Source organism: Thermosipho affectus (genome assembly GCF_001990485.1).
Classification (GTDB): Bacteria; Thermotogota; Thermotogae; order Thermotogales; family Fervidobacteriaceae; genus Thermosipho; species Thermosipho affectus.
In genome coordinates, this window is sequence record NZ_LBFC01000022.1 from 1 (window position 1) to 56,247 (window position 56,247).

67 protein-coding genes, 1 tRNA gene and 1 other RNA gene (1 of these 69 only partly in view) are annotated in these 56,247 nt (G+C 32.3%); 42 read left to right on the plus strand and 27 right to left on the minus strand.

Annotation, left to right across the window (positions count from 1 at the left end):
• The first annotated feature begins 51 nt into the window (after positions 1-51).
• Genes XJ44_RS06790 through XJ44_RS06800 form a run of 3 tightly spaced genes read left to right on the plus strand, consistent with a single transcriptional unit; the run spans position 52 to position 1,128 of the window.
• The gene (locus XJ44_RS06790) at positions 52-561 is read left to right on the plus strand and encodes a ferritin (protein ID WP_077198499.1); all 510 of its coding nucleotides are present in this window, start codon (positions 52-54) and stop codon (positions 559-561) included.
• 4 nt (positions 562-565) lie between these two features.
• The gene (locus XJ44_RS06795; RefSeq protein ID WP_077198500.1) at positions 566-751 is read left to right on the plus strand and encodes an HTH domain-containing protein; all 186 of its coding nucleotides are present in this window, start codon (positions 566-568) and stop codon (positions 749-751) included.
• Positions 748-1,128 carry a desulfoferrodoxin gene (locus tag XJ44_RS06800; RefSeq protein ID WP_075666236.1) on the plus strand — a complete coding sequence of 127 codons (381 nt, stop codon included), beginning with the start codon at positions 748-750 and terminating at the stop codon, positions 1,126-1,128. Before XJ44_RS06795 ends, XJ44_RS06800 begins: the two co-directional genes overlap by 4 nt.
• Positions 1,129-1,151: 23 nt before the next feature.
• Here the strand turns inward: XJ44_RS06800 and XJ44_RS06805 are convergent, their stop codons facing one another.
• Complete coding sequence (locus tag XJ44_RS06805) at positions 1,152-2,807, minus strand: HD domain-containing phosphohydrolase (RefSeq protein WP_077198501.1); 1,656 nt, start codon at positions 2,805-2,807, stop codon at positions 1,152-1,154.
• Positions 2,808-2,853: 46 nt separating this feature from the next.
• On the opposite strand from XJ44_RS06805, the gene XJ44_RS06810 reads away from it, so the two are divergent.
• From XJ44_RS06810 to XJ44_RS06825, 4 genes are all read left to right on the plus strand, one after another.
• On the plus strand, positions 2,854-3,279 hold the full coding sequence (locus XJ44_RS06810; RefSeq protein ID WP_233119535.1) for a PadR family transcriptional regulator: 426 nt from the start codon (positions 2,854-2,856) through the stop codon (positions 3,277-3,279).
• A gap of 509 nt (positions 3,280-3,788) precedes the next feature.
• Complete coding sequence (locus XJ44_RS06815; RefSeq protein WP_158071831.1) at positions 3,789-3,929, plus strand: SHOCT domain-containing protein; 141 nt, start codon at positions 3,789-3,791, stop codon at positions 3,927-3,929.
• Between the two features lie 132 nt (positions 3,930-4,061).
• Positions 4,062-4,616 carry a thymidine kinase gene (locus XJ44_RS06820; RefSeq protein ID WP_077198503.1) on the plus strand — a complete coding sequence of 185 codons (555 nt, stop codon included), beginning with the start codon at positions 4,062-4,064 and terminating at the stop codon, positions 4,614-4,616.
• Between the two features lie 4 nt (positions 4,617-4,620).
• The gene (locus XJ44_RS06825; RefSeq protein ID WP_077198504.1) at positions 4,621-6,411 is read left to right on the plus strand and encodes a 5'-nucleotidase C-terminal domain-containing protein; all 1,791 of its coding nucleotides are present in this window, start codon (positions 4,621-4,623) and stop codon (positions 6,409-6,411) included.
• A 28-nt stretch (positions 6,412-6,439) separates the two neighbouring features.
• Here the strand turns inward: XJ44_RS06825 and XJ44_RS06830 are convergent, their stop codons facing one another.
• Positions 6,440-7,081, minus strand: a complete 642-nt coding sequence (locus tag XJ44_RS06830; protein WP_077198505.1) for a lactate utilization protein — start codon at positions 7,079-7,081, stop codon at positions 6,440-6,442.
• A 13-nt stretch (positions 7,082-7,094) separates the two neighbouring features.
• Positions 7,095-7,718 carry a redox-sensing transcriptional repressor Rex gene (locus tag XJ44_RS06835; RefSeq protein ID WP_077198506.1) on the minus strand — a complete coding sequence of 208 codons (624 nt, stop codon included), beginning with the start codon at positions 7,716-7,718 and terminating at the stop codon, positions 7,095-7,097.
• 300 nt (positions 7,719-8,018) lie between these two features.
• Here XJ44_RS06835 and XJ44_RS06840 point away from each other — a divergent pair, with 300 nt between their 5' ends.
• The 15 genes from XJ44_RS06840 (at position 8,019) to XJ44_RS06910 (ending at position 19,376) form a co-directional block, all read left to right on the plus strand.
• The gene (locus XJ44_RS06840; RefSeq protein ID WP_075666243.1) at positions 8,019-8,501 is read left to right on the plus strand and encodes a Na+/H+ antiporter subunit E; all 483 of its coding nucleotides are present in this window, start codon (positions 8,019-8,021) and stop codon (positions 8,499-8,501) included.
• Entirely contained in the window at positions 8,498-8,755 is a 258-nt protein-coding gene (locus tag XJ44_RS06845) for a cation:proton antiporter (protein WP_077198507.1), read from the plus strand. Before XJ44_RS06840 ends, XJ44_RS06845 begins: the two co-directional genes overlap by 4 nt.
• On the plus strand, positions 8,752-9,072 hold the full coding sequence (gene mnhG / locus XJ44_RS06850) for a monovalent cation/H(+) antiporter subunit G (RefSeq protein ID WP_075666245.1): 321 nt from the start codon (positions 8,752-8,754) through the stop codon (positions 9,070-9,072). Before XJ44_RS06845 ends, mnhG begins: the two co-directional genes overlap by 4 nt.
• Positions 9,069-9,308: a Na(+)/H(+) antiporter subunit B gene (locus XJ44_RS06855; RefSeq protein ID WP_077198508.1), complete on the plus strand. Its 240-nt coding sequence runs from the start codon at positions 9,069-9,071 to the stop codon at positions 9,306-9,308. Before mnhG ends, XJ44_RS06855 begins: the two co-directional genes overlap by 4 nt.
• Complete coding sequence (locus tag XJ44_RS06860; RefSeq protein ID WP_077198509.1) at positions 9,305-10,024, plus strand: Na(+)/H(+) antiporter subunit B; 720 nt, start codon at positions 9,305-9,307, stop codon at positions 10,022-10,024. The genes XJ44_RS06855 and XJ44_RS06860 overlap by 4 nt, the downstream gene beginning before the upstream one ends.
• Positions 10,025-10,026: 2 nt before the next feature.
• Positions 10,027-10,368, plus strand: coding sequence for a sodium:proton antiporter (locus XJ44_RS06865; RefSeq protein WP_084758781.1), 342 nt, complete (start codon positions 10,027-10,029; stop codon positions 10,366-10,368).
• Complete coding sequence (locus XJ44_RS06870; protein WP_077198511.1) at positions 10,365-11,714, plus strand: complex I subunit 5 family protein; 1,350 nt, start codon at positions 10,365-10,367, stop codon at positions 11,712-11,714. The genes XJ44_RS06865 and XJ44_RS06870 overlap by 4 nt, the downstream gene beginning before the upstream one ends.
• Positions 11,715-13,556, plus strand: a complete 1,842-nt coding sequence (locus tag XJ44_RS06875; RefSeq protein ID WP_084758782.1) for a proton-conducting transporter transmembrane domain-containing protein — start codon at positions 11,715-11,717, stop codon at positions 13,554-13,556.
• Between the two features lie 3 nt (positions 13,557-13,559).
• On the plus strand, positions 13,560-14,441 hold the full coding sequence (locus tag XJ44_RS06880) for a respiratory chain complex I subunit 1 family protein (protein WP_077198512.1): 882 nt from the start codon (positions 13,560-13,562) through the stop codon (positions 14,439-14,441).
• Positions 14,442-14,453: 12 nt separating this feature from the next.
• A complete protein-coding gene (locus XJ44_RS06885) occupies positions 14,454-14,996 on the plus strand; it encodes a NuoB/complex I 20 kDa subunit family protein (RefSeq protein WP_075666251.1) in 543 nt (180 codons plus the stop codon).
• A complete protein-coding gene (locus XJ44_RS06890; RefSeq protein ID WP_077198513.1) occupies positions 14,977-15,507 on the plus strand; it encodes an NADH-quinone oxidoreductase subunit C in 531 nt (176 codons plus the stop codon). Before XJ44_RS06885 ends, XJ44_RS06890 begins: the two co-directional genes overlap by 20 nt.
• Entirely contained in the window at positions 15,500-16,603 is a 1,104-nt protein-coding gene (locus XJ44_RS06895; protein ID WP_077198514.1) for an NADH-quinone oxidoreductase subunit D, read from the plus strand. The genes XJ44_RS06890 and XJ44_RS06895 overlap by 8 nt, the downstream gene beginning before the upstream one ends.
• A gap of 12 nt (positions 16,604-16,615) precedes the next feature.
• Positions 16,616-18,466: an FAD-dependent oxidoreductase gene (locus XJ44_RS06900; protein ID WP_077198515.1), complete on the plus strand. Its 1,851-nt coding sequence runs from the start codon at positions 16,616-16,618 to the stop codon at positions 18,464-18,466.
• The gene (locus XJ44_RS06905; protein ID WP_075666255.1) at positions 18,466-18,969 is read left to right on the plus strand and encodes a ferritin family protein; all 504 of its coding nucleotides are present in this window, start codon (positions 18,466-18,468) and stop codon (positions 18,967-18,969) included. The genes XJ44_RS06900 and XJ44_RS06905 overlap by 1 nt, the downstream gene beginning before the upstream one ends.
• A gap of 95 nt (positions 18,970-19,064) precedes the next feature.
• Positions 19,065-19,376 carry a ferritin family protein gene (locus XJ44_RS06910; protein ID WP_075666256.1) on the plus strand — a complete coding sequence of 104 codons (312 nt, stop codon included), beginning with the start codon at positions 19,065-19,067 and terminating at the stop codon, positions 19,374-19,376.
• On the opposite strand, the gene XJ44_RS06915 is transcribed toward XJ44_RS06910, so the two are convergent.
• The 9 genes from XJ44_RS06915 to XJ44_RS06955 form a co-directional block, all read right to left on the minus strand.
• The gene (locus XJ44_RS06915) at positions 19,373-19,945 is read right to left on the minus strand and encodes a nucleotidyltransferase family protein (RefSeq protein WP_075666257.1); all 573 of its coding nucleotides are present in this window, start codon (positions 19,943-19,945) and stop codon (positions 19,373-19,375) included. The two genes, XJ44_RS06910 and XJ44_RS06915, sit on opposite strands and share 4 nt — an antisense overlap.
• Before the next feature lie 62 nt (positions 19,946-20,007).
• Entirely contained in the window at positions 20,008-20,274 is a 267-nt protein-coding gene (locus XJ44_RS06920; RefSeq protein ID WP_075666258.1) for a 4Fe-4S binding protein, read from the minus strand.
• A gap of 4 nt (positions 20,275-20,278) precedes the next feature.
• Positions 20,279-20,602 (minus strand): NifB/NifX family molybdenum-iron cluster-binding protein, encoded by a 324-nt coding sequence (locus XJ44_RS06925; RefSeq protein ID WP_077287743.1) that lies wholly within the window; start codon positions 20,600-20,602, stop codon positions 20,279-20,281.
• A gap of 9 nt (positions 20,603-20,611) precedes the next feature.
• Positions 20,612-20,956 carry a NifB/NifX family molybdenum-iron cluster-binding protein gene (locus XJ44_RS06930; protein WP_077198516.1) on the minus strand — a complete coding sequence of 115 codons (345 nt, stop codon included), beginning with the start codon at positions 20,954-20,956 and terminating at the stop codon, positions 20,612-20,614.
• Positions 20,953-21,834, minus strand: a complete 882-nt coding sequence (locus tag XJ44_RS06935) for an ATP-binding protein (protein ID WP_075666261.1) — start codon at positions 21,832-21,834, stop codon at positions 20,953-20,955. Before XJ44_RS06935 ends, XJ44_RS06930 begins: the two co-directional genes overlap by 4 nt.
• The gene (locus XJ44_RS06940) at positions 21,831-22,679 is read right to left on the minus strand and encodes an ATP-binding protein (RefSeq protein WP_077198517.1); all 849 of its coding nucleotides are present in this window, start codon (positions 22,677-22,679) and stop codon (positions 21,831-21,833) included. Before XJ44_RS06940 ends, XJ44_RS06935 begins: the two co-directional genes overlap by 4 nt.
• Positions 22,680-22,807: 128 nt before the next feature.
• Entirely contained in the window at positions 22,808-24,151 is a 1,344-nt protein-coding gene (locus tag XJ44_RS06945) for an FAD-dependent oxidoreductase (protein WP_077198518.1), read from the minus strand.
• A 142-nt stretch (positions 24,152-24,293) separates the two neighbouring features.
• Entirely contained in the window at positions 24,294-24,644 is a 351-nt protein-coding gene (locus XJ44_RS06950) for a PadR family transcriptional regulator (RefSeq protein WP_077198519.1), read from the minus strand.
• 2 nt (positions 24,645-24,646) lie between these two features.
• Positions 24,647-25,099: a methylated-DNA--[protein]-cysteine S-methyltransferase gene (locus tag XJ44_RS06955; RefSeq protein ID WP_077198520.1), complete on the minus strand. Its 453-nt coding sequence runs from the start codon at positions 25,097-25,099 to the stop codon at positions 24,647-24,649.
• Positions 25,100-25,198: 99 nt separating this feature from the next.
• On the opposite strand from XJ44_RS06955, the gene XJ44_RS06960 reads away from it, so the two are divergent.
• The 14 genes from XJ44_RS06960 (at position 25,199) to XJ44_RS07025 (ending at position 38,663) form a co-directional block, all read left to right on the plus strand.
• A complete protein-coding gene (locus tag XJ44_RS06960) occupies positions 25,199-27,001 on the plus strand; it encodes a beta-N-acetylhexosaminidase (protein WP_075666266.1) in 1,803 nt (600 codons plus the stop codon).
• Between the two features lie 89 nt (positions 27,002-27,090).
• A complete protein-coding gene (gene epsC, locus XJ44_RS06965; RefSeq protein ID WP_077198521.1) occupies positions 27,091-27,657 on the plus strand; it encodes a serine O-acetyltransferase EpsC in 567 nt (188 codons plus the stop codon).
• A gap of 16 nt (positions 27,658-27,673) precedes the next feature.
• Entirely contained in the window at positions 27,674-28,528 is an 855-nt protein-coding gene (locus tag XJ44_RS06970) for a PLP-dependent cysteine synthase family protein (RefSeq protein WP_077198522.1), read from the plus strand.
• Between the two features lie 186 nt (positions 28,529-28,714).
• Positions 28,715-29,167 carry a 5-(carboxyamino)imidazole ribonucleotide mutase gene (gene purE, locus XJ44_RS06975; protein ID WP_077198523.1) on the plus strand — a complete coding sequence of 151 codons (453 nt, stop codon included), beginning with the start codon at positions 28,715-28,717 and terminating at the stop codon, positions 29,165-29,167.
• Between the two features lie 12 nt (positions 29,168-29,179).
• Positions 29,180-29,866 carry a phosphoribosylaminoimidazolesuccinocarboxamide synthase gene (locus tag XJ44_RS06980; protein WP_077198524.1) on the plus strand — a complete coding sequence of 229 codons (687 nt, stop codon included), beginning with the start codon at positions 29,180-29,182 and terminating at the stop codon, positions 29,864-29,866.
• A complete protein-coding gene (purS, locus tag XJ44_RS06985; RefSeq protein WP_075666271.1) occupies positions 29,842-30,090 on the plus strand; it encodes a phosphoribosylformylglycinamidine synthase subunit PurS in 249 nt (82 codons plus the stop codon). The genes XJ44_RS06980 and purS overlap by 25 nt, the downstream gene beginning before the upstream one ends.
• Positions 30,087-30,719 (plus strand): phosphoribosylformylglycinamidine synthase subunit PurQ, encoded by a 633-nt coding sequence (purQ, locus tag XJ44_RS06990; protein WP_075666272.1) that lies wholly within the window; start codon positions 30,087-30,089, stop codon positions 30,717-30,719. The genes purS and purQ overlap by 4 nt, the downstream gene beginning before the upstream one ends.
• Positions 30,716-32,494 (plus strand): phosphoribosylformylglycinamidine synthase subunit PurL, encoded by a 1,779-nt coding sequence (purL, locus tag XJ44_RS06995; RefSeq protein WP_075666273.1) that lies wholly within the window; start codon positions 30,716-30,718, stop codon positions 32,492-32,494. The genes purQ and purL overlap by 4 nt, the downstream gene beginning before the upstream one ends.
• Positions 32,495-32,918: 424 nt before the next feature.
• Positions 32,919-34,541 (plus strand): phosphoenolpyruvate carboxykinase (ATP), encoded by a 1,623-nt coding sequence (locus tag XJ44_RS07000; RefSeq protein ID WP_232218173.1) that lies wholly within the window; start codon positions 32,919-32,921, stop codon positions 34,539-34,541.
• 41 nt (positions 34,542-34,582) lie between these two features.
• Positions 34,583-35,335 carry a protease complex subunit PrcB family protein gene (locus tag XJ44_RS07005; protein WP_232218174.1) on the plus strand — a complete coding sequence of 251 codons (753 nt, stop codon included), beginning with the start codon at positions 34,583-34,585 and terminating at the stop codon, positions 35,333-35,335.
• Positions 35,336-35,346: 11 nt separating this feature from the next.
• Positions 35,347-36,225 (plus strand): pseudouridine-5'-phosphate glycosidase, encoded by an 879-nt coding sequence (locus XJ44_RS07010; protein ID WP_077288053.1) that lies wholly within the window; start codon positions 35,347-35,349, stop codon positions 36,223-36,225.
• A gap of 99 nt (positions 36,226-36,324) precedes the next feature.
• Positions 36,325-36,876, plus strand: a complete 552-nt coding sequence (yfcE, locus tag XJ44_RS07015; protein WP_075666276.1) for a phosphodiesterase — start codon at positions 36,325-36,327, stop codon at positions 36,874-36,876.
• Positions 36,873-37,466 (plus strand): IMPACT family protein, encoded by a 594-nt coding sequence (locus tag XJ44_RS07020; RefSeq protein WP_077198525.1) that lies wholly within the window; start codon positions 36,873-36,875, stop codon positions 37,464-37,466. The genes yfcE and XJ44_RS07020 overlap by 4 nt, the downstream gene beginning before the upstream one ends.
• Positions 37,467-37,469: 3 nt before the next feature.
• On the plus strand, positions 37,470-38,663 hold the full coding sequence (locus XJ44_RS07025) for a pyridoxal phosphate-dependent aminotransferase (RefSeq protein ID WP_075666278.1): 1,194 nt from the start codon (positions 37,470-37,472) through the stop codon (positions 38,661-38,663).
• A 12-nt stretch (positions 38,664-38,675) separates the two neighbouring features.
• Here the strand turns inward: XJ44_RS07025 and purB are convergent, their stop codons facing one another.
• Positions 38,676-39,953 (minus strand): adenylosuccinate lyase, encoded by a 1,278-nt coding sequence (purB, locus tag XJ44_RS07030; RefSeq protein WP_075666279.1) that lies wholly within the window; start codon positions 39,951-39,953, stop codon positions 38,676-38,678.
• A gap of 143 nt (positions 39,954-40,096) precedes the next feature.
• Between purB and XJ44_RS07035 the strand changes: the two genes are divergently transcribed.
• The 5 genes from XJ44_RS07035 (at position 40,097) to XJ44_RS07055 (ending at position 42,905) form a co-directional block, all read left to right on the plus strand.
• Complete coding sequence (locus XJ44_RS07035) at positions 40,097-40,387, plus strand: ArsR/SmtB family transcription factor (RefSeq protein WP_231450368.1); 291 nt, start codon at positions 40,097-40,099, stop codon at positions 40,385-40,387.
• The gene (locus XJ44_RS07040; protein ID WP_077198526.1) at positions 40,380-41,255 is read left to right on the plus strand and encodes a cation diffusion facilitator family transporter; all 876 of its coding nucleotides are present in this window, start codon (positions 40,380-40,382) and stop codon (positions 41,253-41,255) included. The genes XJ44_RS07035 and XJ44_RS07040 overlap by 8 nt, the downstream gene beginning before the upstream one ends.
• 26 nt (positions 41,256-41,281) lie before the next feature.
• Positions 41,282-41,358 (plus strand) — tRNA-Pro (locus XJ44_RS07045).
• 67 nt (positions 41,359-41,425) lie between these two features.
• On the plus strand, positions 41,426-41,794 hold the full coding sequence (gene queD / locus XJ44_RS07050; protein WP_077198527.1) for a 6-carboxytetrahydropterin synthase QueD: 369 nt from the start codon (positions 41,426-41,428) through the stop codon (positions 41,792-41,794).
• A complete protein-coding gene (locus XJ44_RS07055) occupies positions 41,787-42,905 on the plus strand; it encodes a MalY/PatB family protein (protein WP_077198528.1) in 1,119 nt (372 codons plus the stop codon). Before queD ends, XJ44_RS07055 begins: the two co-directional genes overlap by 8 nt.
• Here the strand turns inward: XJ44_RS07055 and XJ44_RS07060 are convergent.
• The 14 genes from XJ44_RS07060 to rnpB form a co-directional block, all read right to left on the minus strand.
• Positions 42,895-44,376: a TrkH family potassium uptake protein gene (locus XJ44_RS07060; RefSeq protein ID WP_077198529.1), complete on the minus strand. Its 1,482-nt coding sequence runs from the start codon at positions 44,374-44,376 to the stop codon at positions 42,895-42,897. The genes XJ44_RS07055 and XJ44_RS07060 overlap by 11 nt on opposite strands.
• Position 44,377: 1 nt before the next feature.
• Positions 44,378-45,037 (minus strand): potassium channel family protein, encoded by a 660-nt coding sequence (locus tag XJ44_RS07065; RefSeq protein WP_075666285.1) that lies wholly within the window; start codon positions 45,035-45,037, stop codon positions 44,378-44,380.
• Positions 45,034-45,459 (minus strand): potassium channel family protein, encoded by a 426-nt coding sequence (locus XJ44_RS07070; RefSeq protein WP_075666286.1) that lies wholly within the window; start codon positions 45,457-45,459, stop codon positions 45,034-45,036. Before XJ44_RS07070 ends, XJ44_RS07065 begins: the two co-directional genes overlap by 4 nt.
• A complete protein-coding gene (locus tag XJ44_RS07075) occupies positions 45,446-46,036 on the minus strand; it encodes a response regulator (protein ID WP_075666287.1) in 591 nt (196 codons plus the stop codon). Before XJ44_RS07075 ends, XJ44_RS07070 begins: the two co-directional genes overlap by 14 nt.
• A gap of 49 nt (positions 46,037-46,085) precedes the next feature.
• Positions 46,086-46,829: a triose-phosphate isomerase gene (gene tpiA / locus XJ44_RS07080; RefSeq protein ID WP_269844026.1), complete on the minus strand. Its 744-nt coding sequence runs from the start codon at positions 46,827-46,829 to the stop codon at positions 46,086-46,088.
• Positions 46,829-48,037, minus strand: coding sequence for a phosphoglycerate kinase (locus tag XJ44_RS07085; protein WP_077198531.1), 1,209 nt, complete (start codon positions 48,035-48,037; stop codon positions 46,829-46,831). The genes tpiA and XJ44_RS07085 overlap by 1 nt, the downstream gene beginning before the upstream one ends.
• Before the next feature lie 66 nt (positions 48,038-48,103).
• On the minus strand, positions 48,104-49,102 hold the full coding sequence (gene gap / locus XJ44_RS07090; RefSeq protein WP_077198532.1) for a type I glyceraldehyde-3-phosphate dehydrogenase: 999 nt from the start codon (positions 49,100-49,102) through the stop codon (positions 48,104-48,106).
• A 91-nt stretch (positions 49,103-49,193) separates the two neighbouring features.
• The gene (locus XJ44_RS07095) at positions 49,194-49,910 is read right to left on the minus strand and encodes a hypothetical protein (RefSeq protein WP_075666290.1); all 717 of its coding nucleotides are present in this window, start codon (positions 49,908-49,910) and stop codon (positions 49,194-49,196) included.
• A 12-nt stretch (positions 49,911-49,922) separates the two neighbouring features.
• Positions 49,923-51,242 carry a hypothetical protein gene (locus tag XJ44_RS07100; RefSeq protein ID WP_077198533.1) on the minus strand — a complete coding sequence of 440 codons (1,320 nt, stop codon included), beginning with the start codon at positions 51,240-51,242 and terminating at the stop codon, positions 49,923-49,925.
• Between the two features lie 13 nt (positions 51,243-51,255).
• A complete protein-coding gene (gene fliI / locus XJ44_RS07105; RefSeq protein ID WP_075666292.1) occupies positions 51,256-52,560 on the minus strand; it encodes a flagellar protein export ATPase FliI in 1,305 nt (434 codons plus the stop codon).
• The gene (locus tag XJ44_RS07110; protein WP_077198534.1) at positions 52,553-53,236 is read right to left on the minus strand and encodes a FliH/SctL family protein; all 684 of its coding nucleotides are present in this window, start codon (positions 53,234-53,236) and stop codon (positions 52,553-52,555) included. Before XJ44_RS07110 ends, fliI begins: the two co-directional genes overlap by 8 nt.
• 40 nt (positions 53,237-53,276) lie before the next feature.
• Complete coding sequence (gene ackA / locus XJ44_RS07115; protein ID WP_077198535.1) at positions 53,277-54,497, minus strand: acetate kinase; 1,221 nt, start codon at positions 54,495-54,497, stop codon at positions 53,277-53,279.
• A gap of 22 nt (positions 54,498-54,519) precedes the next feature.
• Positions 54,520-55,455: a class II fructose-1,6-bisphosphate aldolase gene (gene fba / locus XJ44_RS07120; RefSeq protein WP_077198536.1), complete on the minus strand. Its 936-nt coding sequence runs from the start codon at positions 55,453-55,455 to the stop codon at positions 54,520-54,522.
• Between the two features lie 43 nt (positions 55,456-55,498).
• Positions 55,499-55,820, minus strand: an RNA gene (gene rnpB, locus XJ44_RS07125) — RNase P RNA component class A.
• Positions 55,821-55,859: 39 nt separating this feature from the next.
• On the opposite strand from rnpB, the gene XJ44_RS07130 reads away from it, so the two are divergent.
• Positions 55,860-56,247: the 5' portion of a DUF4894 domain-containing protein gene (locus tag XJ44_RS07130; RefSeq protein WP_232218175.1), read on the plus strand. Its footprint extends 95 nt past the window's final position; 388 of the gene's 483 nt are visible here — the first part of the coding sequence; the start codon lies at positions 55,860-55,862; the stop codon falls past the right edge of the window.

The following is a 56,247-nucleotide window of genomic DNA, read 5'->3' on the forward strand; positions in this document are numbered from 1 at the left end:
GATGAATTAATCGAAAATATTTCTAAACTTAACTAAAAAAGGGGGGGTATTATGTTAAACGAAAAAATGGTTCAGGCTTTGAATAATCAAGTAAATGAGGAATTTTATTCGGCGTATTTATACCTTTCTATGGCAGCATATTTTGAAAATATTGGATTAAAGGGGTTTGCAAATTGGATGAGGATTCAAGCAATGGAAGAAAGGGATCATGCTATGAAAATATTTGAGTATCTTGCAAGACAGGGTGCAAAAATTAAATTGGTGACAATAAATGAGCCACCACAAGATTTTGGAGGTATAAAGGAAATTTTTGAAGAAGTTCTTAAACATGAACAACATATTACTTCTAAAATAAATGAATTGGTTGATTTAGCAGAAAGTTTGAAAGATAGGGCTACTTTTAATTTTTTGCAATGGTTTGTTGATGAGCAAGTAGAAGAGGAAGAAAATGCAAATGATATTCTAAGCCAATTAGAATTAATTGGTGATAATAAAAACGCACTTTTCATGCTTGACAAGGAACTTGCTCAAAGGGTTTACACACCAATTGTTGCGGAGTGATATTATGAACAAAGAGAAGATAATTGAAGTATTAAAATATGAAGGAAGACCTATGAAAACTGGAGAAATTGCCGAAAAATTAGGAGTAGATACCAAACTTGTAAGTAAATTAATTAAAGATTTGAAAAACGAAGGTAAGGTGGAAAGTCCAAAGAGGTGTTATTATTCAATTAAGGAGGGAGAATCATGACAAAAAGAGGGCAAATATACAAATGTGAAAAATGTGGAAATATTGTTGAAGTTTTACACGAGGGTGCTGGAACACTTGTTTGCTGTGGAGAACCAATGAAACTTTTAGAGGAGAAGACGGCAGATTCTACTCAAGAAAAACATGTTCCGTTTATTGAAGAAATCGAAGATGGTTATAAGGTTAGAGTTGGAGAAAATGCAATGCATCCTATGGAAGAAAAACACTATATAGAATGGATAGAACTAACAGTGGATGGAGTTGTTTACAAAAAATTTTTGAAACCTGGTGATAAACCTGAAGCAATTTTTGAGGTGAAGAAGGGAAGTAAGGTTTCAGCAAGAGAGTATTGTAATATACATGGACTTTGGAGAAAGTAACCCGGGGATAAACCCCGGGTTATTTAATTGTTCTCATTTAAATTATCCCATAATTCTTTGATTTCTCTTTCATATTTTTTGAAGAGCTCTAATATTTTTGGGTTAAAATCATCAGGTGATGTTCTCCCATCACCTTTTATTATTATTTCTAATGCTTTTTCGTGTGAAAGAGCAGCTTTATATGGTCGTTTAGAACGTAGTGCGTCATAGACATCTATTATGTTAACTATTTGTGCTTCTATTGGTATTTCATCTCCCTTTAAGCCATATGGATAACCCTTTCCGTTGTATTTTTCATGATGATATAGTGCAATTTTTTTTGCTGTCTCAAGTCTTGGATCGCCATTTAATATCTCTGCACCCCATATTGTGTGTTTCTTCATTATTTCCCATTCTTCTTTTGAAAGAGGGCCAGGTTTTGATAGTATTTTTGGGGGGACTTTTATTTTACCTATATCATGCAATGGTGAATAAAGGTAAACTTTTCTAACAAGGGTTTTTGGCAATTGCAATTTTTTTGCTAGAAATTCAGATAGTATTTGTACTCTTTTTATATGATTTCCTGTAGTTTCGTCAAATCCTTCTACTATGTTTGACATTTTTTCTATAAATAATTCATAGGTTGATTCAAGTTCACCAGAATATCTTTCAATTTCACTGTATGCATCAAGCAGTTCTTCGTTTGTTGATTTAAGTTCTTGAAAATTTGCTTCAATAATGGAAATCATATCTGCTACTTCATTGATTAGAAAATCTATTTCTTTTATATTTGATGAAATTTTTGAAGAGTTAAATGTTTGGTTTGTAAGATAATTTTTAGTTTCATTTACTAGGTTTTTAATAGGTGTTGCTATTGATTCTTTAAGTTCTCTTTCAATATTTTTATGGACGGTCTTTGCAAGTAAAAAGATGAGAAGTATACTAAATATAGAAGTAAAATAATATGGCAAAAGTTCTAAAAATAAATTTTTATAACTGACAAAATATACATCACCGCGAGCTTCTTTGGATACTATTAGATAATTTTTATAAATGTAATTACCCTTTTTTATGGCAAAATCAAATTTCTTTCCAATATTTTCTGGAGTTCCATAAAGAATTGTGTTGTCATTTTTTGAGATTAACAGTGCGTTCTTGCTTAAAGTTTTTAAAAATTTTGGATTTAAATCTATTCCAATTACACCTGAAATGTTTTTTCCTTCCACGTATTTTGAAACGGTAATTACAATTTCTTTTGTAATTTTGTCAACATAAGGTTCAGTAATTTGAACTTTATCTTTTTTATTTATTGCAGATACGAACCAAGGTCTGTTTTTTGGATTTTCATTTTCTATCGAAGAGTTATGTGGATATATAATAAGATTTTTCTGATCAGTTGAGAAGTATATATATGAAATTTCTTTTGAAAATTTTTTGTATATATTTTTTAAAGCATTTTCTAATTTCTTTTGATCATCTACAAGTTGTGGGTCAAGAGAAATAAATTGTAGAATGTTTTCAAGGTTAAAAAATAAGTTGTTCCATCTTTCTGTGGATCTTTCAAGCTGAATGAATGCTTCTATTGATATAGAACGAAATCCCAAAAAAACAAAGAATATTCCAGAGACTATTGCAATAACGATGAATGGAATGATGAGATGTTTGTTAATTTTTCTTTTAAAAAAGTCATTTAAATTCAAATTATCACCCCATTACTCTTTTACATTAGTATTTTAACATGATTTTGTGAATTTTATAAGTGAAAAGAATGGTATAATTAAAATAGTAAAAGTGTGCGGAGGTGAATTTGTGCCAAGAAGACTTGGAAGAAGAGGAAGAGGATTTGTGTTAGGTGATTTTTTAACGGCAAGTTTGCTTTTATTGTTGAAAGAGAAACCTTCTCATGGTTATGAACTTGTACAAAGACTTTTTGAATCTAAATTTTATAATTTCAGGCATGATCCAGGTGTCATATATAATATATTGAGGAAATTGGAAATAAATGGGTTTATAACATATGATTTAGAAGAAGGAGATGGTCCATTTAGAAAGGTGTATAAGATTACAAAAGAAGGAGAAAAGTATCTAATGTTGATTAAAAGTGAAATAGAGAGCCTGAGCGAACAATTGGAAAATTTTTTGGATGAATTTTACAAAATGGAAGAAAGTTAATCTATTAGAGAGTATAACTTTACTTAATGAAAACTTTAAAGGATAGATAATTAGACAAAAAATGAAAAAAACAAACGAGTTTTTAGGAAATTTTAATAATTAGGTGTTATACTATTGTTACCCAACTAGTAATAGGAAAGGTCAGAGAAAATGTACATATGAAGTATGCGGTATTAAAAGAAACTTATTTTTATCGATGTAGTTATATATGAAAAATATGTAAAAACAGTTGTTATTGTATTAGGAAATTTTTTTTATTTGAAAGTAGAAATGTTTATAATGTACAATTGGCGTTGGTATGGAATAGAACTATAATGAAATAAAAATTCTAAAGAAAACGAGTTTTTTAAAATACTGAATGAAAAATTAGCAAAGGGTGAAACAAGAAAAAGGCAATATTCAAGAAAGAGAAGACTTATTTTAATGAATTAAAGGAAAGTTGAAATATGATGTTAATATGATTGTTATTGCTAGGAGTTTTAATTTGGTGTTTTATAAAAAATTCCGATGTGTTGAAAGAATTAGATAATTTTCAAAATAATAGTGGTGGTGCAAAGAAAAAGGCTTTAGAAATATTAAATGAAAAATTTATTAGTGGAGAAATCACAGAAAAATATCTTAGAAAGAAAAAACTTATCGAAAAAAATTGAAAATAAGATTTGTTATATATATGAAAATGTATTATTAAAAAATTTCAATGTATTAAATCCCTTCTTTTTTTAAAGAAGGGATTTTGTTGTGATATAATATATCTAGAATTACATTATTTTGGAGGGAATGAAATGCCTGGTAAGATAACAGTAATTACTGGACCTATGTATTCTGGTAAAACAACGGAACTTTTGTCCTTTGTTGAGATTTATAATATTGGGAGAAAAAAGACAAAGGTTTTTAAACCAGCTATTGATAATAGATATGGAGAAGATATAGTATCAACTCATACGGGTTTTAAAGTTAAAGCATTTAAAGTTGATAAGTCCAAAGAAATATACAAATATATTGATGAGACGGTAAGTGCAATTTTCATTGATGAGGTGCAGTTTTTTGATATTGAATTAATTGATCTTGTAAAAGATTTGGTTTTTAAAGGTATAGATGTTTATTGTGCAGGATTAGACATTTCTTATCTTGAAAATCCATTTGAAGTTACAGCAAAGCTTTTAGCTATTGCAGATGAGGTTATAAAGAAAAAGGCAGTGTGCGAGAAATGTGGAGAACATAGAGCCACATATTCATACAAAATAGTTCCAGATGGTGGAGAAATAGATATTGGTGGTAAGGAAAAATACATAGCAATTTGTAGAGAATGTTTGCATAAGTTAAAAAATGGGAGGTGATGGTGTGAGGAAGATTTTTGTTTTATTTTTGTTTGTTTTTATGGTTTTAAGTTTTTCAGTTCAGTTGGTTATTTTACATACCAGTGATTTGCATGGAAACATTTTACCAATTAGTTATGCTACAAACAAGCCTTCTGATGTGGGACTTGCAAAAATTGCAACTCTAGTAAAGCAAATGAGAAAGGAATGTGGGAATGTTATTTTGATCGATTCTGGAGATTTAATACAAGGTACTCCATTGGAATACTATCATGCAAGAATTGACAACAAACCTATTGATCCTATGATTTTAGTCATGAACAAATTGGGATACTCTGCATGGACATTGGGAAATCATGAATTTAACTATGGATTGAATATTTTGAACAAGGCGGTTTCAGAGGCACAATTTCCGGCATTGAGTGCAAATATATTAGATGAAAATGGAAATCCCGTGTTTAAGCCTTATCATATAGTTAATGTAGGTGGAATAAAAGTTGGAATTTTAGGTTTGACTACAAAATTTATCCCGAATTGGGAGGATCCAAAGAATATAAAAGGATTAAAATTTGAAGATCCTGTGAAAGTTGCAAAGAAGTATGTAAAAGAATTAAGGGATAAAGTGGATGTTATTGTCGTAGCATACCACGGAGGATTAGAAAGAGATCCAGAAACAGGAAACCCAACTGAGGAATTGACAGGTGAAAATCAAGGGTATCAACTTTTACAAGAAGTAAATGGGATTGATGTGTTATTGCTTGGACACCAACACAGAACAATTGCTACAAAAATAAATGGTGTACCAGTATCAATGCCATCAAAATGGGGAAAATACCTTGGAAAGATTGTTTTAAATTTAGAAAAAGTTAATGGAAAGTGGAAGATTATTGATAGTTCTGTGGAAGAAATACCTGTAAAAGGCGTTGAAGCTGATAATGAAGTTGTTGCTATGGCAAAGCCATATGAAGAAAAAGTTCAAGCATGGCTCGATCAACCTGTAGGTTACGCTAAAGGAGATTTTTGGATTTATGATCCATTATTTGCAAGACTACAGGATAATAGTTTAATTGAATTCGTTAATAAAGTTCAAATGTACTACAGTAAGGCTAAAATTTCTTCGACAGCTTTGTTCAATAACGACATAAAAGGTTGGAAAAGTGGACCAATAACATTAAGGGATATAAATGCCGTATACATTTATCCTAATACATTAAAGGTTATAAAAGTTACAGGAAAAGATATAAAGGAAGCTTTGGAAAAAAGTGCGGATTATTTTGCTTTTAATAATTTTAAAGTTTCTGTTAATAAAACTTGGGTTGAGCCAAAACCAAGACATTACAACTATGATATGTGGGAAGGTATAAGTTATAAGATAGTGCTAAATAATCCTTCAGGAAATAGAATAATTGATTTAATGTTTGAAGGGGAACCTATCGAAATGGACAAAGAATATGAAATTGTGTTAAACAATTATAGAGCTGGTGGTGGCGGGGGATATACAATGTTTAAAGGAAAACCAGTTGTCAGAGAGGTAATGATGGAAGTATCAGAATTAATGGCAGATTACGTCCTTAATAGAAAAGAAATAAAAGCGACAACCGATAATAACTGGGAAGCAGTTGTTAAATTTGAATATATAGTAAAACCAGGTGACAATCTTTGGAATATTGCAAAGAGATTTGGAATTTCGATAAAAGATTTAATAAGATGGAATAATATTAAGAATCCTTCAATATTAAGAGTAGGAGAAAAATTACTATACTATAAAAACTATATCGAAACTTTGCCACCTATAAAGGAAGTTTCAGGTTTTTAAAATCCAAGGGGATTTCCCCTTGGATTTTTTATAAACCCAATTCTTCCAAAACAAGGATAACTTTAATCCTTCCAGGATGTCTGTGGCCAGATTCTATGATTGTGTAGTAATTACATATTCTTTGAGCCGAGGCACAATTAATGCAATATCCTGTTTGTGTGCAAGGTGTATTTAAGTCTAGACGTTTGCTATTCATTGGGGATATGTATCTTATTCTTTCCCTTGCTTCTAACAGATTTGGGACAATTTTATTTACACTAGTTACCAAAATTACATTTTTTGGTCCGTATATTACAGCTGCTACTCTATTTCCATTTCCATCTAAAAGTGCTATTTCACCGTTTTCAGTTATTGCATTTGCACTACAAATGTAATAATCTGCAAAAAAAGCTTTTCTTTCTAATTCGTATTTTTCTTCTTTTGATTTAGCACTATATCTGTCATAAAAAATGTAATTCCCATTTCTTAGTGCATCTAATAGTTTGATTTGATTTAACGTTAGAGAGCCACCTGTGGCAACAGAAGAATTTTCTGGAATAAGTTCCAATACTTTTTTGAGTGCTTCATTTGTATCTTTGACTATGTATGCATCGTGACCTTTTTTATTCAAATTATCTGCAACTTTTCTTGCAAGTGAAAAGTATTTCCAAAGATAAAGATCCCTTCTCATTACTTTCACCTTCTTATTTTAAACTTCTTTCAATTTTAAAAGATAGCGCTTTAAAAGATAAAGTGATATCCACATCTTCCACGGGAAGTTTTGTTCTTAATTTTATTGGTGCAAAATTTATTAATCCTTTTACACCTAATTCTTCGAGCTTTTCAACCACTAATTGAGCGGCATTTTCGGGAACGGCAATCACAGCAATTTCTACGATATTTTTTTTGAAAAATTCTTCGATTTCAGAAATGTGTTTGATTTGAAGTTTTCCAATCTTTTTTCCAACCTTTGATCTGTCAGCATCAAATATTCCAATTATATTGAATTTTTCTTTTTTTAAACCTTCATAACTTACAAGTGCACTTCCTATATTTCCTGCTCCTATTACAACTACATTCCAAATTTTATTAACACCTATTATTTTTTCAAGACTATTCATCAGTTCGTATGTGTTATATCCCACACCTCTTTTTCCAAACTCTCCAAAGTATGAAAGATCTTTCCTTACTTGACTTGATTTAATTCCTAGTCTTTCCGCAATGTCTTTTGATGCGACAAACTCAATGCCTTCTTCGTATAGCCTGTTTAAACATCTATAGTAAAGGCCTAGTCTTTTTACAACTGGTTTTGGTATTTTCTTTTCCATCTTTTTCCTCCTTTCAATTTTGTGAAGATAGTCACAATAAATTATACTATATTTTTCACAAATAATTCAAGGGGGGATTGATAGAAATAATACTGGAAATTTTCGTTTTGTTTGTTTTTTTGATATTTGGAAATATTGTTTAAAAATAAAAAAAATTTATCTATATAGAATAATTTGAATCTATTTTTGTGATTTGAATAATTTCAATTTTATGTTAAAATACACTTAGAAAGTGGACATTATAACTCGGGATTTAATAACGAATTCAAATTTATTATTCTTTATAAAGGAGGGAACGTTATGAGCTTGTCGACCTTTTTTGTGACCTATTTCACATGGATATTACTAACAGGTTATAGTAATGTTTCAGAACTTATTGTCGGTTTTTTTGTATCGCTTGTTATTTCCATGATATTTAAAAAGTATTATGGAATAAAATTTGACAAGTTATTTTTAGTAAGATTTGTGAAATTTGTGTTAATATATCTTCCTGTTTTTATATGGGAGATGATAAAGGCGAATTTTGATGTAGCTGTACGTGTTTTAAATCCTAAACTTCCTATTAATCCCGGATTTGTTAAGCTTAACACAAATTTAACAAAAGATAGTTCAAAGTTTGCGCTTGCAAACTCTATAACTTTAACTCCAGGTACTTTAACATTAGATGTTAAAGAAGATGTCCTCTATGTTCATTGGATTGACGTTAAAACTACAGAAGAAGGAGAAAAGAAAAAATACATTTCGGAAAAATTTGAAAAAATTCTAAAGGGGGTATTTGAATGATTTTCTTACAATACATTTATTTTGTGCTTGTGGGTTTTGGAGCCTTATTATCTTTTTTAAGAATCTTATTTGGACCTACAAGTGCAGACAGAGTTGCCGCCCTTGATACTTTAAACGTAGTTTTAACTGGAACAATAGTTTTTTTGGCATTGATTTTTAACAATGGATTGTATCTTGACATAGCACTGGTTTATGGCTTGTTATCTTTTGTTGAAACTGTAGTTATTGCACGATATTTGGAGGGGAAAAAATGATTATAGTGGGATATATACTGATTGTAATTGGTGCGTTTTTTTATTTTTTGGGAGGACTTGGGATTTTTAGGATGCCTGATGTTTACAATAGGCTTCAAGCTGGTACCAAAGCTACTACTTTGGGTTCGTTTTCTGTTGTATTAGGTGTGGGGCTTGTTGATATTGATTATTTACCAAAAGCTTTATTGATAATAGCATTTATTGCTTTGACTAACCCTGTCGGGAGTTCAGTTTTAGCTAGAGCAGCGTATTTGAAAGGGATTAAACCTACGGAAAAAACTATAGTTGATGAATACAAAGGTGGTGGAGAAGAATGACAATCATCACTATTTTTGTAGGGGTCTTGATGATTATGTCAGGAATTTATGCAGTAGAGGCAAAAAAAATACTTGATTCTTTTATAGCACTTTCGCTTTTGAGCTTGTTGTCTGTGTTTTTGTTTGTAATTATGAAAGCTCCAGATGTTGCTATTACAGAAGCATCGGTGGGGGCCGGCTTGACAACAGCAGTATTAATTTTAGCTTTGAGAAGAATAGGTGGTGAGAAAAAATGAGAAGATTTTTTTCCGTTTTAATAGTATTAGGTTTGATTTTGTTCTTATCAAATTCTTTATCTATTCTTCCAAAATATGGACAGGCAAAAATTTCTAAAGTTTCGGATGCTTATATAAATAAAAGTGTGAATAGTGAAAAAAGAGAGGTTAAGTTTGGTGAAACTAAGGATTTGGAAGATGGTGCCGCAAATGTTGTAACTTCAATAGTGGTTGATTACAGATCTTTTGATACTTTAGGTGAAGTTACGGTACTTTTCACTTCGGCATTAGGTGTGGGTTTTGTTTTACATGGGATTAGAAGAAAAAAATATGGAAGAATGCCCAATTTTGTTTTGAGGGTATCTGTGGGGATTTTATTACCACTAATACTTTTGTTTGGAACTTATGTATTTATTCACGGTCATCTTACACCTGGTGGAGGATTTCCAGGTGGAACGATAATAGCTGTGGGAATACTTTTATTGTATTTATCAAACGAAGAATTTTCTCTTTCAAAAACATCCAAATTTGTCGAAGGCTTTGCGGGAAGTCTATACGTAATTTTGGGATTAATTGGATTGGCCGTAGGAGGAGTGTTTCTTGTTAATTTCCTTCCAACAGGAGTAATAGGTACTTTGTTTAGTGCTGGTATTATACCAATTGTATATATTTTAATTGGATTTAAGGTTGGAGCGGAATTATCTGGAGTAATTTCCGATATGTACAGGGAGGGATGATAATGGTCTATTATATTGCTTTTGTTTTAATAGGAATAGGTATATACGGAATCTTAACTCAAAAAAATTTGTTTAAATTTTTAGTATCTTTAACGATTATAGATACCGCGATAAATATATTTATAATTTCTCTTGGATATATTGAAGGAAAAGATGTACCAATATATTCTCAATATACCCCTGTTGCCAATTTTGTAGATCCATTACCACAAGCATTGGTACTTACAGCAATTGTAATTGGTGTTGGAACCCTTGCGCTTGGTGCATCTTTATTGATAAAAGTTTACGAAAAATATGAAACTTTAGAAGTTGAAGAAATCGCCACAAAGGAGGCGAAAGAATGACGGCGTTGCTTGTTGTTGTACCTTTACTTTCTGCATTTTTGTTTGTACCTTTTAAGGAAAAGGCAAAATATGTCCTGCCATTTATAGTTATTATTAACCTTTTTTTATTGATGAATTTTCCTGTTAATTCCACGGTGCAAATGGGAGGATGGAAGGCACCATTTGGAATTGTTTTAGTTTTAGATTCTGCAAGTTTTAACACACTTTTGGTTGTTAACATAATATTTTTAATTGTTTCGTTGATACCTCAAATTGCCAATGGTTTATCGATAGTAGTGTTGATTTTACTTTCTTCATTGAATGGAATAATTTTAACCGGTGATATTTTCAACTCATTTGTTTTCTTAGAAATAACAGCGGCTGGAGCTTACATTATTGCATCTTCAAAGAAAAATTATTATGGTGCGTATAAATATCTTATTGTTGGAAGTGTTGCAGGTGGATTTTATCTTTTAGGTGTTATATATGCATATATAGGAACAGGTTCTTTGAATTTTGCAGATATTTCGCTTAACATGAAAAGTTCATTTTTGCCTTATGTTACCCTTATGTTGTTTATAGGTTTGGCGGTTGAAAGCAAAATTTTACCATTAGCAGGTTGGATTCCAGACGTTTATGCTTCTGGATCTGCAATAACACCAACTATTTTGGCTACAAGTGTAACTTTCTCAATGTTTTACCTTTTAAGTAGGATATTTATCACAATCTTCAACGGTTATTTTTTGGATGTTTTGTATGTTTTTGGATTGATTACTTTGGTATTAGCTGAAATTGCCGCATTTAGACAGGAAAATCTTCTAAAAGCGCTTGCGTTTTCCTCTATAGCACAAGCGGGTTTAGTATTAAGTGTGCTTTCTCTCAATACATCTAACGCATTAACTGCTGCTTATTTTCATTTGTTGAATGATGCAACGTCAAAAATAATTTTGTTTGTTATTGGTGCAACCTTAATAGGAAGTTTTATGAATAACAAAACTGCAGGTATTTCCTTTAGTATTGCATCGTTTTCGTTAATTGGCTTTCCACTTTTTGCAGGATTTAGAAGTAAATTGTTAATTTTGCAAAGTGCATTTGAAAAAGGGGATTATTTGTTACCTGCGCTTTTGTTGTTTTCAACTATAATAGAAGCTGCATATTTGTTGAGGTGGAATATAAAGCTTTGGTATGGTAAGTATAAAAAAGATTCTAATATTTCATGGAATATTTTGTTAATTGCTTTGGTGTTATCTCTACTTTTAATCTATATAGGTATATGCCCTGAAATGTATCTAAAGATATCTGAAAACATATCACAAGGTATAATGAGCTCTCAGACGTATATTAATAACGTTTTAGGAGGGATGTAAATGATATCCTTAACTAATTTAATTTTGGTTTTTCTTTTTGGTTCAGTTGTAAGTTATCTGTTGACAAAATCTAACAGAGTTTTAGGTTCAATATTTAACTTTTTACTCACCGCGTATGCACTTTATGAAATTTGGAATTTAAATATAAATTATAGTGAAAAACTTTTTGGACTTTTTAACAATTTAGAAAGTACATTTAAAGTTACATATTTAGGGAAGTATTTTGCTTTAGTAAGTATGATTATAATTTCTTTTGTGGCATTTTTTATAATTGAATGGATTAAGAAAAAGGGTATTAAACCTGCCGCTTTTAACGCTTTTATGTTGATTATGATTTCTGGAGTTTTAGGGGTATTTTTTGCAAATGACTTGTTAACTCTTTACATTTTTTGGGAATTAGCCGTTTTGGGTTCATTTTTGATAGTTCCCATGGGAAAAGAAGATTCAAAAAAAGCAGCTGTAATTTATGCTGTGACAAGTGCCATTGGAAGTTACATGTACCTTTATGCAACCTTTGCAATTTTTAAGAGGTATGGTGTGCTTTCGTTTGAACAGGTATCTCAGCAATTAGTTAATGATTCGTCGTTGTTTAAATGGTTTATAATTTTATTTATTGCAAGTGCTGGTATAGCAAAAAGTGGAATTTTTCCACTCCATACTTGGCTTAGAATTACCCACGGTAACGCTCCAGATGCGTTTAGTGCAGTCTTATCTGGGCAATTGGTAAAAATGGGATCTTATGTTTTGGCAATTGCAATATCTGTTTTTCCAACTGTTCAAATGTTTTCTTCATTTTATCATGGGATCCCACTACTTAATTACCTTTTAATTTGGCTTGGTAATATTTCAATATTAATTGGTACGTTTATGGCAATTAGGCAAAATGATATGAAACAACTAATTGCATTTTCATCTATTGCAAATGGTGGATACATCCTCGTGGGATTGGGAACTATGAATTCAATAGGTTATGCAGGTGGATTGTTTCATGTATTTAACCATGCAATAGCTGCTGCTATGATTTTCTTATCTTTTGCAGCAGTTGTGTATAGGACGGGAACTACGAAGATTGATGAAATGGGTGGATTAATTTGGAGAATGCCATGGACATTTGTTACATATCTTGTTGGAATAATTTCACTTGCGGGGATACCACCTACAAGCGGATTTATATCAAAGTGGATGATTTTTAGTGCGCTTGTCAACAAGGGTATGTTTATCACGTTGGCAATTACATTTATTGGAAGTGTCGGATCTTTTCTTTATGTTTTTAGACCATTAGCAGGTGTATTTTTGGGGCAGCTAAAGAGAAAACATGCGGATGTAAAAGAAGTCCCAGGTATTATGTTAATACCTATGTTGTTGTTTGTTGTTCTGGTACTTTTTATTGGAGTTTATCCAAAGCCAGTTTTAGATTATATAAGTTCAATAGAGAAAGTTCTTGGAATAAAACCTATTTCATACAGTGGATTTGAGATAGTAACTCCGTTGGGTAAGTGGAATACTTTAACAGTTTTTACAATGTTTGCAGTAGGTTTTATAATCGCAACAGTTTTGTATTTGATATTCCCAAGGGGAAAGAGGGTTGAATTAACTGATCAATATACTGGTGGGGATTACTTATACAATTATGACTTGTACCACTATGCGACAGGATTTTATAGGTTTATTGAACGATTGTACGATAGACATCCATCTTTTGAAAAATTGTATGGTATGTTAGCTGTGTTCTTTAGATCAATTGGTGATATTGTAACTGATTTGATTTATAAACCAAGTCCGAGTGGATACGTTTTTTGGATTTCTGTTGTAATCCTCATAATATATTGGGTGAGGTGGTAAGAGATGACAATATTAAAGGTAATTGCAGTTTTATTAACGGGATTTTTTGTTGGATTAACTCTAGAAGGAATTGCAAGGAAAATAATGGCCAGAGTACAAAGAAGGTATGGCCCGCCTTGGTATCAGAATTTTATAGATGTTTTCAAGGCTCTTTCAAAAAGAGGAATTTCTCATGGTTGGATTTTTGATTTTGGAATCTTAATGGCATTGGGAGGAGTTATTGCAACTTTAGCTTTTGTACCATTGGGGGATTTAGTTGCATTTCCTGGACTTGACAATATTTTTATAATAGTGTATTTGTTTGCAGTTGGAGCACTTGGAATGGCAATGGGAATGGTTGGTTCTGGGAATCCTAATGCTAGTATAGGGGTTGCAAGAGCTTTAACTCAAATGCTTGGTTATGAACTACCTTATTTAATTTCTATAGCAGGTGTTTTGTATTATTATAAAACCAGTTCTGTGTCTGGGTTGATGATGGCTCAGCAGGATACTTGGACTTTATTTAAAATGCCAATAGGTGGAATTGTTGCTTTTGTTTCGCTGCTTGGAATGCTGGGTAAAAAACCTTTTGATACACCTATTGCACCTGCTGAAATTGCGTCTGGTCCAATGGTGGAACTGTCTGCCAAATATATGGGACTTTTAATGTTAATGCATACTTTTTCGATATTCGTTGAAATAGGATTGTTTGTGGATATATTCCTTGGAGTAAGTAATTATTTTACATTTCTTTTGAAATTTACTATAGTTTGGATAATTGCAACATTAATTTCATCGGTTTTGCCAAGATTTAGAATAGAACAAGTTGTTAAATTTTATTGGAAAGTACCGTTAAGTTTAGCGTTTGTCCAGGTTTTATTTGTATTACTTGGTTGGGTATTTTAGGAGGTGAAAGAAATGGCCGTTGATGAAAGAAGTTTATGGGAAAAAATAGCAGATAAACTTAGAAGTAGATCATTGTGGATGCTACATTATTGTACAGGTTGTGGAGCTATGGAACTTCCTCCAACAATGACTTCAAGGTTTGATATGGAAAGATTTGGTATGGGACCAATGGCTACTCCAAGGCAGGCGGATATTTTGTTTATAACTGGATATTTAAGTGCTAAAACACTTAGAAGGGTTATTTATACTTATGAAAAAATGGCGGAACCTAGATATGTTATTGGATTTGGATCATGTACGTTAAACGGAGGTATATATTACGATTCATATGCTACAATAAACAGATTGGATTATTACATTCCCGTGGATTTGTATATTGCGGGTTGTATGCCAAGACCTGAAGCATTACTTGAAGCATTTAATGAACTTATGAGGATGATAAGAAGAGGAGAAGCAAATGGATGGAAAAAATACAAAGAAAATTATGAATGGTATAAACAGAATCAGATAAGATCCCTTGGGGAGGTGTTTGTACATGATGAATTCCATGAGTAATACAGTAGAGAAATTAAAAAGAATAGTTAATAATTTAGATATAACAAAGGTAGACGAGAGAGAAATAAAACTTGAATTACCAAATGAACAAGTTTTACCAACGCTTTTAGCTTTAAAAGAAGATGGATATTCACATTTATCTTTAATAACGGCAGTTGATTGGATAGATGAGGGAAAGTTTGAGCTTGTTTATATTCTCTATTCTTGGGACAATGGTGGAAAATTTTTGATTACAACAAAAATAAATAGGGATACTCCAAAATTTGTTACTGTAAAACACATGTGGCCTATTGCAAGATATTACGAAAGAGAGCTCCATGAGTTTTTTGGAATAAAGTTTGAGGGAAATAATGATATGAGGCCGCTTTTCTTAGAAATGTGGGATGACATGCCACCTTTAAGAAAGGATTTTGATCCATTTGAGTATTCGAAAAGGAAATTTCCAGATAGGGAATATCAAAAGGATGTCATTCATGAAGCTAAGATAATAAGAGGTGATATAGATGGGTGAAGTAAAGCTCTTTTTTGGTCCTAACCATCCGGGAATGCACGGTAATTTTAGTGTCCATATGTATGTTGAAGGGGATACTGTTGAAAAAGCAAGACCGTTACCTGGTTTTTTGCATAGAGGTTTTGAGAAGCTAATGGAAAGAAGACTTTGGTATCAGAATCTTGCATTAATCCCAAGGATTTGTGTGCCTGAACCAGATATTAATGAAGCATGTTATGCAATGGCTGTTGAAAAGATTGCAAAGATAGATGTTCCTGAAAGAGCCCAATGGATAAGGATGATTGTTTTAGAATTGGCAAGGATTGCAAGTCATTTAATGAGTTTTCCGGGTATTGGCGGCACTATTGGCCTTTATACAAGTTCATTTTGGGGAGTATCGGATAGAGATCGTATTTTAGATATTTTTGAAAGTTTAACTGGTGCAAGAGTTTATCATATGTACATAATACCCGGAGGAGTTAGAAAAGATTTAACTCCAAAGATACAAGATTTAATCTTTAATACTTTAAATTACATTGAAGAAAGATTGGGAGAATATGAAACTTTGATTTTTAAGAATAGGATAGTTCATACGAGATTAAAAGGAATAGCTTTATTAGATAAGGAAACAGCATTAGAGCTTGGTGTTACTGGAGTTGGCCTTAGAGCGACAGGAGTGCCGTATGATATTAGAAAAGTTGATTCTTATTTGTTCTACGATAAAGTTGATTTTGAAGTTCCTACAGCTACTGAAGGAGATGCATATGCAAGGGTATATCTTAAATATCTTGAGATATACCAAAGTATAAAAATAATTAGGCAATGTCTTGAAAAAATGCCAGAAGGAAAAATTAATGTTCCAATTAGTGAAGGTAACGCCCTTAGGTATAGAGTACCAAAAGGTCAAGCTTACGTGCATATAGAATCAACAAGAGGAGAGTATGGTTATTATATGGTTTCAGATGGAGGAGAAAAACCATATAGAGTAGCAGTACGTGGGGCTTCATATCCTCAAACATTTATAGGTATAGAAAAGTATTTGCCTGGAACAAGAATAGAAGATGTTCCAATTTGGCTTTCAACAATGGATGTTTGTGCTCCAGAGGTAGATAGATAAGGAGGGGACATAATGGCAAATAAATCAATTCCTAAAAAAGAGTTTTTTGCTCCTATAAAAGCGTGGAAATATATATTTAAAAAGCCAGTTACTATAAAAGTTCCTTATGTTAAAAGAGAGGCTGCAGAAAGATATAGGGGATTTCACATAAATGATTGGAATGAGTGTATTGGATGTGGAACATGTGCAAAGATATGTCCGACAGATGCCATTAGAATGGTTGAAGTTGATGATTTGCCACACGAATACGGTAAAAAACCCCAACGTCCTGTTATAGATTATGGAAGATGTTCATTCTGTGCGATGTGTGTGGATATATGTACTACAGGTTCACTAAAGATGACGAGAGAATATGTCCATGTTTCTCCAGAACCAGAAGATTTTATATTTGCGCCTACCGAAAAGGGAATCCATGGAATTGAGGATGTTCCTGTAGGATGGATTAGAGATGAAGGTTCTGATTTACTTGAACTTGAAAGAGTAGAAATGGAAATGATTGAAGGTGAGGGGCGTTCAAAATCTTTTATTGAATATGTGAAAGGATACAGCAAGGAGCAAGCCATGCATGAGGCGGCACGATGTGTCGAATGTGCTTTGTGTACGGATAGATGCCCTCAACATATGCAAATTCCAGAATACATAAAGGCAATATGGAGAGATGATTTAACAGATGCACTAAAATGGCTTCTAAAGGGAAATGAGGAAAATAATATGTTAGGTGCAAATCCATTTTCTGCAGTTTGTGGGAGAGTTTGTACGCACAAATGTGAAGAAGCTTGTTCTTTGGGAAATAGAGGAGAGGCTATAGCAATAAGATGGTTAAAGAGGTATATCGTTGATAACGTACCAGAATATGATAAAGTTTTAGAAGCTAGACCGGAAAATAAAGGTAAAAAAGTTGCAATTGTTGGTTCAGGGCCTGCAGGGCTTTCAGCTGCGTACTTTTTAGCAACTATGGGATATGATGTAGAAGTTTTCGAATCTTTATCAAGACCCGGTGGGGTAATGAGATACGGAATACCATCATACAGGTTGCCAGATGAGGCCCTTGACAAAGATATAGCTTTTATTCAAGCTTTAGGTGTAAAGATACACGTTGGTGTTTCTGTTGGAAAAGATATACCTCTACAAAAATTAAAAAACGAATTTGATGCGGTATTTGTATCAACAGGGTTTACTTTGGGACGTTCAACTGGAATTCCAGGAACGGAACATGAAGATGTAATTCAGGCATTACCTCTTTTAAGGGAAATTAGAGATTATCTTAGAGGAGAAGGACCAAAACCCAAGATCCCTAAAAGTTTAGTAGTAATAGGTGGAGGTAATGTGGCAATGGATGTTGCAAGATCTATGGCAAGGCTCCAGATAATGGAATACGGTAAAGTTGATGTAAAGGTAACGAGTTTGGAAAGAACATATGAGGAAATGCCTGCTGATATGGATGAAATAGAAGAAGGGGCTGAAGAAGGTGTAAAATTCTATCCGGGATGGGGTCCTGTAAGGATCGTTATTAAAAACGATAAAGTTAGGGGAATAGAATTAAAGAAGTGTTTACAGGTTTTTGATGAAAATAGAAGATTTAATCCTAAATTCGATGAGAATGAAAGACAGACATTAGAAGCTGAAATGGTTGTTGAAGCTATTGGTCAAGCACCGGATTATAGTTATCTTCCTGAAGATTTAAAAGAAAAATTGGAGTTTGTCAGAGGAAGAATTTTGACAAATGAATATAGACAGACATCTGTTAAATGGTTGTTTGCGGGAGGAGATATTGTAAATGGCCCGGATATTATACACGGTGTAGCAGATGGATATTGGGCAGCAAGGGGAATTGATGAATTTCTTACAAAGGGGGTAAAATAATGTCTATTGAAGATATTTTAAAGGTTGCGGAAAATTTTGAAATAGAGGGATTTAAGTTTTACAAAGAGAAAAAAGAAGAGGTAAAAAATAAGTTGGCAAGAGAAGTGTTGGAATTTTTACAAGAAATGGAAAAAGAGCATACGGAGTATATTAGAAAGATAAGGAAAGCCTTAGAAGAAGAAGAAGAAATACCAGTTGCACCTTTAGATACGACAAAAGATTTTTTTAATGAGAGACTTAGGGGCCAAAAGATAGAAGAAACACCATCTGAAGATGATATCAAAGATTTGTCAATTTTAAGAATGGCATTGTTAATAGAAAAAGATTTTGTAAATTATTATGATAAAGCTGCAGAAAGAGCAAAGGTAATGGAAGATAAGACGCTAGAAAGTATATTAATAAACTTAAGAGAATGGGAAAAGGGACATGTGAATTTAGTTAAAGAGCTTATCTTACAGATATTTGAGAAAAACAGATTGGATTTGGGATTTTATCCATTTTAAATAAAAAAGGCACCCATTTGGGTGCCTTTGTTTATAGATGAAAATGCAGTATAATAAAAGTGTACCATAACTTAATTTTTAAAGGAGTGGATAACATGCCAGAATTTTCTAATCCATTTTCAGGGTTAAAATCTGATAGAAAATTAACTCATGATGAATTGGTTAGAGCTATTCGTTATATGATTTCAGCTGAGTATGAAGCTATACAACTTTACATGCAGTTAGCAGAATCTACGGATAATGAACTTGCAAGGGAAGTATTAATAGATATAGCAAATGAAGAGAGAGTACATGCAGGTGAATTTTTAAGGTTATTAAAAGAACTTGAACCAGATGAAGAGAAGTATTACAACGAAGGAGCTATGGAAGTTGAAGAAGAAATAAAAAAGTTAAAGGGTAAACTTTAATCGTCTATATCTCTTAAAATTCTATTTGTACTAAAGTTTACTTTTGTCAATAAAGAAGGATTTTTGTTTATTATTTGCTTGATACCTATGTCATTTTCAAGTTTAAAAATTTCATCGAAAAGTGATTTGTGTACAAAAGTTGGAAAACCCTTCTTGTTGTTAAAAAATGGAGCAATAATTAAGTGTCTTCCATTACAGTATTTTTTGAGTGTCTTTATATCTTCTTTTTTTATAAACGGCATATCTGCTAGGAAAATAGCAACATATTCGGGGAGAATGTTTGTGCTTTTTATTTCTTTTATTGCTAATTTGATCGATGTACTGATACCTTCTTTGTAATTTTTGTTTTTAAGAATAAAAAAATTGTCTGGAACCACAAAATTGTCCTTTATAAAATTCCATAAAGGATTAACAACTATGTAATTTTTATCGAAATTGCAACTTTTTACTAGGTTTATTACCATTTGAAGCATGAATTTATCACCAATAGTATGTAGCAATTTTATGCCGTTTTTATACCTTTTTCCTTCACCTGCAGCTAAAATAATTGAATATATGCTTTTTTGCATTTTTATCCCCTTTAAATATTATATCATATAAAAAATCTCTCTGCAGATGCAGAGAGATTTGTTTAATATCCTCTTCCCCTTCCATGTCCTAAACCTCTTCCAAAGCCGCGATGGCCCATTCCTTTTCCCATACCTCTAAGTGAGGGGTTTTCATAGTTTGGTCGAATTGCGTTTTTGGGACATTTTTCCATACATAAGCCGCATCTTGTACAAATGTTGTTGTTTATAAAAGGATAGCCATCATCTTGGATGAAGATAGCATTTTCCACAGGACACACATTGACACAGACCTTACATTTTACACAATCTTCTTTCTTTACCCATGGCATATTATCACCCCTGTAATTGCATTTTAACTAATTCCAACGCTTTACTTACTTCGGGTGTATCCACTGTAATTGGTATGTATCCAAGTTCTTTAAGTCTTTTTTTGGAACTTTTTCCCATAGATATTCCTACCCATACTTTGCAATCTCCTAAAAATTCAAGAATTTCATCCACTTTTGCATGTAAGTGGGTTTCTGCATATGGATTTTTCCTTTCTTCTTTTTTTATAAAATTTGTTCCATCAAATTCGTAAATCAAATAAGTATTAGAGTGCCCAAAATGTTCTGGGTTCATTGTTTTTCCATCTGCTGTTCCTATTGCAACCAACATAATATCACCTTAATTTGTTGCGCTTTCTGTTTTTTCTAGTTTTCCATTCTTGAAATTTTCAATTGTATTTTTTACTGTGTCTTTTTGTGTTATATAAACATCTATTTTTGCAGCTTTAAGGACATCAAAAGCGTTCTTTCCCACACTTTGGGAAATTAATACTTTAACGCCTTTGTTTACAAGCATTTGGGAGACTTTTGGACCTTTACCATGTGCTTCTGATGAGTCGTTTTCTATAACTTCTACTATTTCATCTTTTTCAGTATCGTAAATGATAATATACTCGGCCCTTGCGTACCTATCGTTGATCATTGAATCAAGAGTTTTACCTTCAGATGGAATTGCTATTTTCATACTTTCTCCTCCTTTTTTATGATTTTAATTAATTTTTTGTATATTTCCATTATTGCCTTTGCCGCTTTACTATCTTTAAATATAACTATAGGTTTACTTTCAAGGATTGCGTTTTCTACAGTTTCGTCAAATGGAATTTTTCCCAGTATTGGTATGTTTTCTTTTTGACAAAAACTTTCTATTTCTTTTGAAATTTTTTCATTAATGTCGTATTTGTTAATTACAATTGCAAAATCTCTTTTAAAATGCCTAACGGTATCTATGATCCTTTTTAAATCATGTATACCACTTGAAGTAGGTTCTGTTACAATTATGACGAAATATGTGGCGGCGATTGATGAAGTTGCTGGACAACCAATGCCAGGTGCTCCATCGATTAAAACTATTTCTTTTTTTAGACTTTTAGCCTTTTCAATTGCTAATTTTCTAACCTCTGCAACCAATCCTCCTGAAGTTTCTTCACCTGGAGTTAAATTTCCATGGACTATATTTTTTGTTTCTGAGGTAGAATAATAAAATTTACCAGATAATGATTCTTCCAATTTAATGGCATTTTGTGGGCATGAAATTACACACGCATTACAACCTTCACAGGCATATGGATCAACTTTATATGAACCATCAAATACAATTGCTTCAAATCTGCATATTTTTTTGCATATCCCACAATTATTGCATTTTTCGTGATCAATTATTGCTTTTTTTCCTCCGTAGTATTCATGTTTTTCTAATACCTTTGAATTAAACATTAGGTTTAAATTTGCCGCATCTACGTCACAATCTGCTAGAATTGCATTGTCAAATAAAATTCCAAGTGAAGAACTTAATGTTGTTTTACCGGTTCCACCTTTACCACTAACTATTGCTATTTGTTTCATTTTACCAGCTCCTTTATTGTTTCATAAACTGCTATGAATTTTTCTTGATAATCCGGAAAATATTCAGTAAATAATTTTCCTTCGGAGTAGATTTTGGCGATTTTCCTTTCAAAAGGAACTCTCATTAAAATTGGTATTCCTTTTTCTGCAGCAAAGTCATCAATTATCTTTGTTTTGGAACTATCACGATTTATTATAATGCCTGAAGGAATGTTCATTTCGCTAACAAGTTCGAAAGCAAGCTTTAAATCGTGCAATCCAAAGGTAGTAGGTTCTGTAACGAGAATTGCAAAGTCAACATTTCTTAGTGTTTCAACAACTGGACATGAACTTCCAGGTTGCGAATCAATTATTACAATTTCTGCACTGTTATCAATATGTTTTTTTAATTGTCTAATAATTTTGACACCAGAGGGCTCACCTATGTTTAACAATCCCATCCCAAATTTTAAATTTTCATTTATTTTTCCCAGCATTATTTTACCGATGCTTTTGGGATTTTCAGTTATGGCGTTTACAGGACATACCATTTTACACACTCCACAGCCATGACACAAGCTTTCAAAAACCATAGCTCCAGATTCAAAGACGGATATGGCTCCAAATTGACAGTTTTTTGAACATTCACCACATCTAATACATGTATTATTATCGACAACAGGAAGTAAAAGTTCTACATTTTCTTCGTGAGTAAATGAAATATCGAAAAAAATGTGATCATTTGGTTCTTCCACGTCTGTATCGAGTAATTGTACAGATTTTATTTTGGATAATGTCCATGCGAGGTTTGTTGAGATGGTTGTTTTACCAGTTCCACCTTTTCCGCTTAATATTGCAATCTTCATACGACACCCTCCTATATGCATTTTACATATACCTACTTTCATTATAATAATCAATGGTAAATGTGTCAAATTAATTTAATTTAACATTTATATTAAATAGCCCGTCTGAAAATAGACGGGCTACTTTTTTATTTGGATATAAAAACATTTTGTGCGGCTTTAATTAATGGGTAAGCTGTTGGCGCCGATGTTAGAAGAGGATGTGTACCAATTTGGGAAATGAATAATTCTGTAATACTTGTATTTTTTTGTATAGCTATTCCTATAACATTTATAAGTTCACCTGCGCTATCTCCGCCGACTACTTCTCCACCAATTATGACATCGGATTCTTTTGATACTATCAACTTTACGATTTGTTTATTTGCATTTGGGAGAGATCCAGGATGTTTGTCGACACCTTCGAAGTATCCTGTTTTGACATCAAAATTGTTTTTTAAGGCTTCTTCTTCGGTTAAACCTGCGGAGGCAAAAACCTTGTTTCCAATCTTTGTCGAAAAGATTCCTATGGTTCCAAGAAAACTTCTTACAGTTGAGAGTTTATACAAATTCATTCCTGCAATTCTTGCTTCAGAAGTTGCAGTTGAAGCAAGCATTATAGAAACACTTTTTCTTGTTATAAAGTCGACCTTTTGTGCACAGTCACCAATTGCAAATATATCTGGATCACTAGTACGCATATAACTATCAACTCTAATTGCATTGTATTTATTCAATTCTAATCCCATATTTTTTGCTAATTCAGAATTTGGGGTGTATCCTGTGGCAAAAATTACTGCATCTGCTTTTAAGATTTCATTATTTTCTAATTTTACCCCTTCAACTTTTCCTGAACCTGTAATTTCTGTGACTTTTGTGTTGGTTAATACTTTTATTCCCATACTTTCAAGTTCTTTTTGGGCTATATTTGCTATATCACTATCGAAGGCTTTACCCAAGATATGTGGCAAAATTTCAACAAGTGTAACATCTTTTCCAATGTGTGCTAATTGGTCAGATATCTCTACACCAATAAAGCCTGCACCTATAACTACTACTTTGTTCAATCCTTTTAACGCTTCTAACATTTTATCAAGGTATTCTTTGTTTTTTGGAACGTAAAATACGTTTTCTAAATCTTTACCTGGAATATTCGGGATAAATGGTTTTGATCCTGTTGCAAGTATTAGCTTTTCATACTCAAATTCGTTACCACTCTTTGTGAATATTTTCTTTTCCTTTCTGTCAATTTTTATTACCTCATCTTGTAAAAAGTCTATCCCTGCTTTTTCAATAGGAGCTAGTGGAATAATGTTTTTTTCCGTTGTTCCTAAAAATCCAAAAACGTATGGAATACCACATGGAACCATTGCATCTTTTTCTTTCCTAATCATTAGAAAGCTTTTGTCTGGATAACAACATTTTCCCGTTGTAGCCGCTACAATTCCCGCTGCACTTCCGCCTATTGTTATTACATTGTATTTTTGTTTCATATCAATCCCTCCTTAATTATCTAGGTGAATAAATTCACAATAAAAAGCGCCAAATACTCTTATGAAGACATTTTTGTTATATATATATTGCATATATATTCGATTTTATTATAGTATGTTGCCATATATATGTCAAGAACAATTATTCGAGTTCAAGCTTTGAAACTTTTGTGATGAATTTTTCTATAATATTTTTAATCTTTGTTAATTCCTTTTTATTTAATTTGAGTTGTTCAATTCCCTTGTTGGTTATATTGTAAACTTTTTTTGAAGGACCTTGAGCATTTGAATCCCATTTAGATATGATAAAACCTTCGTTTTCTAGTCTTGATAAAATTCTATATAAGTTTCCCATTTGGCCCAATCCAGCAAGTTCTATCCCGTATTCTGAGAGTCTATTTGCGATTTCATATCCATGGAGAGGAGTTTCTGCTATAATTAGCAATATAAATGGTTCTATAAAAGTTTTCCTGTATTTTCCTGCGCCTTTCATAATTACCTCCAATTTGTATTTTTTTCCAATTCAAGAAGATATTTTTTCCATTTCAAATCGCTATTAAATCCACCTATATTGTTTTTTCCAATTACTCTATGACATGGAATATATATTGGGAGCTGGTTTTTGTTCATAGCAAATCCTACTACTCTTGGGTTTACATCTAATTTTTTTGCAATTTCCCCATATGTCATTGTTTGACCATAGGGTATATTTTTAACAAAGTCCCAAATTTTTTTAAAAACTTTTCCTCCAGATATTTTTACATTAAAATCAAGTTTTTTTCTATTTCCATTTAGGTATTCAATTATCTGTTGAGTGAAAATATTATCCTGAGTTTCTTCTTCTTCTTCTTCTTCGATTTTGTTTGAAAGTTTGATTTTGGTTACTTTATTATCTTCAACGTATAAAATTATACTTCCAATTTCCACATTTACAAAGAATTTTTCCAAATTTTCTCCTCCATTTCCTATTTAATATTATATCACTTTTTGATGTGTGGTTTTTGTTATATAATATTATTATAAATGTCTTTTTAAGAGGTGATTTATATGTTGTTGGTTCCAAATCCTAAAGAATTAAAGATTAAAAATGGGTATTATGAAATAAAATCTGGTGGTTACATTTTTATTCCTACAAAATCACTTTTTGCGTCGGCAAATATGGTAAAAGAACTTCTAAATGAAAATGGTATAACCATTAATATTACGTTATACATGGGGAAAAAAGTTTTTATTTACTCGAAGATAGATAGAAATAAGATAAAAAAAAGAGATGGATATATTCTAGAAATCAATGAAGACGGAATTTTTATAGTTGCCAATAATAACGCAGGAATTCATAATGGGTTTATGACCTTTATGCAGATTGTGAAAAACTTTGAAAATAAAATACCTTTTCTTGAAATAAAAGATTGGCCAGATATTGAGAATAGGGCATTTATGCTTGATATAAGCAGGGATAAGGTACCTAAAATGGATTTTTTCTTTGAACTTATTGACCTATTAGCACAATTGAAGTACAATCAGCTTCAACTTTATATTGAACACACTTTTGCATATCAAAATCACGAAAGGGTTTGGAAAGGATATTCGCCATTAACTGCGGATGAAATCATAATTTTAGATAAATATTGTAAAGAACGTTTTATTGAATTAATCCCAAACCAGGCTTCTTTTGGACATATGGAAAAATGGTTGATACACAATGAGTACAGTTATATGGCTGAGACTTTTGAGTTTGACACACCCTGGGGAGAACATTATTCCAAACCTTTTACCCTTTCTCCTGCTGTAAAAGACACGATATTGTTTTTAGATTCGCTTTATAGCGAACTTTTACCTCATTTTTCTAGTAAGTATTTTAATATAAATGGAGATGAAACGTTTGATCTTTGTCAAGGAAAATCAAAAGTTTTATGTGAAAAATATGGAAAAGGTAAAGTTTATTTGGATTTTATTCTAAAGATACATAAATTGGTTAAAAAACATGGGAAAAGAATGATGATGTGGGCGGATATATTAAAATATCATCCAGAGCTTTTTGAAGAACTTCCCAAAGATGTAATTTATTTGATTTGGGGATATGAAAAAACACATGAATTTGACAGAGAATGCGAATTATTTAAGAGGTTTGATTTTTACGTTTGTCCTGGGACTTCTAGTTGGAATTCGTTTTTAGGGCGAGTTGAAAATGCAATTTTGAACATTAAAAATGCCGTGGAAAATGGGTTAAAATATAAAGCTAAAGGGATTATGTTAACTGATTGGGGAGATAATGGTCATTGGCAACATATTCCCATTTCATATCCCGGGATTTTTTATGCAAGTGCTTTATCTTGGGGATTCAATGAAAATAAAGATTTGGATGTTTTTGATTTTCTTAAGCTTTATTTTGGAAAGGAAACAGCAATTCTTTTGGTAGATATGGGAAATGCGTATAAATTAACAGGTGTTGATTTTCCAAATTCAACCATTTTTGCACTTGTTTATATTTATCCTGAAAAACTCAGATATGAGTTTTTAAAAGACCTTGATTTGGAAAAACTTTTAAATACAAAGAAATTTTTAGAGGAAAAGTATGAATTTACAAAACATGTGCATGATGAATTAATAAAGAAGGAGTTAAGAAATTCTATAAAATTTTCTATTTTATCTTTAGAAATAATAATAGCATTGAAGAAGTTAGCTATGAGAACTATAAGGGAACTTCCTAAAGTTACCAAGCAAGAATTTAAAATAAGATTGGAAAAGTTAATCAGTGAATTTAAGGAAATATGGTTATCAAGAAATAGAATAGGTGGGTTGAAATCTAGTGTGCAGAAATTAGAAAAAATAAAGAAGTTTTTTGAGTAGCGCACCTTTAAGGAGTGGTTTGTTTACAAAAAAATGAAGTATGGTATAATTGAATTAGTATTTTCTAAGTGGAGGTGAAGATTTATGGGGTGCGTAGTTTTATAAGAGATTTTATTGATACTATTAAGGCTATTGAAGAAGATAGAAAGGAGCTTTCCAAAAAAGATCCTTCCATTGAGAAAGTTTACCAAATTTTTTTGCATACCGGTTTTCAGGCATTGGTTCTTTACAGACTTTCACATCTTTTTTACAAATATGATTTAAAATTTCTTGCTTTTTTGGTTCATTATATTTCAAAAATTTTATTTTCTGCAGATATAAGTCCTGCTGCTTATATTGAACCTGGGGTTGTAATTGATCATGCTATAGGAGTTGTAATAGGATCTACTGCAACGGTTAGAACGGGGACTTTGATATATCATGGTGTTACACTTGGAGCTAGAAATATTCAAAAAGGTAAAAGACATCCTGATATTGGAAAAAATGTTTTAATAGGTGCAGGGGCAAAAATTTTAGGACCTGTAAAAATAGGTGATGACGCAAGGATAGGAGCTAATTCTGTTGTGCTTGCGGACATTCCAAGTGGAACAACTTTTGTAGGGGTGCCCGCAAAAAATGTGTATGAAAAAATTGAAAAAATAGAATGGATTATATAAAGGGAGGATAAAGTGTATGGTGGAAAGTACACATTTGATATATATTGAAAAGTTAAATCTTTTTGCAAAGTTAGAGAAAAGTAATTTAGGAGGTAGTATTAAGGATAGACCCGCATTTTTTATGTTAAAAGGAGCTTTGAAAGATGGGATAAAGACAAAATTAGTTGTTGAACCTACTAGTGGAAATACGGGAATTGCACTTGCTTGGATTGGGAAAAAATTAGGATTTGATGTAATACTTACAATGCCGGAAACTATGACAAAGGAAAGGATAGATTTGATGAAAGCTTTTGGAGCAGACGTTGTCTTAACACCGAGTGAAAAAGGCATGAAAGGGGCAATTGAGAAGGCAAAAGAAATTGTAAATGAAAAAGGAGCATATATGCCAAATCAATTTTCAAATAAATACAATGTTTTGGCACATAAATTAACAACTGGGCCGGAGATCTTACGACAAATGAAGTTTGATGTTGACGTGTTTGTTGCGGGTGTAGGAACTGGTGGAACTATAACAGGTGTTGGTACTGTGTTGAAAAGTATTTTTGGTGATAAAGTTAAGATTGTTGCTGTTGAGCCAGAAAGTTCAGCAGTTCTTTCTGGAAGACCTGCAGGAAAACATAAAATACAAGGTATTGGTGCAGGCTTTATACCAGATATTTTAGATTTAAATGTGATAGATGAAATAGTTACAGTTTCCGATGAAGAAGTGTTTGAGATGTTTGGTTACTTGAATAAAAATTTAGGATTAAATGTAGGAATTTCTTCTGCTGCCAATGCGTTGGTTGCTACAAGATATTCAAAGCTTGGAAGAGTGGTTACAGTTTTTCCAGATGATGTTAGTAAATATATTTCTATTTTAACTAATTTGTAACTTCTAAAGTGTTGACCTTTTGTTTTTTTCATGATATACTGATAGTGTAACCTTTAATTTGGTCCAGTGAGGCCAAAAAGGAGATGAGAAAATGTCTTTAATTTTAGTTTTTTTAGGAATTAAATATGAATATTGGCTTCTGCCGTTCTTACGGTAGAGGCCTTTTGTTTTTTAGGGGGTGTTAGTTTGGTTGTCATTGTTGCGGGAAGTAAGAGTGATTCTTATGTGGTTGATAAGGTAGTATCTATTTTGGATGAGTTTAAAGTGGAGTATGTGGTAAAGTATTTATCTGCTCATAGGACGCCAGAACTTTTGGATGAATTTATCAAAAAGTGTGAAAGAGATGGTGTAAAAGTTTATATTGCTATCGCAGGAGGGGCTGCGCATTTACCAGGGGTTATTGCTTCTAAAACTTTAAAGCCTGTCATAGGTGTTCCTGTGAAGTCGGAAGATTTAGGGGGATTAGATTCTTTACTTTCAGTTGTTCAAATGCCCAATGATATTCCAGTTGCAACTGTGGGGATTAACAGGGGGAAGAATGCGGCTATGCTTGCAGTTGAAATGTTAGCGTTAACCGACGAGGTTTTATCTAAAAAGTTAAAAGAATACCGCTCAAAGCTTGTGGGGAAGTATCTCTAAGGGGGAAACTATATGGAGGGAAAAACAAAAATAGTTGAAAATTATGGAGATTATGTTATTTTGAACTTTAAAGATGATATTACTGCGGGGGATGGAGAAAAACATAGTATTTTAGCAGGTAAAGGATCTATTTGTGCGGAGATAACGGCAATAGCAATGAAATATTTAAATTCTAAGGGGATTTACACGCAATTTTTGGATTTTGAAAAACCTAATAGAATAAAAGCTGTGCCGTTGAAAATGTTTCCAATTGAAGTAGTTGCCAGATTAAAAAAGGCGGGATCTTTTATAAGAAGGTATGGGGGAGATGAAGGAGAAGAGATAAAAGAACCTCTTGTTGAATTTTTTATTAAGGACGATACTAAACATGATCCCATGGTGTGTGATGAACACTTGGTGCTTTTTGGATTATGTACAAAGGAGCAAGTGAAGGAAATAAAAAATATTACAAAAAAAATAGCTTTGGAATTAAAAAACTTTTTTGAAGAAATTGGATTTGATTTGTGGGATATGAAGTTTGAATATGGTCTAGATAGAAATGGAAAGGTTTGTCTTGGAGATGAAATTTCTCCCGATACGTTAAGACTTAGGAAAACTAAAGAAATATTTGATAAAGATGTGTACAGAAAGGATTTAGGAAATCCTCTTGAAAAATATAGGGAGGTTTTAAACGCATGCAAAAGTTTAAATTTATTGTAGATATACAATATAAGAGTAATGTAAGGGATCCACGGGGAGAAACGATTGCAAGAGTATTGAGGGAAGAAAATAACATACCCGTTGATAGTATAAGAATAGGAAAATCTATACATGGTGAGATTGAAGCAAAGGATAAAGAAGAAGCCAAAAGAAAGGTGATTGAAGCTTGTGAAAGACTTTTAGTAAACCCTGTGACAGAGGAGTATAGGGTGGAGATAGAATGAAGGCCGGTGTGGTAGTTTATCCGGGTTCAAATTGTGATAGAGACGCGTATTATGCTTTAAATTTGGCTGGATTTAAAACTTATTATGTTTCACCAAAAGATGATATAAATAATCTAGATTTGGTTGTTTTGCCTGGGGGATTTTCATATGGGGATTACTTAAGACCTGGAGCAGTTTCTGCAAGAGAGTCTAGTTCTATAAAAGAATTTGTGGAAAATGGAGGTTTTGTTATTGGAATATGTAATGGATTTCAAATTTTAGTGGAAATGGGATTGTTGCCTGGAGCACTTTTACAAAATGAATCTGGAAAGTTTATTTGTAAGTTTGTAGAGCTGGAAGTTGTTGATAATACTACTCCTTTTACCTTATTCTATAAAAAAGGTGAAAAAATAAGACTACCTATAGCCCATGGTTTTGGAAGATATGTTTCTGTAAGTAATCCAAATGTAGTGTTTAGATACACAGAAAATGTAAATGGTTCAGATGAGTTTATTGCAGGGATATATGAGAAAAATGTATTGGGGATGATGCCGCATCCTGAAAGAGCGGTAGATGAGTATTTGGGAAGTACAGATGGTTTAAAACTGTTCAGATCTGTTTTTGAATACATTAGAGGTGGTAATATATGAAATATATAGATATTTTAGAGAAAAAGTTAAATCGAAAAGCAACACTTGCAGAAAAAGAGGCTTTTACTGTAATGTGGAGTGAGCATTGTGGTTACTCTCATACAAAAAAATACATAAAATCTTTACCGTTAATTAGTTTGGAATCCGGCAATGCAGGATTGGTTTCTCTAAATGAGGACTATGTTCTTTCGTTTAAAATTGAAAGTCATAATCATCCTAGTGCTATTGAGCCATACAATGGGGCTGCAACGGGAGTGGGGGGGATTATAAGAGATATTCTTGCTATGGGGGCAAGACCTACAGCTATTTTGGATTCGTTACATATGCATAAGGTTATAGATGGCATAATAGAAGGAATAGCCGATTATGGGAATTCAATAGGGGTGCCTACAGTAGGAGGAGAACTTAGGATAAATGATGCCTATAGGTATAATCCTCTTGTTAATGTAATGGCTGTTGGAATTGTAAAACATAAAGATATAGTTCCTTCTAAGGCAACAAGACCGGATCAGGTTATTGTAATTTTTGGAGGAGCTACAGGTAGAGATGGGATTCATGGTGCATCCTTTGCATCTGAGGATTTAACTGGAAAGCGGGCAAATAAATTATCTATCCAAGTTGGAGATCCGTTTTCTGAAAAGATGCTTATTGAGGCGTTTTTAAAAATGTTAGAAGAGGGGTTAATAGAGGGAGCACAAGATTTAGGTGCCGGAGGAGTTTTGTCAGCTACTTCTGAATTAGTTGCTAAAGGTGGATTTGGGGCGGTAATAGACCTTGAGAAGTTACCGTTAAGAGAACCTGATATGAAGCCAATTGAGATTTTAATAAGCGAAAGTCAAGAGAGAATGGCAATAATAACTTCTCAAGAAAAAGTAAAAAAGGTTTTAAAAATTGCAGAGGAACATTTGTTATACGGTGCAGTTGTGGGAAAAGTGACAAATGATGGAATTTATCATGTAAGATATAAAGGAGAAACCATTTTAAAGGTTCCTGCTTCGTTATTATCAGAAGCGCCGGAAGAGGAAATTGTCGACTTTTCTGTTGATTCAATTCCAAAAGATATTTCTTTGAAATTTAAAAACGTGGATGCAAGCGAAGTTTATATGCAGTATGATTATATGGTGGGAACTAATACGGTACTTCCACCTGGGTTTGGTCCTGCTGTAATGAGAGTTAAGGAGACATCTCTTTTTTATTCGCTTTTGACCCATAGCAGAGCTGATATTGGTGAAAAAAGTCCATACTGGGGTTCATATATAGCTGTATTGGAAAGTGTTAGAAAAACTTTATCTGTAGGTGGGGAGCCACTTGGAATTACCGATTGTATAAATTACGGAGATCCAGATGTTGATCCAGTTGGATTGGCGGCTATGATGAAGGGATTGAAAGATGCATGTGAGTTTTCCGGCATAGGTGTGGCAAGTGGAAATGCTTCATTGTATAATACAAATAATGGAATTCCCATACCAGCTACTATGGTAATTGGAATGGTTGGAAGGGTAGAAAAAGTTATTAAGCCAAAAATGGGAGATTTATATTTAATTGGTTGGAACGATTTTGAACTTGAAAGGGAGAAAATTCTTTGGAAAGAAATTAAAAATCAAGTTTTAAAAGGAAATTTTGTAATTTCATCTACAAGATTTGATAAAATTACATATTTAAAGAATTTAAAATTGAAGCTCCCACCACTAAATCACTCGCCTATCCATCAATTGATCTTGGTTATTGGAAAAGATGTAAAGAGTAACCTTCCCTTAAAGAAACTTACTCCGTAAATATATTTATCTTAGAAAGTGGAACAAATAAAAAACAATTTACCAATTTTTTCACACAACATGGCTTTAGTACTCAACTGGAGCCATGTTGTTTGTTTTTTTAGGTATCTCTTTTCGTTTTCGTTTAATTTTTTTGCAAGTTATCTGGGTGAAATAATATTTTCCACTCTTTAACTATCTTTTGTCTTAATATCCGTTATAGCACTTGCAAATTTTTCTATTGTCTTTTGTTTTTAAAGTTTCTTTTTTGTGATATTTTTTTGGTTTAATGAAAAAACTGGAGATATTTTTTTAATTGGAGTGTTTATGTCCGAATATTAGAGTTTATTACATTTATCCTTTATTATATTAAACTATAATAGTTAAGTATTTGATTTTATATATATTTTTTTACTGTTATAATCTTCTCTGTGAAGGGGGAGATATGATGGCGACAAGAGAATATTTTAAGATTGATGAGATTTCAGTAAATAATCCTCTTTTTTCACCAATGCGAGCGACCATTGAGACTGCTTTTTATAGAAATAATGTAGAACTTGTTACTACTCCTAAAGAAGCATATAAACTTGCAAAAAATTCTCCGGGGACTATAGTGACTAGTTGGGAAGTTTACAATCCAGAAATGCTTGGACTTGAAAGAGGCACAAAAGTATTATTATTTAATGATGGTGCGGTAACGGGTAGATATGCTGCAGGTCGAAGAATATTAGGTACAAGTGATGATAATAAATATTTGGAAATTGTCCGTGAAGCGGTTTATAATACGAGATATAAAAAAATGTACCATGGAATATCGTTTTCAGGACTTTCAGAGGAATTTATGGTGAAAAATCATATTTTAATACCTCAAGGTCATGAAATTTTACTTTATAATTGGCTGTTAAATTTTCAATATCCTTCTCAGGAATATGAGAGCATGTATAGAAAATCTTTTAGATATAACGAAGGAGATATATATATTTTTGTAGATCCTGATTGGAAACACCCAGATTTCCCATTAGGACTTGCAATTTTTGATTCAGAACACAATTGTGCAGCTATTCTTGGAATGAGATATTTTGGTGAGTTAAAAAAGGGGACCTTAACACTTGGATGGGGTATTGCAAATAGGAATGGATTTGTAGCTTGTCATGGTGGAATAAAGATATTAAAAAATGAAAAAACGGATTTTGTAGCCGCATTTTTTGGATTGTCTGGATCCGGAAAGTCAACACTTACTCATACAAAACATTCAAAATACGATGTAACTGTTTTACATGATGATGCGTTTATTATATCAACTAATTCTTTGTCATCTGTTGCACTTGAACCATCTTATTTTGATAAAACAGCAGATTATCCGTCAAATTCAGAAGATAATAAGTATTTATTATCTATACAGAACTGTGGTGTTACAAAAGATGAAAATGGTAATTTGATTCCCGTAATGGAAGATTTAAGAAATGGAAATGGAAGGGCAATAAAATCAAGGCTTTGGTCAGCTAATAGAGTTGATAAGTTTGATAGTCCTATTAGTGCGATCTTTTGGTTAATGAAGGATCCTACATTACCACCAATTGTAAAAATTGATTCTCCAAATATGGCATCGACAATGGGTGCTTTGTTAACAACAAAAAGGACATCTGCAGAAAAGTTGGATAATGATGTTGATCCAAATGCATTGGTTTTTGAACCATATGCAAATCCATTTAGAACCTATCCGTTAAAAGAGGATTATGAAAAATTTAAATTTGTATTTGAAAAAGGAGTTCAATGTTATATTTTGAATACCGGATACTTTATAAACAAGAAAGTGCCAAAACACCTAACAATACAATTGGTTGAAGATGTAGTGGAAAATAACATTGAATGGGTAAAATGGTTTGGGACTTTTTACTTTGCAAAGATTGATGGGTTTCTTCCAAATATGGAGGATAGGGAATATATTGAATCGTTGAAAAAATCGTTTTTAAAAAGAAAAGATTTCATTCTTTCGAAAAAAGGTACTAGAGATGAACTTCCAGAAGAGGTTTTAGAAGCAATTGAACAAATTATAGGGCTGCTTTGAGCAGCCCTTTTTTGTGATATAATCAGTTTGGGGGTGAAAGTGTGAAAAAATATTTATTTTTTTTGTTTTTGTTATGTGTATCCACTTTCTTTTCTATCAATGTAATGGTGTACAAAGTTGATGCTGTTTTTCCAGACCAGATGTTTAATTTTGTTGGTACGAAAAGTAATATGATATATTATTTAAAATTATTTGATGATGGTTTACAAAAGGGGTATATAGTAAAGGGCTGGTATTTTATACCAAAAAAATTTATTGAAAAAACTACTTTAAAGATCAAATTAGAAGATGAAACAATGTATATGGAAATAAAAAACAAAAAAGATGGAATTTATTCCGTAATTTCTCCGTTCCTTTTAATTTGTCCTTCAAAATCTAGAGTATATTTGGGAGATTATGAAATTGATAAGGTTGAAAAAAATACGGAGGTAGGAGCTGTTTTAATGCCAAGATTTGAAAAACAGGGAATTTATACTGGAATTGTTACTCAAAGATTTATACAGAAAGATTCGTTTAATAGTGATGATGAAATTTATGTTGTAATTTCAATGGGATTACAAAAGACAGGTGGTTATTCGCTCGTTCTTCAAGATTATACTGTTAATGAAAACAAGGTATTGATTAATTTATATTTTAAAGAGCCAGAAAAGGGAAGTATTGTTACCCAAGCATTTTCAGTTCCATCATACAGTCTAAATCTTGGAGCGTTAAAAAGCGGAGAATATACGATAAAAGTAATTGTAAAGACAAAGAAAGGAGAAATTAGTTTTTCAAAAAATATTAAAGTAAAATAGGAGGTGTGATTATTTTAGAAATTTCTCAAATAGTGAGTGAGGCGTTAAAAAACAACAAACCAGTGGTTGCGCTAGAAAGTACGGTTTTAGCCCATGGTCTTCCTTATCCTGAGAATCTGAAGGTTTTCAGAAGGTTGGAGGAATTGGTAAAGGATAATAACTGTGTTCCAGCAACTATTGGTGTGTTAAAAGGGAAAGTAAAAATTGGGATGTCAGAAGAGGAAGTGGTTGAACTTATTAAGGATAATCCTATAAAGGTGGGTACTAGGGAGTTACCATATGCAGTTTCTTTGAAAAAATCTGCGGCAACTACTGTGAGCTCTACTGCAAGACTTGCAAGTTTTGCAAATATAAAGGTATTTGCCACAGGAGGCATTGGTGGTGTTCATAGGGGAGAGTGGGATGTATCACAAGATATCATGGAACTTTCAAATACAAATATAATTGTTGTTTCGGCGGGGTGTAAATCGATATTAGATATAAGGAGGACGTTGGAATTTTTAGAAACATTTCAGGTGTTAACTTTAGGGTATAAAACAGAATATTTTCCAATTTTTTATAATGGATTGTCTGATGAGAGGATTTACAAAGTTGAAAGCACAAAAGAAATTGCAAAAATTTTTGTGACGAAAGAAAGTCTTGGAATAAAAGGTGCAATTTTAGTAGCAAATCCTATACCTAAAGTATACGAAATAGACAACGATGAAATTGAAAGATATATAGAAATAATTGAAAAAGAAATGGAAAATGTAAAGGGGAAAGAAGTGACTCCTTATATTTTAAAACGATTGGTGGAATTATCCAATGGAAGAACTTTAGAATCAAATATAAAACTTTTAGAAAATAACGTTGAACTTGCTTGTAAAATTGCGCAAAGTTTAGAATGGTGAAGTATTTGATTCTTAAATAATTTTAAAGACTTTTGAATAAAGTAATACAGGAGTGACCTTATTTTTTTGACCTGTTATATTTAAAGAAGGGGTGAAACTGTGAAAATTCTCGTAGTTTCTGATACACATGGTTCATTGAAAAATTGGAAAAAGATAAATATAGTACAAGAAGTAGATGAAATATTCCATTTGGGTGATATATTATATCATGGTCCTAGAAATCCTTTGCCCGAGGGATATGATCCAAAAAATCTAGCAGAGGAACTAAAAAATCACAAAATAAACTATATTAGAGGAAATTGTGATGCAGATGTAGATTTAAAAGTTTTGGGTGTCCAGGAAATGCCTAAGCAAAGTATAGAATATTTTGGAAAAGTACCTGTTTATTTATTTCATGGGGAAGTAATTGAAAATGATGGATTTGATTTAATTTCTTTTGCAAAGAAGCATAACGTAAAAGTAGTTTTGCATGGGCATACACATATTCCAAAAATAGAAGAAATTGATGGAATAATCGTTGCAAATCCTGGTAGTCTTTCATTACCAAAAGGTGGTTTTCCTCCTACGTATATGGTTATCGAAAAAAATAATGAAGTTGTAATAACCATATTTGATTTAAATGGTAAAGAGGTGCTAAAGAAAAAGTTATGAATAGTTATAGGACGGTCTTTGGAAGGTATGAAAAAAAGATAAATATAAAAAGATCTATTTTTATTGCAACTATTTCCCATGCTGATGATTCAGAAGAAGCAAGAGAGTTTATAAGAGAAATTTCAAGATCATACAATGATGCAACTCATAATTGTCCTGCGTATAGAGTGATAGAGCATGAGCAGATAGTGGAGTTTTCTTCAGATAACGGGGAACCTTCAGGAACTGCAGGACGTCCTATTTTAGGAGTTTTGAGGAAATTTGATTTACTAAATGTGGTTGTAGTGGTTACTCGATATTTTGGTGGTGTAAAGCTTGGAGTTAGGGGATTAATTGATGCATATTCAAGTGTTGTGGAGAAAGCTTTGGCGGAAATAAAGATAGTAAAAATGGTTCCAATAAAGGTTTATAGGATAAAAGTTGATTATAATAAATATGGAAAAGTAATGCAAGAGTTGCATTATTTAAATTTTGAAATAATAGGAACTGAATATTTTGGGAATTTTGCATATATTGATGTAAGAGGGAATGAAAATCTGAACGGGTATGAAATAGTAGAAGAGAAAACTATATTTGTTAAGGAGGAATGATTTATGTTGTCGAAAAGGGCAATTAGTGCTCCTGCAAGTCCGATTAGAAGGTTAGTACCATATGCAGATGATGCAAAAAAGAGAGGAATACATGTTTATCACTTAAACATTGGTCAACCGGATATTAAAACTCCAAAGCAGTGGTATGAATATATTGAAAAGTACAAAAAAGATGTGGTTTCTTATACACATTCACAAGGTATAAGAGAGCTTAGAGAAAAATTTTCTGAATATTATAATTTATGGAACATAACTGTGCAACCTGATGAGATAATGGTGACAAATGGTGGCAGTGAGGCAATAATGTTTGCACTCGGTGTTGTTTGTGATCCAGATGATGAAGTTATTGTTGTTGAACCTTTTTATGCAAATTATGCAGGGTTTGCCTCTTATTTAAATATAAGACTTGTGCCTGTAACTGCAAAGCCAGAGGAAGGCTATAGAATGCCTGATATAAAGGAATTTGAAAAGGTAATTTCTCCGAAAACAAAGGCAATTTTATTTTCAAATCCGTCAAATCCAACAGGTGTTGTTTATTCAAAAGAAGAATTAAAAACAATTGCAGAAGTTGCCAAAAAATACAATTTAGTGATAATTTCAGATGAGGTTTATAGGGAATTTACATTTGATGGTACACAGGCAATTTCAATGTTTAGTTTTGAAAATATAAAGGATAGACTAATTATTGTGGATAGTTTGTCGAAGAGATATAGTGCATGTGGTGCAAGAATTGGTACATTTCTTACCAAAAACAAAGAATTTTATAGAGCAGCTTTAAAATTTGCACAAGCAAGGTTATGCCCTGCTGAAATAACACAATATGGTGCATTAGGGCTTTTAGAAGCGGATGAAGAATATATGAAAGAGGTTATAAAGGAGTATAATATAAGAAGAGATATTGCATTTGAAGAAATGAGTAAGATACCTGATATAGTTGTTCACAAACCTCAAGGTGCGTTTTATCTTGCTGCTAAACTCCCAGTTGATGATTCGGAAGAATTTATAAAATGGATGCTCTCAAATTTTGAAGTAGATGGAAAAACTACTATGGTTGCACCTCTTTCAGGATTTTATGTAACACCAGGATTGGGAAAAAGTGAGATAAGAATAGCATATGTGTTGAGTGCAGAAAAGTTAAAAGATGCAATTAATATAATGGCAAAAGCGATAGAAGAATACAATAAAAGGTCCAAGTGATACTTGGACCTTTTATTGAAATCTTTTAAAAATTTTATTAACATTTCTTAGGTAATATTTTGGATCAAATATTTCTTTAATTTCATCTTCAGTTAGGTTAAATTTTTTCTTGACGGCATCTTTAAAAGAAGTTTTATTTTCCCAACAATAAAGTGCTATTTCTTGAACTTTTTTGTACGCTTCTTCTCGAGTTAAGCCTTTTTCCACAAGTTTTAATAAAACCCTTTGCGAATAAACTAACCCATTTGTAATTTCTATGTTTTTTTGTATGTTTTCCGGATAAATTACTAGGTCTTCAATTAGTTTTTGTGTTTTTATAACCATATAGTATAATGTTGTTGTTAAATCTGGAAACATATATCTTTCAACAGATGAATGGGAAATATCTCTTTCATGCCACAAAACTATATTTTCAAGTGCCGCATTAACATAACTTCTTATTATTCTGGACATACCAGTGAGTCTTTCGCATAAAATTGGGTTTTTCTTATGTGGCATGGCAGAAGAGCCTCGTTGTCCTTTTTTAAACGGTTCTTGCACTTCTAATGTTTCTGTTTTTTGTAAATGTCTGATTTCAACTGCCATTCTTTCAATAGCGCTTGCTACTAATGCAAAAACTTCAATTAAAAATGCGTGAACGTCCCTTGGAATTACTTGAGTTGCAACTTTTGTAGGTTTTAGAGAGAGGAAAGATAGGGCTAATTTTTCAATTTCTGGATCAATATTTGCATAATTTCCCACAGCACCTGAAAGTTTACCTATAGAAATTTCTTTCATGGCAAATTCCAATCTTTTTATATTTCTTTCGATTTCTGCATGCCAAGAGAGGAATTTTAATCCAAATGATGTAGGTTCGGCATGGACACCGTGCGTTCTACCAATAGTTGGTAGATCTTTAAAGTTTAATGCCTTAGTTAGGAGTATTTCTGACAACTTTTTAAGTTCTTCTATAATTAACTTTGTCGCTCTAACAAGTGCAAGACTGTTTGCAGTATCTACTATGTCAGAGGAAGTGAGTCCAAAATGGAAAAATTTTGCTTCTTCACCCATTTTTGACGTAGCTACTTTTATAAAGGCGATTACGTCGTGATCAACTACTTTCTCTACCTCTAAAATTTTATCAACGTTTATGTAAGCATTTTTTTTAGCTTTTTCATACGTTCCTTTTGGTGCTATTTTCAATTCTTCATAGGCACGTATAACCGATAGTTCTACTTCTAACCATCTTTCATACTGACTTTTTAAAGACCAAAGAGATTTTAAAGGTTCAAGAGCATATCTTTCTACCATCTGTTACCCCCCCACACATTTTTTTACGTATAAAGTATATCATTAATTAGAACTTAATATGATAATTTTAAGTAAATCTTTACAGAAAACATCACTTGATGTATAATATATATGAACAATTATTCATATATAGAGGTGATGATATGATATATGAATTGTCTGAATTTTTTAAAGTGCTAAGCGATCAAACTAGGCTGAAAATTTTACTTGCACTTTCTGAAAAGGAATGTAATGTTACTGAACTTCAAAAAATAACTAATTCAACTCAATCAACTGTTTCGCATCAATTGAGAATTTTAAGGCAGACCAATCTTGTAAGGTACAAAAAGATTGGAAGAAATGTATACTATAGGTTATATGATGAACATATTGTTGTGATTATTAAGTATGCGATAGAGCATATACAAGAGTTTGGAGGGAGTAAAAATGCATAGACATAGTCACGATATAGTAGAAAAAAAATTAGCTTTTTCTGTTGGTTTTAATTTAATTATCACAGTTTCGGAGGTAATTGGAGGTCTAATTTCAGGTAGTTTGGCACTTGTGTCAGATGCGTTGCATAATCTAAGTGATACAGGTGCGCTTTTAACGAGTTATTTTGCAAGGAAGATTTCCAAAAAGCCAAGAGATAGAAAGTATACATATGGATATAAACGTTCAGAGTTAGTTGCATCAATTATTAATATAGTTGTTTTACTTTCCATTTCCTTTACAATTATATTAGAAGGTGTGAAAAAATTGGTATATCCCAGTGAAATAAATACATTAGTTATGTTAGTGATAGCATATATTGGATTATTTGGTAATCTTTTTACCGCAGCTTTGTTATTTGCACATAGAAAAGAAAATTTAAACTTGAAATCTGCGTTTTTGCATATTTTCAGTGATATGTTTTCTTCAATTGGTATTATTGTAACTGGTTATATAATGAAATATTATAATCTTTGGATACTTGATCCTATAATTACTTTTGTTATTGCAGGTTATATAATCTTTGAATCAATTCATATACTGAAAGAATCAATTCGCATAGTTATGCAGGGAATTCCTGAAGGAGTTGATTTAGATAGAGTAAAAAAATTATTGGAAGAATTCGATTTTGTCGAAAATGTACATCACTTACATATTTGGTCTTTGGATGGTCATACCCTTTATTTGGAAACTCATGTAAAGGTAAAGGGAGAAGAATACGATAGATATCTAGGAGAAATGAAAGGGTTGTTAAAGAAGAATGGTTTTTTTCATTCTACAATTCAACTAGAATCTAAAGAGTGTAATGAAAATTGCATTGCAGATTTTTGATTGATATGTTAGAATAGTTACGGTGTCTGGGCGTAGTTCAGATGGCTAGAACGCCAGAATCGGGATCTGGAGGTCGTGGGTTCAAATCCCGCCGCCCAGACCAAATATGCCTCCTTTATAAGGAGGCATTTTTTGTTAAAAATGATAAAATAAATGTTAGGGGTGATAGTTTGCTTCTTGTTACAAAGGAATTTACATTTGATGCTGCACATAATTTGGTAAAGTATCATGGGAAATGTGAAAGATTGCATGGACATACGTATAAATTGATAGTTACAGTAGCTGGTGAAAAAGACGAAGAAGGAATGGTGATTGATTTTATTGAATTGAAAAACATAGTAAAAGAAAATGTATTGAACATTTTGGATCATTCATACATTAATGATATTATTGAGCAACCAAGTGCGGAGAATATTGCAGAATGGATATGGGAAAGGTTGACAGAAAAGTTAAAGACAGATAGGTATTTTTTATATGAAGTAAAACTTTATGAAACACCTACATCTTATGTAACGTTAAGGAGGAATTTAGATGTTTAATAAGATACCTGATAGAAGGGGAACTAATTCATATAAATGGGATCTTAAAAGAGAAGATATAATACCTCTTTGGGTTGCAGATATGGATTTTGAAGTTTCAGAAGAAATAAAAGAGGCTATTTTGAAAAGGGTAAAGCATGGAGTTTTCGGATATACATTTAGACCTGATAGTTATTACAATGCTGTAATAACATGGTTTAAAGAATATCATGATTTTGAAATAAAAAAAGATTGGATTGTTGCTGTCCCAGGCGTTGTACCAGGTATTTCATTTGCAATACAGGCTTTTACGCTTCCGGGAGAAAAGGTTATTGTCCAGCCACCGGTATATAGACCATTCTATGAAGTGGTTGTAAACTCTGGTAGAAGAATTGTGTATAATAATTTAATCGAAAGAAACGGCTACTATGAAATGGATTTTGAGGATTTGGAGAGAAAAATAGATAAGGATGTTAGAATGTTAATATTATGCAGTCCACATAATCCCGTTGGAAGAGTTTGGAAGAAAGAAGAGTTAGAAATGTTAGGAGAAATCTGCTTGAAAAATGATATAATTGTAGTTTCTGATGAGATTCATGCAGATATTATTTTTAATAATAAACACAGGGTCTTTTTAAGTATAGATGAAAAATTCTATAATAATACAATTGTCCTTACTTCACCAAACAAAAGTTTTAATATTGCAGGACTTCAGTCTGGAAATGCGATAATTCCAAATAAGCTTTTAAGGAATAGGTTTGAAAGGATAATTGAATTACAGCATTTAGGACATTCCAATATTTTTTCCATTGTTGCGACGGAAGTTGCTTATACAAAGGGAAGACATTGGTTGGATAAATTATTAGATTATATTTATGAAAATGCTTTATTTGTTAAAAAATTTTTTGAGAAAGAACTAAATATAGATGTTAATTTGCCTGAAGGAACATTTTTAATGTGGATTGATTTTAGAAGAATTCAAAATCCTCACCAAAAATTATTGAATGCAGGAGTATGGTTGAACGATGGGGTAGAATTTGGGCCAGGTGGTGAAGGATATCAACGTATGAATATTGCTACCTCCAGAGAAATTTTGAAAGAGGCGTTGAATAGGATCAAAACTATTTTTTAATGGTTTCTTTTAGATCCACGACAAGTTTTGCGATTGCGTATATGATTACTAAGAATTCTAGTCTTCCTGTAAACATTGCTATTGTTAATGTCCACATTGCACCAAGTGGCATTGTTGGTTTTGTTATGCCCACGGATAAACCTACACCATTCATTGCAGATGCAAATTCAAACATGGAACTTGTTAAGTCATAGCCATAAGTGGATAATATTATACTACCTATAAAAAATGTGAAAAAATACATAGAAAATACTAAAAATATTTCTTTTATATCGTCATTTGTAATGGTATTTTTATTTTGACCTTTCCATGCAAAAATTTTAGTAACACTTTTAGAAGGTAAAAGAAATTCTTTTATAGAATGTATTACCACTTTTATAGTTACCCAAATTCTGTACTGTTTTAATCCACCGGCAGTTGAATCCATACCACCACCTGCCATCATTAGTGAGGTTAAAATAAACATTGCAAGCCCAAAGTTAATCCACGTGGGATTAGTTAAATCGACAGTTGAAAAACCAGTACCAGTTATTGCAGATGCTGTTTGAAATATTGATTCTCTAAATCCTTCTGAAAAACTGTTAAATATTTTTCCAAATCCATTTATGCTAATTAGAGTAGAGGTTAGGAAAATTGTTGAAAGCATAAGCCAGGGCTCTCCATTTTTGATCAAGGCTTTGAAATTTCCTTTCCATAGTACATAATGAACACCAAACCCCGTACCACCTAAAAACATTAGAATTATTATAATTATTTCTAAAGACAAATTATTATATTCACCTATACTGCCATTTCTAACAGAGAAACCACCCGTTGCAAGTGCTGTTAGAGAATGATTAAATGCGTCGAAAAGTGGCATTCCAAAGATATCTAATAGTATGGTACCTATTATAGCGTAAGAGACGTATATCAATGAAATTATTCTAGCTGATCTTTTTATATTGGGAGCGATGTTATCAACTCTTCCTTCTGCATGGTATAAACCAAACCCCTTGGGACCTATTACTGAGCCCATCATTATAAGTGCAAAGCCTGCTCCCCCTATAAATTGCATAAAGCTTCTCCAAACTAAAATCATTTTTGAAACATTTGTGACATCTGTAAACATAGTCAATCCAGTTGTTGTAAAACCACTGGTAGATTCAAAAACAGCTTGTGAGAAGGTTAAATGTTCAATAAGCATAAATGGTATAGAACCGATTAGTACAACTGAAAGCCATGTAAATAGAACAATTACAGCACCTTCTCTAACAGTCACAGTTTGTTGAGAAGAAATATTTGATATTTTAAAAAGAGTATAACCCAAAATAAACGAGAAGAAAGCAGGAAATACAAATCCAAAGATATTTATCATTTCATTTGGATAGAAAAGTACCAAAAAAATGGGGAAAAGAATAATTATTGTATAGTACATTAATATTAAACCAACGTTGTATATAATGACCTTGTATTGTTCTGATTTTTTTGGCATTTTATTCCTCCGTTAATATATTTAATATTTCAGTTTGAGCAGTTGGAAGACCTACAATATAGAGTCTATCATTTGCTTTTATTTGAGTGTTACCGTGTGGAATTATAACTTCTCCTTTTCTTAGAATTCCTCCCACTACACATTCGTGTGGAAGATTTAAATCTTTTAAGTATTTTCCAACAGCTTTAGAGGTTTCAGGGATATCTACTTTCAAAAATGATAGTTTTCCTTCTTCAATTGAAAGAAATTCTTCAAGTTCTTTTCCAAAAAGAAGATTTTCTACTGCCTTTTGCAGCATGGTAGTTGTACTTACAACTGCTGTGATTCCCAATTTTTCAAAAAGTTCTATATTGTCTGGATTGTTAACTAGAGTTACTATGTTTTTTACTCCGAATATTTTTCTGGCGTATTGGGTTATTATTAGGTTTTCTTTATCTTTGTTTGTTAAAACTACGATTATATCTTCTTCTTCTATATCAAGTTGTTCTAGTAATTTCTTTTTTGTTGCATCTCCGTGTATTACTATTGCTTTTAAATCACGTGCAAAATCCTCACATACTTTTTGGTCTTTATTTACCAAATATGTCTTATATCCTTTACTTGAAAAGGATTTTGCCATAAAGTATGCGATTTTTTCGCCACCTATTATGACAACTTTCATAGCAAATCACCAACCAATATTCGCTTTAATTCACCAATTATAAGTAGAGTTGGAGAAATAATTTCAATATCGTACTCTTGAAATAAACTTACATTATCTGGATCATAGACCCTCGTAATTATTTTTTTTGCTCCAAAATAATATTTGCACATTAAAGAAATAAGAAAATTTGTATTGTCGTCGTGAGTAAGCACCAAGACATAGTCTGCTTTGTTTATTTTGGCATTTTCAAGTACGTCTTTTTCAGTGGCATCACCCACAATAGAAAATCCCGTGAAATCTGGTGATAAATTTTCAAATGAGCTTTCTTCCTTATCAATTACAACTACACTGTGTCCCATAGAAGATGCAATACTTGACACGTTACCGCCAACTTTACCACAGCCAATTATTACAAGGTAAAGTTCGTCAATTTTTTTCATTGTTTTCCTCCTCATCAAGGGCTTTTGCGGCTTTTAAATGTTTTTCGGCAAGACTAATGTTTCCCCTTTTCTTTAGTAATTCGTACATCAAATAATGTGGAATAGGCGAAGAAGGAAGTATGTAAAACATTTGTTTTATCATTTTTTCTGCTTTGTTTAATTCTCCTAATTCTAAATATTTATTTGCATTTCTTAATGCTTTATCAAATGAATCTTTTTGCTCTTCGATTAAACTTTTTACTTTTTTTGTTAATTCATCTTTTGTAAAAGGTTTTGAAAGAAAATCTACTTTGTCATATTTAAAAATTTCAGATAATATTTCTGGTTTTACATATGCAGATACAACTAAAATAGGGCACTCGTATGCGTTGTTGCGTAATTCCCTAATTAATTCCAAGCCTGATTTTCCTGGAAGTTTTAAATCGGTGATAATAAGGTCGTACTTTACTTTATTTTCCACGATCTTTTTTAAAGCTTCCTCTACACTAATGAGTGAATCAATTTCATATTCATCTAAAAATTTCTCTATAAGCAATCTTACATTTCTTTCATCATCAATAATGAGTATTTTTCTCATTAGGTACCCTCCTAAAAAAAGAAACTAGGGGGAATCCCCCTAGCTTTTATTATATCACTATTTTCATTATTTTGCCAAGTTCTATGAAACTTTCTTTTAGACTTGCACCACCCACTAAACCACCATCAATATCTGGTTGTATTATTAATTTAAAGAAATTATTTGGTTTAATACTTCCACCGTACAATATTCTTATCTTTTCTGAGGCTTCATCACCGTACATTTCTTTAATCAAGTTTCTTATAAATTTGTGCACTTCTTGTGCTTGATGTGGAGTTGCAACTTTACCCGTACCAATTGCCCAAACCGGCTCATAGGCGATTATTACTTTTTCGATATCCTTAACTCCTTTTAGTCCTTTTTTTATTTGTGTTTCAATAACAGCAAATGTAAGATTATTTTCCCTTTCTTCTAATTTTTCGCCCACACAGAAGATGGGATTTAAACCAACTTCTAGGGCTTTTAATATTTTTTTGTTGATTAATTCATCGGATTCTCTAAAGATATTTCTTCTTTCGCTGTGACCTAAAATAACGTATTCTACACCAGCATCTTTAAGCATTTTCCAAGAAATTTCTCCTGTAAATGCACCTTCATCTTCAGAATACATGTTCTGAGCTGCAAGTTTTATGTTTGAATCTTTTAATATTTCATATACAGCAGGAATTGATATAAATGTTGGTGCTATTATTACATCAAATCCTTTCATTTTTGCAAACCCATTTAGTAATATAGATGCAAAATGCATGGATTCAGAAGGAGTTTTATTCATTTTCCAATTACCTGCAAGAATTAATCTTCTATTTTTTTTTTATTAGCTATAGCTGCAATACCAGGTAGTTCTTTTCCTTCTAGGAATTCAAGAGATGCGCCACCTCCAGTTGAGACATGTGAGACTTTATCTTTTAATTTAAATTTAGATATAGCTGCTGCACTATCACCACCACCAATAATTGTTGTTGCTCCTTTTTCAGTTTCATTTGCGATAGCAAGAGCTATTTCTTTTGTTCCATTTTCAAAGTCTTCAATTTCAAATACTCCCATAGGTCCATTCCATGCAATTGTTTTTGCATTTGCTATTTTTTCTTCAAAGAGGTTTATTGATTCTGGACCAATATCAAGGCCCATCCAACCTTCTGGAATGCCTTCATCAATCTTGAATATTTTTTTCTCAACACCACTTTCTATTTTTTGTGCGCATACGGCATCTACGGGTAATATAAATTCTACTCCTTTTTCTTTTGCAGAATCGAGAATTTTTTTTGCAAGATCTAATTTGTCTTCTTCAACCAATGAGGAACCAACATCTTTTCCAAGCGCCTTTAAGAAAGTAAACATCATTGCTCCACCGATTAAAATCTTGTCGGCTTTGTTTAATAGATTGGTTATAACACCTATTTTGTCTGAAACTTTTGCACCACCGAGAATTACTACGTATGGTTTTTCTGGATTTGATGTTGCTTTGGAAAGAAACTTTATTTCTTTTTCCATTAAAAACCCTGCTACACTTGGGATGTATTGGGCAATGCCGACATTACTTGCATGTGCTCTATGTGCTGTTCCAAAGGCGTCATTTACGTGTATATCTGCAAGCTCAGCCCATTTTTTGGCAAGTTCTGGATCATTTTTTGTTTCACCTTTATCAAAACGGGTATTTTCAAGAAGAATAATATCTCCAGGGTTTGCATTTGCAATTGCTTTATTTACAGGTTCACCGTATAATTCTGGAACAAATATTACTTCTTTATCCAGTAGTTCACTGAGTCTTTGAGCAACAGGTTTAAGTGAAAATTCAGGTTTTCTTTCACCTTTTGGTCTTCCAAGATGTGACAAAAGAATAACTAATGCTCCATTTTCAATTGCATATTTTATTGTAGGTAGTGCCTCTACAATTCTTGTATCATCTGTTATGATTCCATCTTTTAAAGGGACATTAAAATCTACTCTCATAATTAATTTTTTACCATTTAAATCTAAATCCTTGATTGTCATTTTTTCCATTGATATTTCCCTCCCTTTTAACAATGGGGGCAGCTTTGCCCCCATTGGTATTAAAAATGGAATAGATTATAACATTTTTTCTACAAGTTCTAGTGTATCTACGACTCTACAAGTGTATCCGTACTCATTGTCGTACCAAGAGAAAATGTTTACCAATTTTCCATCCATTACTTTTGTAAGGGTAGAATCAAAGATTCCTGCATATCTTGTACCAACTATATCTCCACTTACTATTGGTTCAGTATTGTATCCTATAATACCTTTTAATTTGCCTTCTGTTGCTTTTCTTACGACTTCGTTTACTTCTTCTGCGGTAGTTTCTTTTTCAACTATTATACTTAAGTTTGTAAGTGAACCAACTGGTGTTGGTACCCTTATTGCCATACCATCGAGTTTTCCTTTCAATTCTGGAACAACCAAAGCAACGGCTTTTGCAGCACCTGTTGTTGTAGGAATAATATTTATAGCAGCAGCTCTTGCCCTTCTTAAGTCTTTGTGTGGAAGATCAAGTATTCTCTGGTCATTTGTATATGAGTGAACTGTTATAAGATGACCTGTTACAATTTTAAATTCATCGTTAATTACTTTTGCAATAGCTGCTATAGAGTTTGTTGTACAAGATGCACATGAAATAATTGCATGCTCAGGTTTTAATTGTTCTTCATTACAGCCTAAAACTACTGTAATATCTTCACCTTTTGCGGGAGCGGTAATAACAACTTTTTTTGCACCTGCCTTGATGTGCTTTTCTGCTCCTTCTCTTTTTCTAAATACACCTGTAGATTCGACTACAACGTCAATTCCTAAATCTTTCCATGGAAGATTTTCTGGATCTTTTTCAGCAAATATTTTGATTTCTTTACCATCAATAATAATGGAGTTTTCTGTTGCTTTTACTTCGTTGGGTAAAATCTTGTGTACCGAATCATATTTGAAAAGATGAGCTAATGTTTTTGCATCGGTTAAATCGTTAATGGCTACAACTTCAATGTCGCTATTGCGGCGTATGAGTTCCCTAAGTACTAACCTTCCAATTCTTCCAAATCCGTTAATGGCTATTCTCATGTTTTCCCTCCTTTTTTCATGGTCCTCGTGAAAAATTTTACTATCTTTTTTTGACATCCAATCTACAAATTCAATAAAATTTTTGTTACAATTAGAATAAAAATTCTATGGTATGGATATTTTCTGGGTTTACAAACATTACACCTACTGCCGTTTCAATTAAAAAACTATTAGATTCAAATTTAAGTATCTTTGCGTGTATTTTCGCGCCATCTCTTAATGTAAATACTATGTTGTATTTTGTATTTTCAGGGTAAATTATTAATTTAATTAAGCTGGTTGGGATGGATATAATACCTTTTTCTACGGTGAATGTGATTACGTCACCAAGTCTTGAAGAAAAGTTTGCACTAAATGTTCCTCCTGTTTTTAAAGTAATTTTTAATTTATCAGTTTTCCCTGGGATAATGGATGTATACTGTTTGTTTTCAGTATTTTTTTGTGTTTCTACAAAATTGGAGTATTTAATAGCATCTCTACTTGAAAACACAAATGTTCCGTTATTTGGTAGAAGTACAGTGCCTGAATTTCCATCAAACTTTGTGAGTTTTCCGGGAATATTGATCCATTCATTTTCGTTTGGTTCGATCCATGCGCCAGCTATTGGAGTAGCACTTTCATCGAAATATACTTCTTTTATCAAATCTGTGTACGATACAATTTGCCCTACAATAGATTTAATGCTTATAATATTTGAATTGATAGTCTGTATTTCTCCTTTTATTTGACTGCCATCTTTGAGAACTATAGTATCTGAAAAAGCTAATATTGTAATCAAAGTTAAAAGTGTAATAAAGATCTTTTTCATTGTTTTTCCTCCTTATATTTCAATTTTAAAAAATATACTTAGTTCTAAGATGTTTTTTTGTTCATTTGAGGGGGCAAAGTATGGTAAGCCATTTGCATCGTTTGCATCCACTTTCTTTAAAACATTAAATATCTTTCCAATTTTGGAGTTAAATCCTAAACTAATTATATCAAATTTTTTAAGGACACTGAAATGTAAAAATACACTTTTTTCAAGTTTGGATTCGTTAAGCAAATTAAAATTTGGATCAAATGTGTCTTTGTCTGTCCAAGGATTTATTGGTGATTTTGTTCCAGAGATTACCAACTCAATTGCGGTGTTTAATTTTATTTTGTCTATGTATTCTGCTTCTATCATAAAAGCAAGATTATTTTCTCCATATTTGTATCCAATGTATATATCTTGATAATCTATGGGAAAGTTGTTAAGCTCCAACGTGTTGTAATATGTATAACCATAATAAAATGCGTTACTTGATTCATCGATGCTAGATGGTTGAAATGTGTATTTTGTTGCCCCTGCATGAAAAATCTTTAATTTTATCTTTTCAAGCATTAAAGTGCTTCCAAAAGACCAGGCTATTTTGTCTACTGTATTGTGTTCTGGATTAAAAAACCTGTTTGCGTTAAAGTCATCTATTAAAATCTGTCCGTATAAGTTATAGTACTTACTTTTATATTTTGCAAAAAACCCCATTAAACTGTTATCATTAAATGAATTTCCATATATGTTGTTTATTCTATAGATTTGTATAAAAAAGTTTGGTAAGGGATTGGAAAAATATTCAAAATCAAATATTCTATGAACATATACTGCTGCTTCTTCAAATCCAAATGTAAAGTTATGGATTTTTATAGCGTAATATTTTAAATTAATGCCTTTGTCAATAAAACCATTTTTGTTGTATGTTGCTAGTATATACCTTGACTCGTATAGAAAATTAGAATCTTCATATTTTATTGATGCTTCAGGTTTTGAATGGCCGAGGGAGGATATGAATAGGGAATAAGGTGAATCTATCACGTCGTAATCTTCGAAATTTCCGAATTTGATTTTTAGATTATTTTGAGTAATTACAATGCCAGCATTTTTTATTTTTATATAATAATCCCCATAAAATTGTGGATAAAATGGGAGAAATTTCCCGTCATTTGACAATTTCATAGATGCCATGAATGAAAAATTATTGTTTGTGTAGGAAAATTCAGGTATAAAGGTATTTGAAAAGTATTTTATTCCGTTGTATAGGGAATTTTCATATGTTAGAGAAAATTTTACGGCGAATAAAAAAGCGGGAAAAGAAATAATCAAAATAAACAAAAACTTTTTCATTAATTTTCCTCCCCTAAATTTTTTTTGCGATTGAAATCAAGTATTGTACCGTGTCTTCAAAGGACATACTTTCATCGATTGATTGTTTTAGAAATTTATTTATTTCTTCTATAAGTTCAATTGATTTGTCTATTTTAGGATTGGTACCTTTTTTATATGCACCAACATCTATTAAATCTTTTGCGTCGTAATATGTTGCAACTAAGTCTCTAAGTTTCATAGCGGCAATCTTGTGTTCTTTAGTAACAATGTCGTTCATTAATCTGCTCACACTCATTAATATGTCAATGGCTGGATAATGGGCTGATTCTGCAAGTTTTCTTGATAGTATTATATGACCATCTACAATTCCACGTACTGTATCAGAAATAGGTTCATTAAAATCATCTGCTTCTACAAGTACAGTGTAAATTCCCGTAATGCTTCCCTTATCTGAATTTCCCGCTCGTTCTAAAATTTTTGGAAGACCTGCAAAAACACTAGGTGGATAACCCCTAGTTGTTGGAGGTTCTCCAGTAGCAAGGCCAACTTCTCTTTGTGCCATTGCCCACCTTGTTAAAGAATCGACCATTAAAAGGACATTATATCCTTTATCTCTAAAGTATTCTGCGATAGCAGTTGCCGTTAGTAAAGCTTTAACTCTTAAAAGAGCAGGTTGATCCGAAGTTGAAACTATAACTATTGAGCGCTTTAATCCATCTTTTTTTAGATCTTTTTCTATGAATTCTCTTACTTCTCTTCCCCTTTCACCAATTAACGATATTACATTTATATCTGCTGAGGTGTTTCTGGCTATCATTCCAAGGAGTGTGCTTTTTCCAACACCACTCCCTGCGAATATTCCTATTCTTTGACCATATCCAAGGGTTAAAAAACCGTCAATTGCTCTTATTCCAACAGATATAGGTGTTGTTATTCTCTTTCTAATCAAAGGGTTTGGAGCTTCTCTTACAATGGGGATCTTTTCTTTTGAAAAGATCTTTTTACCATCCAGTGGTCTTCCAAGGGCATCTATAACTCTTCCAAGCAACTCTTCTGAAACTGGAATACTTACATGTTGTCCCGTTCTTAGTACTTGACACCCTTTTTTTAATCCAGAGATGTCTTCAAGAGGCATCAGAATGACACCACTTTCATTGAATCCAACTACCTCCGCATATGCCTTTCTATATTCGGTAAGTATTTTGCATAGTTCACCAAGAAAGGCATCAGGCCCTTTTGATTCAATTGTTAGTCCCACTATTTTGTTTACTGCACCTATTTTTTGATAGGGTTCAAATTCCAATAATTTCTTTTTTAAAAATTCAAATTTATCCATTTTTAAGAACCTCATCTATAATTTCGTTGATTAATTTCATTTGAAATTTTAGATCAGTATTGATATTTCCTATTTCGGTTTCTGCGATTACACCAAATTGTACTTTAGAATCTTCTATTATTTCAATCCCTTTATTGTTTAGTTGAGAGATAATGTTAGGATCTAATAGTTTGATATCTTCAGGATTTAAGTATAACTTTACATTTTTCATTCCAGCGATGTGAGTTAAAATTTTGTTTAATTTTCTCTTTGTTATCTCTTCATCTATTTCTTTTTCAAGAATTTTTGAAATAATTATTTTTGTTAACTGGAACAAGTCATTTTCAAATTGTTCCACAATTTTTAGTATGTTCTCGTCGAATTTTTGTATTAAAAAATTTATTCTTTCGTTTAATTTGCTAATACTCTCATAAGTAGCCTTTTTTTGAGAGTTAATTAGATTTTCTTTTTCCCTTATCGATTCATCCAAAATTTTTTGTGCATCTTTTTTTGCTTTTTCAATTATCTCATTTGCCTTTTTTTGTGCTTTTTCAATTATCTCATTTGCCTTTTTTTGTGCGTTTTTAATAATATCAGCTTGTTGTTTTACCTCTTCTTTTTCTTTTTTTTCTTCTACATTTTTTTTGTTAATTACTTGAGGAGTGTCAATATACACGTATCTTTTTTTTATTATCATATTTAACACCTCTAATAAAGGGCTGGCGAATGCCAGCCGATTAATAATCAAGTTGTTTGAGACCTTTTTCAATTATTTCTTTTGTATCCCTTGCAATCATTAATTCTTCATTAGTTGGAACTACTAAAACTTTTGTTTTGGAATCAGGAGTTGAAATTATCATTTCTTTGCCTTTTACGTTGTTTTTCTCTTTATCAATTTTTATTCCTAGAAAACTTAGATAATTTTCGCAAATTTCTTCACGAGTAATTGGTGAATTTTCTCCTACCCCAGCAGTAAATGATATAGCATCTACGCCATTCATTGCCGCTGCGTATGCTCCAATGTATTTTGCGATTCTATATTCATATATGTCGAGTACTAATCTGCATAGTGGATCATTTTCAAGTGCTTTATCTTCTATGTCTCTCATATCAGAACTAAAGTTTTTGGACAATCCTAAAACTCCGCTTTTTTTATTTAATATTGTGTAGACTTCTTCGGCGGATAATCCTTCTTTCTCCATTAAGAATGTAACTATAGATGGATCAAGGTCTCCAGAACGAGTTCCCATAACTAAACCTTCAAGAGGTGTGAATCCCATTGAAGTATCGATACTTTTTCCATTCTTAACCGCGGCAATAGAAGCACCGTTACCAAGGTGAACGGTTATGATTTTGGAATTGTTATAGTCGAGTCCCAACAATTCCGCAGTCCTTTTTGAAACATATCTATGACTTGTTCCGTGGAACCCATATCTTCTAACTTTGTACTTTTCATAATATTCATATGGTATTGCGTAGAGATAGGCTTTTTTAGGCATTTTGGCATGGAATGCGGTATCGAAAACTCCTACATTTGGGACACCGGGAAGCAATTTCATAATAGCTTTTATGCCCATAAGATTTGGTGGATTATGTAAAGGTGCAAGGTATGAAAACTCTTCAATAGCATTTATAACTTCATCAGTTATTAATACAGAGCCAGAGAATTTTTCTCCTCCATGTACAACTCTATGACCCACTGCATCGATTTCGTTAAAGTCTTTAATTGCCCCTATTTTTTCGTCTTTTAAAATTTCTAGTACGGCTTTGAGTGCTTCGTCGTGATTAACCATGGGTTTTTCTACAATAAATTTTTCTCCGTTTTTTTTGTGAACTATTCTACTTCCAGGAATACCAATTCTTTCGGCTATACCTTTGCAAAGTACATTTTCATCATCCATGTCAAGAAGTTGGTATTTAATTGACGAACTGCCACTGTTTACAACGAGAACAACCATCTTGATTCCCCCTTTTAAAATTTTAAGCTTTCCCGGCTGCATTAAGGAATTCCAATCTTTCCATAACTACTTCTTTCACAAACTCCATACCTTGTTTGAAATATTTTCGCGGATCAAATTCTTTTTCATTTTCAAGAAGATGTTTTCTAAGACCGGCAAGAAATGCTATTCTAAGGTCTGTATCTGTATTTACTTTATTTATTCCTAGTTTAACACACTCTTTAATATCTTCTTGTGGGACACCTTTTGCACCACCCAGATTTGCCCCGTATTTTTCTGCAAGTTCTACGAATTTTTTTGGTACACTGGATGCACCGTGTAACACCAATGGAATCTTAGTTAATTCTTTAACCTTTTTAAGTCTTTCAAAATCTAATTTTGCTTCCCCTTTAAATTTGAATGCACCGTGGCTTGTACCAATGGCGGGAGCAAGAAAATCTACGCCTGTCTTTTCTACAAATATTTTTGCTTGTTCTGGATCTACTAGAACATTTTCTTCAGCCATAACGTTGTCTTCAATTCCAGCTAATTGTCCTAATTCCGCTTCAACGGATACACCGGATGCGTGTGCCCATTTAACTACTTCTTTTGTAATTTCTAGATTTTTTTCGAAAACTTCGTGTGAAGCATCAATCATTACAGAAGAATACCCGGCTTTAATTGCAGCTGCAATATATTCTAAGTTTTTTCCGTGGTCAAGGTGAAGTGCAATTGGAATGTCTAGTGTTTCAGCGTAGTTTTTGACGGTTTCTACGAAAAACTTTGCTCCTCTTAAAGGATCACCATTTCCAGCGTATTTAATTGCCCCTTCACTTGTTTCTATTATTACGGGCGCCTTTTTTTCTGCAGCTCCTTGTAAAATAGCGATTAAAAACTCTAGGTTGTTAATATTAAAAGCAGGAACTGCGTAATAATTTTTACTTGCTTTTTCCAAAATTTCCTTTGTGTTTACATACATTTTTTCAACCTCCTTTTATATGAAAAATAAATTGTTTTTAATATTTAGGAGTGGAGCGGTAAGCCGGATTCTGTTGCTGGAGGCATCTATCTTGGGAATTTGTTACCAAATTCCTCGAGCGGTCTACCCGGGCTAGTGGGCGGGCCACCCAAGCCCTGCTTGACCTTGCTCCAGGTAGGGGTTGCCAAGCGTATGGATTACTCCATACCTGGTGAGCTCTTACCTCACCGTTCCACCCTTACCATATAGGTGGTCTTCTTCTCTATGGCCCTGTCCAGGGATTACTCCCTCCGGACGTTATCCGGTACCTTGCCCATGGAGTCCGGACTTTCCTCGGCAAGTGCCGCGCCTCCACGCTCCACTCCAGTTTGTCATATTTTCATAATTTTATGATAAAATAGTTTATGATGTTTGATAAAAAGATTATATTTTTGTGGAGCGTATTATTCATCTTTTTTTTGTTTTTCTATTATCCAAAAAGTAATTTAAATTATGTCGAGGAGTCTAATAACGTCCCTAGGTTTATTTTACCATATGAAGATAATTTGTGGATAGTTTCCTCAAATGGTAAAATAATTGACATAGTAGATAATTATAAAGTATTTTCTTCTTTGCCTGTGATTGTGATTCCTATAGATGAAATAGATTATTTTAGAGGGAAGGTTAGTGAAAAATATTTGAAAAATCTATCTTTTGGTATACCTAACTTTGTGTATGAAATAAATTTTGTTGAAAATTACATGGTATTAAACAATAATTCAAAAGTGTTTTTTAATGAGAATTTTGATTTTA

What these genes read in the sequence shown, in the direction of transcription:
- XJ44_RS06790 (WP_077198499.1), top strand. Translation starts at nt 52, where the DNA reads ATGTTAAACGAAAAAATGGTTCAGGCTTTGAATAATCAAGTAAATGAG.
- XJ44_RS06795 (WP_077198500.1), top strand. Translation starts at nt 566, where the DNA reads ATGAACAAAGAGAAGATAATTGAAGTATTAAAATATGAAGGAAGACCT.
- XJ44_RS06800 (WP_075666236.1), top strand. Translation starts at nt 748, where the DNA reads ATGACAAAAAGAGGGCAAATATACAAATGTGAAAAATGTGGAAATATT.
- XJ44_RS06820 (WP_077198503.1), top strand. Translation starts at nt 4,062, where the DNA reads ATGCCTGGTAAGATAACAGTAATTACTGGACCTATGTATTCTGGTAAA.
- XJ44_RS06830 (WP_077198505.1), bottom strand. Translation starts at nt 7,081, where the DNA reads ATGAGAAGGGATCTTTATCTTTGGAAATACTTTTCACTTGCAAGAAAA.
- XJ44_RS06835 (WP_077198506.1), bottom strand. Translation starts at nt 7,718, where the DNA reads ATGGAAAAGAAAATACCAAAACCAGTTGTAAAAAGACTAGGCCTTTAC.
- XJ44_RS06840 (WP_075666243.1), top strand. Translation starts at nt 8,019, where the DNA reads ATGAGCTTGTCGACCTTTTTTGTGACCTATTTCACATGGATATTACTA.
- XJ44_RS06845 (WP_077198507.1), top strand. Translation starts at nt 8,498, where the DNA reads ATGATTTTCTTACAATACATTTATTTTGTGCTTGTGGGTTTTGGAGCC.
- mnhG (WP_075666245.1), top strand. Translation starts at nt 8,752, where the DNA reads ATGATTATAGTGGGATATATACTGATTGTAATTGGTGCGTTTTTTTAT.
- XJ44_RS06855 (WP_077198508.1), top strand. Translation starts at nt 9,069, where the DNA reads ATGACAATCATCACTATTTTTGTAGGGGTCTTGATGATTATGTCAGGA.
- XJ44_RS06860 (WP_077198509.1), top strand. Translation starts at nt 9,305, where the DNA reads ATGAGAAGATTTTTTTCCGTTTTAATAGTATTAGGTTTGATTTTGTTC.
- XJ44_RS06865 (WP_084758781.1), top strand. Translation starts at nt 10,027, where the DNA reads ATGGTCTATTATATTGCTTTTGTTTTAATAGGAATAGGTATATACGGA.
- XJ44_RS06870 (WP_077198511.1), top strand. Translation starts at nt 10,365, where the DNA reads ATGACGGCGTTGCTTGTTGTTGTACCTTTACTTTCTGCATTTTTGTTT.
- XJ44_RS06875 (WP_084758782.1), top strand. Translation starts at nt 11,715, where the DNA reads ATGATATCCTTAACTAATTTAATTTTGGTTTTTCTTTTTGGTTCAGTT.
- XJ44_RS06880 (WP_077198512.1), top strand. Translation starts at nt 13,560, where the DNA reads ATGACAATATTAAAGGTAATTGCAGTTTTATTAACGGGATTTTTTGTT.
- XJ44_RS06885 (WP_075666251.1), top strand. Translation starts at nt 14,454, where the DNA reads ATGGCCGTTGATGAAAGAAGTTTATGGGAAAAAATAGCAGATAAACTT.
- XJ44_RS06890 (WP_077198513.1), top strand. Translation starts at nt 14,977, where the DNA reads ATGATGAATTCCATGAGTAATACAGTAGAGAAATTAAAAAGAATAGTT.
- XJ44_RS06895 (WP_077198514.1), top strand. Translation starts at nt 15,500, where the DNA reads ATGGGTGAAGTAAAGCTCTTTTTTGGTCCTAACCATCCGGGAATGCAC.
- XJ44_RS06900 (WP_077198515.1), top strand. Translation starts at nt 16,616, where the DNA reads ATGGCAAATAAATCAATTCCTAAAAAAGAGTTTTTTGCTCCTATAAAA.
- XJ44_RS06905 (WP_075666255.1), top strand. Translation starts at nt 18,466, where the DNA reads ATGTCTATTGAAGATATTTTAAAGGTTGCGGAAAATTTTGAAATAGAG.
- XJ44_RS06910 (WP_075666256.1), top strand. Translation starts at nt 19,065, where the DNA reads ATGCCAGAATTTTCTAATCCATTTTCAGGGTTAAAATCTGATAGAAAA.
- XJ44_RS06915 (WP_075666257.1), bottom strand. Translation starts at nt 19,945, where the DNA reads ATGCAAAAAAGCATATATTCAATTATTTTAGCTGCAGGTGAAGGAAAA.
- XJ44_RS06920 (WP_075666258.1), bottom strand. Translation starts at nt 20,274, where the DNA reads ATGCCATGGGTAAAGAAAGAAGATTGTGTAAAATGTAAGGTCTGTGTC.
- XJ44_RS06925 (WP_077287743.1), bottom strand. Translation starts at nt 20,602, where the DNA reads ATGTTGGTTGCAATAGGAACAGCAGATGGAAAAACAATGAACCCAGAA.
- XJ44_RS06930 (WP_077198516.1), bottom strand. Translation starts at nt 20,956, where the DNA reads ATGAAAATAGCAATTCCATCTGAAGGTAAAACTCTTGATTCAATGATC.
- XJ44_RS06935 (WP_075666261.1), bottom strand. Translation starts at nt 21,834, where the DNA reads ATGAAACAAATAGCAATAGTTAGTGGTAAAGGTGGAACCGGTAAAACA.
- XJ44_RS06940 (WP_077198517.1), bottom strand. Translation starts at nt 22,679, where the DNA reads ATGAAGATTGCAATATTAAGCGGAAAAGGTGGAACTGGTAAAACAACC.
- XJ44_RS06945 (WP_077198518.1), bottom strand. Translation starts at nt 24,151, where the DNA reads ATGAAACAAAAATACAATGTAATAACAATAGGCGGAAGTGCAGCGGGA.
- XJ44_RS06950 (WP_077198519.1), bottom strand. Translation starts at nt 24,644, where the DNA reads ATGAAAGGCGCAGGAAAATACAGGAAAACTTTTATAGAACCATTTATA.
- XJ44_RS06960 (WP_075666266.1), top strand. Translation starts at nt 25,199, where the DNA reads ATGTTGTTGGTTCCAAATCCTAAAGAATTAAAGATTAAAAATGGGTAT.
- XJ44_RS06970 (WP_077198522.1), top strand. Translation starts at nt 27,674, where the DNA reads ATGGTGGAAAGTACACATTTGATATATATTGAAAAGTTAAATCTTTTT.
- XJ44_RS06980 (WP_077198524.1), top strand. Translation starts at nt 29,180, where the DNA reads ATGGAGGGAAAAACAAAAATAGTTGAAAATTATGGAGATTATGTTATT.
- purS (WP_075666271.1), top strand. Translation starts at nt 29,842, where the DNA reads ATGCAAAAGTTTAAATTTATTGTAGATATACAATATAAGAGTAATGTA.
- purQ (WP_075666272.1), top strand. Translation starts at nt 30,087, where the DNA reads ATGAAGGCCGGTGTGGTAGTTTATCCGGGTTCAAATTGTGATAGAGAC.
- purL (WP_075666273.1), top strand. Translation starts at nt 30,716, where the DNA reads ATGAAATATATAGATATTTTAGAGAAAAAGTTAAATCGAAAAGCAACA.
- XJ44_RS07000 (WP_232218173.1), top strand. Translation starts at nt 32,919, where the DNA reads ATGATGGCGACAAGAGAATATTTTAAGATTGATGAGATTTCAGTAAAT.
- XJ44_RS07020 (WP_077198525.1), top strand. Translation starts at nt 36,873, where the DNA reads ATGAATAGTTATAGGACGGTCTTTGGAAGGTATGAAAAAAAGATAAAT.
- XJ44_RS07025 (WP_075666278.1), top strand. Translation starts at nt 37,470, where the DNA reads ATGTTGTCGAAAAGGGCAATTAGTGCTCCTGCAAGTCCGATTAGAAGG.
- purB (WP_075666279.1), bottom strand. Translation starts at nt 39,953, where the DNA reads ATGGTAGAAAGATATGCTCTTGAACCTTTAAAATCTCTTTGGTCTTTA.
- XJ44_RS07035 (WP_231450368.1), top strand. Translation starts at nt 40,097, where the DNA reads ATGATATATGAATTGTCTGAATTTTTTAAAGTGCTAAGCGATCAAACT.
- XJ44_RS07040 (WP_077198526.1), top strand. Translation starts at nt 40,380, where the DNA reads ATGCATAGACATAGTCACGATATAGTAGAAAAAAAATTAGCTTTTTCT.
- XJ44_RS07055 (WP_077198528.1), top strand. Translation starts at nt 41,787, where the DNA reads ATGTTTAATAAGATACCTGATAGAAGGGGAACTAATTCATATAAATGG.
- XJ44_RS07060 (WP_077198529.1), bottom strand. Translation starts at nt 44,376, where the DNA reads ATGCCAAAAAAATCAGAACAATACAAGGTCATTATATACAACGTTGGT.
- XJ44_RS07065 (WP_075666285.1), bottom strand. Translation starts at nt 45,037, where the DNA reads ATGAAAGTTGTCATAATAGGTGGCGAAAAAATCGCATACTTTATGGCA.
- XJ44_RS07070 (WP_075666286.1), bottom strand. Translation starts at nt 45,459, where the DNA reads ATGAAAAAAATTGACGAACTTTACCTTGTAATAATTGGCTGTGGTAAA.
- XJ44_RS07075 (WP_075666287.1), bottom strand. Translation starts at nt 46,036, where the DNA reads ATGAGAAAAATACTCATTATTGATGATGAAAGAAATGTAAGATTGCTT.
- XJ44_RS07085 (WP_077198531.1), bottom strand. Translation starts at nt 48,037, where the DNA reads ATGGAAAAAATGACAATCAAGGATTTAGATTTAAATGGTAAAAAATTA.
- gap (WP_077198532.1), bottom strand. Translation starts at nt 49,102, where the DNA reads ATGAGAATAGCCATTAACGGATTTGGAAGAATTGGAAGGTTAGTACTT.
- XJ44_RS07095 (WP_075666290.1), bottom strand. Translation starts at nt 49,910, where the DNA reads ATGAAAAAGATCTTTATTACACTTTTAACTTTGATTACAATATTAGCT.
- XJ44_RS07100 (WP_077198533.1), bottom strand. Translation starts at nt 51,242, where the DNA reads ATGAAAAAGTTTTTGTTTATTTTGATTATTTCTTTTCCCGCTTTTTTA.
- fliI (WP_075666292.1), bottom strand. Translation starts at nt 52,560, where the DNA reads ATGGATAAATTTGAATTTTTAAAAAAGAAATTATTGGAATTTGAACCC.
- XJ44_RS07110 (WP_077198534.1), bottom strand. Translation starts at nt 53,236, where the DNA reads ATGATAATAAAAAAAAGATACGTGTATATTGACACTCCTCAAGTAATT.
- ackA (WP_077198535.1), bottom strand. Translation starts at nt 54,497, where the DNA reads ATGGTTGTTCTCGTTGTAAACAGTGGCAGTTCGTCAATTAAATACCAA.
- fba (WP_077198536.1), bottom strand. Translation starts at nt 55,455, where the DNA reads ATGTATGTAAACACAAAGGAAATTTTGGAAAAAGCAAGTAAAAATTAT.